Origin of the sequence: Selenomonas sp. FOBRC9, assembly GCF_000287655.1 — a bacterium.
In the GTDB taxonomy this organism is placed as follows: domain Bacteria; phylum Bacillota; class Negativicutes; order Selenomonadales; family Selenomonadaceae; genus Centipeda; species Centipeda artemidis.
Window position 1 is genome coordinate 1 of the sequence record NZ_ALJR01000002.1, and the last position, 57,671, is coordinate 57,671.

The window sequence follows — 57,671 nt, forward strand, 5'->3', positions numbered from 1 at the left end:
AATAACCTCCCCAGGAAAATCCTCGGATACGATACACCCAAAGAGCGTTTCGATTCATATGTTGCTCAATTCGCTGCCTCGTAACTTTTTCCCTACTTGTCCCACTTGCTATTGCAATTTAGGGTCGATAGATTTTTCCCCTGTGCGCGAAAAAACATTATCTTTTCCCGCTCAATTAGTGTAAGATGGTGATAGTGACACATAGGCTTCTCCTTGATCAATGTGGTCGTTGCAAACTCCATTGTATCAGATTCCTATGTGTCACGTTTTCTATTTTATCTGCTGTTGCACTTAGATTGTAAATTCAAGATAGAGAAAATATGATGTGCATATATTCTGCTTGCCAAAAGTCAAAAAATCAAATATAATAGACGAAAGATTTTAGAGGATTACAGAGAAGGTGATACAATGAGCAATATTGCCGATATGATAGAATCCTATATCCTTCGGCAGCTTGCCGCACGCCAGGACGGGCAGGTGGAGCTGAGGCGAACGGATATTGCAGATGAAATTTCATGCGCGCCGTCGCAGATCAGCTATGTGCTCTCGACGCGTTTTACGCAGGATAAAGGTTTTGTTGTGGAGTCGCGGCGCGGGCTTGGCGGGTTTATCCGCATCGTGCAGGTGCCGCTCAAAGATCTCGTCTACGAGGATATGATCTCGAAGATTGATGTGCATACGGATATGAGCACGATGCAGTCGATGGTACGCTATCTCGCGCAGCACGGCATGGTAGAGACGCGCGAGGCGGCACTCATGATGCAGACGGTGACAGGACTGTATCGGTCCAAGACACTGGATGCGCGCGAACGTGTGCAGATGCTGAGGACGATGCTCCTCACACTCGAGAAATTTACGTAGATACCCATGAACTTTTTTGACGCCGCATACGATGATTGTAAATAGAAGCGGCGGTTTACACAGGAGCTAGGGGAAAGGGATTACCGTCATGCTTTGTGAAGAATGCGGACGCAATGAGGCGATCGTGCACATCGTGCAGATTGGCCCCGGCGGACGAAGTGAAAAAAATATTTGTATGAGCTGCGCCGCACGCTACGGAGAGACGATTCTTCGCGCACAGCAGCAGAATGTGTCGGTGAATGATTTCCTGCGCGGCATCTTTGGCAGCGGTGATGAGGAGAGTGAGACGGCCGACGATGCGGTGCATACGACCTGCCCGAACTGTGGGATGCGGTTCCAGGACTTCTCACAGGCGGGCATCGGGTGCTCGGTCTGCTATGAGACGTTCCACCATGAACTCCAGCCCCTCCTGCGCCGCATCCATGGGTCGAGCGTGCACCGCGGCAAGATTCCGCATCGTTCAGGCAGCGCTATCGTTCTGCGGCAGGAGGCGGAGCAGCTTCGCATACGACTCAAGGAAGCTGTTGCACGCGAGGAGTATGAAAAGGCTGCGGAGTACCGCGACCGTATCCGTCATCTTGAACAGCAGATGGAGGAGGGATGAGGATGGCGCTGGATGATCTGCTTCGCAGCGGGCGCCTCCCATGGTTCGGTGTCGGCGGGCGGGACGGCGACGTCGTCCTCTCGAGCCGTGTGCGTCTCGCGCGCAACCTGGTGCAGCTTCCTTTTCCAAATCGTGCGGATCATGCGCAGCTCGCCAAGATTCACGGGACGGTGGATACGGCGCTCGCCTCTGTGACTGCCGATACGGGCTTTGTCTTTGCGCGTGCGGAGATCAACCGGTTGACTGCACTGCAGCGTGCGGTGCTCATCGAGAAGCGTCTCATCAGTGAAAAATTTGCCGAGGCGCAGCCCTACCGTACAGCCTATATCAGTGACGATATGATGGTGAGCATTCTCGTCAATGAGGACGATCACCTGCGGATTCAGACGATGGCGCCGGGGCTCGGGCTCACGCAGGCATTCGAGGCAGCATCAAAGGTAGACGACTGCATCGAAGCGCAGATTGATCTTGCCTTTGATGAGACGATGGGCTACCTGACGGCGTATCCAACGAATCTTGGCACGGGGCTGCGCGCCTCGGTGCTCCTGCATCTGCCGGGACTTGTCTATACGCGCAACATTGATAATATCGTGAATACATCGCTCCGGCTCGGGCTTGCCATGCAGCCGCTCGAAGGAGGCGGTGAGGCGGCGCACCTCTATAAAATATCAAACCAGCTCACGCTCGGCTACTCCGAGTCTGAGATCATCGAAAATGTCCGCAGCGCCGTCAGTGAGATTACGGGGCATGAGCGGCGCGCGCGCAAGGCACTTTCCTACTTTGGGAAGGACGGCGTAGAGGACGTTGTGTGGCGTGCCTATGGAATCCTTGCCTACGCACGTTCCTTAACGGAGCAGGAGGTGTTCGATCTCGCCTCGCGTGTGCGGTTCGGCATTGATCGCGGCATCATTACGGGGGTCAGCCCCGACTGCTACGCGGAGATTCTCGTCGCCACGCGCGACGCGTATCTCAAGAATTTGACAGAGAATGAAAATTTGGCACAAAACGAATTAAACAGCGTGCGCGCCGCGCGTGTACGCGAGATACTTGATACATACCGTATCCGGGGATAGGAGGGGGACGACTTGAATTACAGACAGTTCTTTACGCAGACGGCAATTAAGGCGGTCGAGTTTTCACAGTACATCGCGCAGCGGCGTGGGAAGGGGTACATCGGTACAGGACAGCTGCTGCTCGGCATTCTGCACATGCGCGATACGATTGCGGCGGAGGCGCTGACCGCGCACGGGGTGGACTATGACAGGGTGGAGCAGGTGCTGCGCACGGGGGACGTATTTCAGGACGTCCGCGTTGCAAATGAAGAGGTACCTTACTATACCCGCCGTGCGCAGCGCGTGATGCAGGGGGCAATCGATACGGCGCGCGAGGAACGTTCCTTTGTTACGACAGAGCACATCCTGCTCAGTCTCCTGACGGAGGCTGAAGGGACGGCGGTGCGTGTTCTCGAAGAGCTGGACGTCGATATTGAGGAGCTGCAGAGTCAGGTCTTTGAGCGTATGAACAGCGTTGAGGAAACGCCCAAGGGAAAATCCGCACGCAAAAAACCGGGAAAGGGGGAGAAGTCCGTTCTGCCGGCATCCCTCAAAAAATACGCACGTGATCTCGTAGGAATTGCCCGCAGCGGAGGCATTGATCCCGTGATTGGGCGCGATACGGAGATCGACCGGCTCATTCAGATTCTCGCGCGGCGAACGAAGAACAATCCGCTGCTTCTTGGCGAGGCGGGGGTCGGTAAGACTGCCGTTGCCGAGGGGCTCGCACAGCGCATTGCGGACGGCGAGGTGCCGTTCCTGCTTGAGAATAAGCGCATTGTCTCGCTGTCTATGACCGCGCTCGTTGCGGGGACAAAATATCGCGGCGAGTTCGAGGAGCGGCTGAAGAATGTCGTGGATGATGTCATCAAGTCCAAGAATTTGATCCTCTTCATCGATGAGATCCATACGCTCATCCGTACGGGCGGTGCGGAGGGCTCGCTTGACGCAGCGAACATTCTAAAGCCTGCGCTCGCCCGCAGCGAGATGCAGATCATCGGCGCGACGACGCAGAGCGAGTATAAAAAACATTTTGCAAAGGACAGCGCGCTCGCTCGGCGGTTCCAAGTGGTCACGGTGGGAGAACCGAGCGAGGAGGATGCGGAGCGGATCCTGTTCGGGCTCCGTGACAAATATGAGGAATTTCATCACGCGCAGATTGAGGATACCGCTGTCTGTGCAGCGGTGCGTCTTGCGAAGCGATATATCACGGACCGCTATCTGCCGGACAAGGCGATTGACCTGATGGATGAGGCGGCATCACGTGTGCGTATGCAGCACATCGGCATGAGTGATGCGCTCTCCGGTCTGCGCGCTGAGCTCGTGGGTCTGGTCAAAGAGAAAGAACGTGCCATCAGCGCACAGAACTATGAGGAAGCGGCTCGGCTGCGCGACCGTGAACAAGAGCTGCGCACACAGCTTGAAGCGGCGCGGCACGGCGATGAGCAGCGGACGCTCATCCATGTGACGGAGGACGACATTGCGAGCGTTGTGGCACAGTGGACGGGCATTCCGGTGCAGCGCATTGCAGCAAAGGAGTCGGATCGTCTGCTCATCCTCGAAAAGACGATTGGACGGCGTGTCATCGGTCAGGACGAGGCAATTCATGCGGTCTCTAAGGCGGTGCGCCGTGCGCGTGCGGGGGTGAAGGATCCGCGCCGTCCGATCGGATCATTCCTCTTTCTCGGATCGACGGGAGTCGGCAAGACAGAGTTGGCGCGCGCACTCGCGGAGAGCGTGTTCGGCACGGAGGATGCAATCATCCGCTTTGACATGTCCGAATATATGGAAAAGCATACGACGGCACGTCTTGTCGGCGCGCCTCCGGGCTATGTCGGCTATGAGGAGGGCGGGCAGCTCACGGATGCCGTGCGGAAAAAGCCGTTCTCGATCGTTCTCTTTGACGAGGTGGAGAAGGCGCATCCCGATGTGTTCCACATGCTGCTTCAAGTTCTTGAGGACGGACGTCTTACGGACGGACAGGGGACGGTCACCGATTTTCGCAATACCATCATCATCATGACATCGAATGCGGGGGCGAATCATCTGCGCTCGACGACCGGAACGATCGGGTTTGCCATGGGGCAGACGGCAGGATCGGATGAAGAGCGTGCAAAACAGCGCGTCATGGAGGAAGTGAAGAAGCTCTTCCGTCCGGAATTTCTCAACCGCATCGACGATATGATCGTTTTTAACGCGCTCGGCGAGCCGCAGCTCTCCAAGATCGTGGATATTCTCCTCCGCGATGTAAAAAATCGTCTCGCAGAGCAGGAAATTCAACTTGAGGTCAGCCCCTCGGCAAAACGAGTACTCATTGCGAAGGGGACGGATGTGAAGTTCGGCGCGCGTCCGCTGCGCCGCGCGATTCAAAAGAATATCGAGGATGCGCTTGCGGAGCGCCTGCTCTCGCGCGAGTTCGGTGCAGGCGATACGGTCTCCGTGCGCAAATCCGGAGACGGGCTGGACTTTGTGAAGAAACTGCATGTGAAGAAGGAAAGCCGTGCCAAAAAATCCGGCAAGGCTGTGCTCAATGAAGTCTGAGACGCACGGGAATGTGCTTGCACCCCGCACATGGGGCAGCGACGCAGCGAATTTCCTGCTCAATTTAGGATGGTCGCTCTGCTGGCTGGCACGGTCAGCGTGTCGTTTCATCAGAAAGAGAATATAACGTCGTATAGGGAAGCTCCCACGGGGCTTCCCTATCTGTATTGGGAGAGCTTATGGCAAAGAAGAAGAAAACGGCATATGTCTGCCAATCCTGCGGATACGATACGAGCAAGTGGATGGGCAAATGTCCGGGCTGCGGCGCATGGAACTCTATGGTAGAGGAGATCGTTGTGCCGGAGTCGGAGGCGCGGCGCAGCGGACTCGGCGGCACGGATGCCGCACCGCCGCAGCCCATCGGGGAGATTACAGCGGAGGATCTGCCGCGCTTTTCAACCGGATCGGGTGAACTTGACCGCGTGCTCGGCGGCGGAGTGATTCCAGGATCGATGGTGCTCGTGGTTGGCGATCCGGGCGTCGGCAAGTCGAGTCTCACACTGCGCGTGTCGGCAGACATTGCACGTGCGGGGCGGCGTGTTCTCTATGTGACGGGAGAGGAAAGCGCGCGTCAGATTCGGATGCGCGCGGATCGTCTGCGGGCGATCGCAGACGACCTGCTCGTTGTGAGCGAGACGAATCTCGATGCAATCTGCGCCCATGTCGTACAGGAAAAGCCTGCACTTTTCATCATCGACTCGATTCAGACAATGTACCGCCCCGACATCGAGAGTGCGCCCGGCAGCGTCTCGCAGGTGCGCGAGTGCGCGATGGAGCTGATGCGCATCGCAAAGACGGAGGGAATCGCCGTCTTTGTCATCGGACATGTGACGAAAGAGGGCAGTCTCGCAGGACCCCGCGTCCTCGAGCACATCGTGGATACGGTGCTCTATTTTGAAGGAGAGAGAAACGCCGAATACCGCGTCCTGCGTGCCGTTAAGAACCGGTTCGGCAGCACGAATGAACTCGGTCTCTTTGAAATGCGTGATGTGGGACTCGTCGACGTGCCGGACGCTTCAAAGCTCTTTCTCTCCGAACGTGCCCAAGAAAGTGGATCCGTCATCGTGCCGTCGGTGGAGGGGACGCGGCCCCTGCTCGTCGAGGTACAGGCTCTTGTTGCGCCGACGCCGTATCAGCCGCCGCGCAGGACGGCTGACTCTGTGGATGTGAAGCGTATCCAGCTTCTCCTTGCCGTCCTCGAAAAGCGTGTAAAGCTCCCTATCGGCGGAGCGGACGTCTACGTCAAGGTTGCGGGCGGTATACGCCTCGACGAGCCCGCCGCGGATCTTGCGCTGTGTGTTGCGATGGCGTCGAGCTTTGCCAATCGTCTGCCGCGCCCGCATATGGTCGTCTGTGGAGAGGTTGGTTTGTCGGGCGAAGTGCGCGCCGTTTCGCAGGCGGAACTTCGTGTCGCGGAGGCACGGCGGCTCGGACTGCGCGCGGCGGTTCTGCCGATGAAGAACTATCGGCAGCTCGCCGGAAAGTTCAAAGATATGGACCTCTTTGGTGCAGAGACCATCGGCGATGCGCTCAAATGCGCTATGCCAAAAAACATTTAAGAAAAGATCCTCCTGTGCCGATAAACAGTTAGAAGAGGTGATGTGTAGATGAATGCAAGCGGACTGATGGCTGTGTCCACAGCAGAAGGCGGTTCCGCAGGAGCAGGCGTACAGGGCGTGCGTCCGGTATCCGCGGCGAGCCGCACGCAGACAACCTCAGGGAAGAATTTGTTCAGCGATACGTTTGACGCACTGCAAAAGAAAGAACAGCAGAGCAAAACAAGCGCGCGCGGCACAGCCGCGGAAAAGACGCAGAATACCGAAGCGTCCGCCGCTGCGGATCAGCCGTCGGCGCAGGACACACAGGATGTTACGAAACAGGCGTCGACAAAGGCGAAACCGGGGCAAAAAGCTGCGCCGGTACAAAAGGATGTGCAGAGTACGGCGCGCGATGCTGCAAGTGAGCCGGAATCGGCAATCGCAGCGCTCGCTGCCGTCGCCCCCACTGACGCGGCGGAAGTCAGCGAAGAGGTAAACGCAGGACTTGACAAGGCGCTCACGGACATTTTGGAGCGCTTTGAGATTATCGGCGCACAGAAAACCGAAGAAGTGCTGCCCAAAGAGGTACAGAGCCTGCTCCAACGGATTCCGGAAGAGGGGCTGAAGAACTTCAACCTACTTCGTACCCTCTCGGGAGAGCCGCTCGCGCAGATGAACGGCGAGGGAAATGCGCCGCAGACGGAACCCATAACGCAGATAGGGCTCTCGGCACAGCTCCGCAGTGCGGTGCTCGAAGATATTCTGCGCACGTCGGAGAACCTGCCCGCAGTGGCGGAGGAAAATAAAGAACTCCTTGCACAGGTCACCATGGACGGCTTGATCGAGAATACGGAGCGGCAGCTTGACAGCGCCGCCCTGCAAAGCCCTGCAGGGACGCTCCTGCAAAGTACCGCCCGGGAGAACGTGCTGAACCGCGCCGTACAAAATGTTGTGCAGGGCGTTCTGCAGGTTGAAGAAACCGCAGCGCCCATCGTGCAGACAGCGGTGCAGCAGCCTGTACAGAATACGCTGCGTGCTGCACAGCTCGTGGGTGATGTGCTTACCGTGGAGGAGGGCGGCGAGACGCCTTCGCCGCTCGATGTACTTGCGCAGCGGACGATGCGCCGCGAGACTATGGGACAGGGCGCGCAGCAGCAAGAGGCTCGTCAGGGCGATCAGAGTGCGGAGCAGCAGATTCCGGTTGTGCGCACGGAGATCACTGCCGAGCCAGCAACACCGCGTGCGGCAGAACCCCTGCCGCAGCAGAGTCCTCAGCCCATCGGCGTCCACACGGGGACACCCGCACCGCAGGTCGAGGTTCCCTCGGCGCCCGCACAGGAAGCTGTGCCGCAGCGACCGCAGCCGGACTATGAGATTCCGCGTCAGATCGTGGAGCAGGCGCGTCTCCTGCGTACGCTTAACGATACACAGATGGTCATTCGCCTGAAACCGGCGCATCTCGGCGAACTCACGCTCCGCGTTGCCGTCAGCTCGGACGGCGCCGTGCAGGCTTCCTTCCACAGCGACAACGCACAGGTACGCAATGTGATCGAGAACAGTCTCGTTCAGCTCCGTCAGGAACTGAATAACCAAGGGCTGAAAGTCGATCGTGTCGGCGTCTACACCGGTCTTGCGGACGGACAGATGCCGCAGGGACAGGGACAGGAAGCCTGGCAGCAGAGTGAAGGAAGCCGCAGTAATACGCGTGTTTATGCGCGCGGCGATGCGGAAGATTATGAGGACGGCATAGAGGGCATACTGCCGACGCAGAGCGCGGCGGAGCCGGGCGGCGTGATGACGGCGGACGGCGTGGATTACCGCGTATGATGCGGTCTGAGGAGGAATTATCGTGGCAAATCCATTGAATACAATCACGGCGAACGGCGTCACACAGGCGCTGTCCGACTATGAGGCGGCGAAGAATCAGGAAAAGGCTGCCAATAAGAAGAATGACGCGCTCGGCAAAGATGCCTTTTTGCAGCTCCTCGTTACGCAGATGAAATACCAGGATCCGCTGGACCCGCAGGACAACAGCCAGTATCTCTCTCAGCTGGCGCAGTTCTCCGCGCTTGAACAGATGACGAACGTTGCGAAAGGGCTTTCGGATGTGCAGAAGGTTGTTGACAATATCAACTCCTCGGTGCTCATCGGTCAGCTCAGCGGCATGATCGGTCAAAAGGCGCAGTGGGTCACACAGGTCAAGGGCGAAGATGGAAAGATGACGAAGCAGAGCTTCGAAGGCAAGATCATCGGTGTCAGCATCACGGACGGTGAGCCGAGCGTGATCGCCGACGTCAACGGTAAGACGCATCAGGTCAAGATCTCGGAACTCGTCCGCATCGGCGATCTTTCTGCACAAAAACCGTCGCCGACCCCGCAGCCGACGCCCTGAGCCATCATACAGCAAGAATTTATGTCGTTGAAATAGTATTTCAGCGACATTTTCTCTTGCGAAACTGATATTTTTCTATTATAATATAGTAGAATCGTCCCAATGGAAAATGGGGCGGGGAAATGAACGGAGGGATCCATATGGTATCGGCATTAAATGGAGGCGGATTCGGTTCCAGCCTCTTCCAGCAGGCAAACCAGAGATTGTATTCGCTTGGCAGCCAGGCAACGCGGGCAAAGATGGAGGAAGTCAAGGAGGTTACGGGCAGCTCGAATTTCGGTGCCGGCACAACCCTCGGAACGGGTAAATTCCATCAGACCCAGTCGAGTGTCGTACAGAACGGCACACAGAGCGCATCGCGCGCTGCGCAGCAATCTGCGGAGAATATGAATCCGGAGAGCCTCGGCTCGAGCAGGTTCCAGCAGTCGAACCGTCAGGCGCAGTCTGTTGGCGGACAGGTGACGTATGAACTAATGCAGCAGGTGAAGGATGCCTATGCGACGAGTCATCCCGTAGAGAATCTTGGAAGAAATGTAGATATCGCAGCGTAATAAAACAACTGCCATACGAGAGCGTACTGAACGCTGCGTATGGCAGTTGTTTATTTCTGCAATAAAATATAAAGATGATGAACCTTAACCCTCTGCAGGTGAACCTTCATGCGGTGTTTTCGCATTAAAACGCTGCATGATAAACTGTTGGAAGCAGAGTGCCGCAGGGGAAAGGCGCAGGTTTGTGTTCCATGCAATGCCGACGGCGCGCTTGCAGACGGGGAAGGAGACGGGAATGTAGCAGAGTCGCGGATAGCCGACCCCTGCGAACTTGGGCAGGAGACTCACGCCTAGTCCTGCCGAGACGAGACCGGAGATCGTCGAAACGTCGTCGCCTTCGAACGTGATCGTCGGATGTACGCCCGCGAGCTCGAAGAATTGATCCACGAGAATACGCAGGCTGTAGCTTTTCTTCGGTGCGATCAACGGCTCGTCCTCAAGCTCACGCAGGTCTACATGCGTGCGGTCTGCAAGCGGATGTCCCTGCGGCACGGTGGCAAAGAGCTCTTCCGACCAGAGATAGACCCATGCGCTGTGCTCCGTCGTTGGGATGGTCGAGCAGAGACAGAGATCCGTCTCGCCGGTCGCGACCTGCTGCGCGAGCGTTGCCGAGTCCTGCTGATGGAGACGAATGTGGATCTCCGGATGAATCTCACGAAAATCGCGCAGGATACGCGGGAGCAGATAGCTGCCGAGCGAGTGGATGAAGGAGAGCTTGAACATCGGCGGTTCTCCCGTTCGATGCAGACGCGCCTCCTCCTTTGCCGTGTCGACTTCGCGCAGGATGCGGTCGGCATGACGCAGCAGTCGTTCCCCCTCGGGGGTCAGCTCGATCTCTCCGTCGCTGCGCTTGAAGAGATGAACGCCGAGTTCCTGCTCGAGTTTTGACATGGAGCGGCTGAGCGCGGGCTGCGAAACGTCCACCATGCGTGCGGCACGCGTGAAATGGCGGATGTTTGCCATGACCTGAAAATATTTTAACTGAGCAATCTCCATATGATTCCTCCGGGTTCTATGCGTCTGATCCAAATACGATGCAATTTACCATACAGTATGATATAAAATGATTAAATTTTCATGTGCGTACGGAAATGTGAGGTTTTTTCGCCTTGACAAGCATGCGGTGTTCTGATAATATATTCCATGTCGCAAATGCGGCGGAAAAGTACATATGGAGTGGTACTCAAGAGGCTGAAGAGGACGGTTTGCTAAATCGTTAGAGTGGGTAACCGCTGCGAGAGTTCGAATCTCTCCCACTCCGCCATTTCTATCCATTAGCCTTTATCAGGCTTTTTTTGTTTGTTAAGGAGATGCTGCTATGGGAATGCAGGGCGCGCCGCCGTCATTTATTGAACGATATTTCAAAGTACGCGAGAAGGAAACGTCGGTCCGGACGGAACTGCTCGCGGGCATGACGACCTTTATCGCAATGGCATATATCCTGTTCGTCAATCCGAATATCCTTGCCGATGCGGGGATTCCAAAGGAAGCGGCAATTGCCTCGACCATTTGGATCGCGGCGCTTGCCTCCATGTCCATGGGGATTTTTGCGAATTATCCGGTCGCGCTCGCGCCCGGTATGGGGCTCAATGCGTTCTTCGCATATTATGTCTGCGGGGTTCTCGGTCTGCATTGGACGGTTGCTCTTGGCGCCGTGTTCTTTTCGGGGATACTCTTTCTCCTTCTCACGGTGGGCGGTATCCGGCAGGCAATCATCAACGCCGTGCCGCGTGATCTGAAGCTCGCCATCAGTGCGGGCATCGGCCTTTTCATTGCGTTCCTTGGTCTCAAAGGGACAGGTCTGATCGTGGAGAATGCGGCTACCTACGTCTCCCTCGGTCATGTGACGCAGCCGACGACGCTGCTCGCGCTGTTTGGTCTTCTTTTTACGGCGGCACTCATGGCACGCAATATTCACGGTGCAATTCTCATTGGAATCTTTGTCACGACAGTACTTGCTATGGCGTTCGGGCTGACGCCCCCGCCCCATGGGATCGCGGATATTGTCAGCACTTCGCTTCCGCATATGGGCGATACCTTCGGGCAGCTTGATCTCACAGGCGCGTGGAATTACGGGCTTGTTTCCATCATCTTTACATTTACCGTCGTTGAGCTCTTTGACAATATGGGGACGCTGATCGGTCTGACGACTAAGGCAAAGATGGTGAAACCCGACGGGCGCATCGAAAATATCGACAAAGCGCTCACAACGGATGCGGTTGGTACGATGGTGTCCGCCGTGTTCGGTACCTCGACCGTAACCTCTTATGTAGAGAGTGCCGCAGGCATCGCGGCGGGCGGACGCACGGGGCTGACTGCCGTCACGGCAGGACTGCTCTTCCTCGTCGCGCTGCTCTTCACGCCGCTCATCGGGCTTGTCCCCGCATTTGCGACCGCGCCCGCTCTCATTCTCGTCGGCGCACTGCTTATGTCGGAGATCGGCAAGATCAACTTTGCGGACTTTACGGACGCGCTGCCGGCATTCCTCACGATCATCATGATGCCGCTCACGTCGAGTATCGCGAACGGCTTTGCGTTCGGCTTCATCAGCTACACCATCATGAAGCTCGTCAGCGGACAGTATAAAAAGGTCAGCTGGATCATGTACCTCGTTTCGATTGCGTTCCTCATCAACTTGGCGCTGCGCTCATGAAAAAACCTTTCGGGAAACATCTCTGGCTTGGACTTGCGGCAGTCATCATATTTGTGCTCGCACAGTTCCTTGTGCAGCGATTCAGCGCGGCACCTTCTGCGCACAGTACGGGAGAGGTACGCCCTGCAGAGGGAACGCTTGTCGTTCGGATGCTTGAGATCGGGCAGGGCGACGCGATCCTCGTGCAGACGGGGACGGAGAATATCCTCATCGACACGGCGGACGTGGATGAACGCGATCAACTTCGTACACAACTGGCAAAGGCAGGCATTGAAAAGGGCGGGAGAATTGATAAAATTATCCTCACACATCCCCATGCCGATCACATCGGCGGTATGGACGTCCTGCTGAGAGAATATGCCGTGGGGGAGGTCTATGACAACGGACAGCCCTCGAACTCTCCTGTGTATCGCGGCTATATGAAGCTGCTTGCGGAAAAGCGTGTCCCAAGCCGGGCGCTCACAGCAGGCGATACGATCGACCTCGGCAGCGGAGCGCACTTTGAAGTCGTCGCGCCGACGGCGGCGATGATCGACGAGGTGCACGCGAAGAAGAAAAAGAAATCCGACCCGAACAATGAATGCGTGGTTGGGCGTCTCGTTTTCGGCGATTTTTCCATGATGTTCACAGGGGATGCCGAAGACGCCGAGGAAGAGGCTGTTTTAGCGCGTACGCCGGCGGAACGTCTCCGCAGCACGGTGCTCAAGGTCGGGCATCACGGCAGCAAGACGTCCTCCACACCGGAATTTTTAGAAGCGGTGCATCCGAGTGTCGGTCTTATCTCCTGCGGGTTCCCGAATAAGTATTGGCATCCGCATAAAAGTACGCGTACCGCACTGAGTAAGCGCGGCATCGACGTCTACAGCACGCCTGTCAACGGCATGATTACGATCGTAAGCGATGGAAAAACCTACCGTGTAGAGCCGGAGAAGGGCGATAAGAACGATTTCGGTATCTATGAGAAGCGCGAAAAAGATGAGCCGAAGGAATCCAAGGGGACAGGGAGGAAGAAATGATTTCCGCTTATATTGACCGATTTGAAGAAGAATATGCAGTCATCCTGCTCGGCGACGACTTCCTATCGGTGGATTTCCCACGGAACTTTCTGCCGGAGGACGTCAACGAGGGAGACTATATCAAGATACACATTGAGCGCGACACTGCGGCGACAGAGGCTGCAGAAGCGGAAGCACGCGCATTGCTCAGCAGCCGATAGGAGGTGTTACCGGTATTGTTTTACGGTATTTGGAAACAAGTTTTGCGGATGAGTCCGCTGCTCATAACAGCGGTGGTACTTGCCTGTATTTGCGCATTATGGACGGGAACCGGTGAGGCAAAGGGGAAAACAGTGCGTCTCACACATGTCGCGAGCGCGGTCACGGAGATCGAAGGGCGCACGGCAATGCGTATTGAGATTGAGACGAATCGCCCGGAGGGGCTTTCCTATACGCTTTCCGAGCGTTATCATGCGGAGAACCAACTTCTTGTCGAACTGGAGAACGTCGAGGTTCATGAGCAGTTCCCACAGCAGCTTGCGCTCGATGGGATGATTGGACAAAAACTCGTCCTTGTACAGCGTGAGAAAAAGCGCGCGGCACTGCGCATCTATGCCTTGCAGCCGCTCAACCACGAAGATGCTTTCCGCATCTATACGGTACCGGGAGACGCGAAGAGCAAAACGCATGAGAAGCTCGTCATTGAACTCTTTGCCGACGGAGGCAAGGTGTTCGGCGGAGCGGTGCGCGGACACACGATCGTCATCGATCCGGGACATGGCGGCAGCGACTCGGGCGCGATCGGATACTCGGGTGTGAAGGAAAAGGATGTCGCGCTTGCCGTCGCCCTTCAAGCAGAGCAGCTTCTGCGTGCGGCGGGGGCGGACGTCGTGATGACGCGCACGCGCGATACGGACGTCTCGCCAAGCGATCACTCCCCGTCGGGGGAACTGCAGGCGCGCGTAGACGTCGCGGCGGCGTATCCAAAGGCGGAGTTGTTCCTCTCCATTCACTGCAACTCCTTTACGAATCCGAATGCACACGGCATGGAGACCTATTATTATCCAAAGACAGACAAGGACGAGCACTTTGCGATCCTTCTCAACGAAGAACTTGAAAAGGCGGGCGGGCGATTCAACCGCGGCGTGAAATACGCGAAATTCTACCTGCTCCGACATACGGAGATTCCTTCATCTCTCGTTGAGATGGGGTTCCTCTCGAACCCGGAAGAGGAGGAACTGCTCGCAAGTGCCGATTATCAAAAGAAAATGGCGGAAGCGATCTTCCGCGCGATTGTACGCTATTTTGAATGAAATGAAAGGAAGAGATGCGGAGATGTTGATGCAGTCAAACTACAAAAAGAGCGTCTGCGCGCTCGCGTGTGCCGCGTTCCTCACGCTTGCAGCGGGCTGTGCGGACGAGCAGAGCAGCTCGCCTGCGGCGAGCTCAACCGAAGCCCAAAGCGGACAGGATGTTCCCGAATGCTGCCGTCCCAAAGAGCCGAAGGCGCTCAAGGTGAATGTCTACTATCCGAAGGACGACGGCATGGGGCTCGTTGCAGTGACGCGCACGGTCAATACGGAGAAGGACGATAAATACACGGCGGCAATGAAGTCGCTCCTTACCGGGACGAAAGAGAAGGGACAGACGACCGTCATTCCGAAGAAGGCAAAGCTCCACAGCGTAAAAGTGCAGAACGGCACGGCGACCGTAGATTTCTCAAAAGAGCTGCAGCAAAACTTCAGCGGCGGATCGACGGGCGAGGAGATGCTTGTCGGATCGATTGTCGATACGCTGACGGAGTTCCCGGAGGTTCAGAACGTGCAGATCCTGATCGACGGAGCCAAAGTGGAGACTCTTTCGGGGCATATGGATCTGTCCGAACCCCTCGCACGGATGTCCGAATTGGTGAAATAAGCCGGCTTGTCATTTTGACCGTTTTATGATAGGATACAAATGACAATGGCGGACGGCGCGTTCTTTGTGTGTCCGCATATTTAGGAAAGAAACAGGAGGTCGTTTCATACAATGAAGGTTACGGCAGAGCATGGTGAAAACCGCGAGGTCACTCTGACGATTGAAGTTGAGCAGGATAAGCTTGAAAAAGCGTCGGAGGGCGCGGCAAAGCGCATTTCCGCGCGCGTAAATATTCCGGGCTTCCGCAAGGGCAAAGCGCCCCGCAGGATTGTTGAGAATTTCGTCGGCAAAGATGCGATTTTGCAGGAGGCGTTCGAAGGACTCGCGCAGAAGGCGTTTGAAGATGCTCTGACGGAGCAGAATATGGAGCCTGTGACACGTCCCGAGATCGACATTGTGACGCTTGAGGACGGCAAAGACGTCGTTTTTACGGCAAAGTTTACGCAGCGCCCCGACGTCCGGCTTGGTACGTACAAGGGGCTCGCCGTCCCGAAGGAAGAAGTCACGGTTGCGGACGAGGATATCGACCGCCAGATCGAGGGGATGCGTCAGCATCAGGGGACGCTCGTTGATGCCCCGGCGGACGCCGCCGTTAAGAACGACGACTTTGTGACGCTGGATTTTGAGGGCTTTGTTGACGGCGCAGCATTTGAGGGCGGCAAGGGTGAGGACTACCCGCTGCAGATCGGTTCGGGCAGCTTCATTCCCGGATTTGAGGATCAGCTCATCGGCGCAAAGGTCGGCGAGGAGCGTGATGTGAACGTTACGTTCCCCGAGGAGTACCATGCGGAAAATCTCAAGGGCAAAGACGCAGTGTTCAAGTGCAGGATCCGCAGCATAAAATCGCGCGAACTACCGGAACTTGACGATGCATTCGCAAAGAAGGCAAGCAAGTTCGAGACACTTGCAGAGCTGCGTGAGGATGTCCGCAAGAATCTCCTTGCCGCCGCGGAGCGCAAGGCTGAGACGGAGCGCCGTACAAAGGCGATCGACATGGCGACGGACAATGCCGCGATGGAGATTCCGCCCGTCATGGTGGAGAACCGCATCACGGCGATGATTCAAGAGATGGCGATGCGTCTCGAACAGCAGGGCATGAGCCTCGAGCAGTACCTCCAGTACGCAGGGCTTGACATCGCGAAGATTCGCGAGGATTACCGGGAGACCGCAGAGAAGAACGTCCGCACGGATCTCATGCTCGAAGAAGTCGCAAAGGCAGAAGGCATCAAGGTTGAGGGCAGTGACCTCGACAGGGAAGTCTATGCGATGGCGGTTTCCTACGGTGCAACACCGAAACAGGTTCAGAAGATCATCAAGGAGCAGGGACGCGTCAGCGATCTTGCGGCGACCGTGCTGCGCAAGAAGACGGCACAGTTCATCGTCGACAATATCACGGCGTAAGGCGTCCCCCTTGGGGAGGAATATATGAGTTACTATGTACCGATGGTGGTGGAGAACTCCAGCCGCGGGGAGCGTGCCTACGACATCTACTCCCGCCTGCTCAAGGAGCGCATCATCTTTCTTGGCGGTCCGATTGACGACAGTGTCGCAAACGTCGTGGTCGCACAGATGCTCTTTTTGGAATCCGAGGATCCCGATAAGGACATCCATCTCTATATCAACAGCCCGGGCGGCGTCGTGACGGCAGGACTTGCCATCTACGATACCATGCAGTACATCAAGCCCGATGTCTCGACCATCTGTATCGGACAGGCGGCGAGCATGGGGTCGATCCTGTTGACTGCAGGGGCAAAGGGCAAGCGCTATGCTCTGCCGCACGCGCGCATCATGATTCATCAGCCGCTTGGCGGCGCGCAGGGGCAGTCCACGGATATTCAGATCCAGGCGAAGGAGATCCTGCGTCTGCGTGAGGTCGGCAATGAGATTCTTGCCCGCCACACGGGGCAGGACACCGATAAAATCAATGTCGATACCGAACGCGACAACTTTATGTCCGCCGAGGAGGCAAAAGCCTACGGGCTGATCGACGAAGTGGTCGTACGTCCCCCGGCAGCATCCAAAGAGAGCAAAGATAAGGGCTGAGGGGGTGTGACGCGATGAAATTTGGCGAGGAAGACAAGGGGCAGCTCAAATGCTCGTTCTGCGGCAAGACGCAGGAGCAGGTGCGCAAGCTCGTTGCCGGCCCCGGCGTATATATCTGTGACGAGTGCATTGAACTCTGCAACGAGATCATTGAGGAGGAGTTCAGCGACGACGTAGAAGTCGGGTTGAGGGATGTCCCCAAACCGAAGGAAATCCGCCACATATTGGATCAGTACGTCATCGGACAGGACGAGGCGAAAAAATCCCTCTCCGTTGCGGTTTACAATCACTATAAGCGCATCAACGCGGGGCATGGAAAAAATGACGATGTGGAACTGCGCAAGTCCAACATCCTCATGCTCGGTCCCACGGGCAGCGGCAAGACTCTGCTCGCGCAGACACTCGCGCGCATTCTGAACGTCCCGTTTGCCATCGCGGATGCAACCTCGCTCACAGAGGCGGGGTACGTCGGCGAGGATGTTGAGAACATTCTGCTTAAACTCATCCAGGCGGCAGACTACGACATCGAGAAGGCGCAGCGCGGCATCATCTATGTCGACGAAATCGATAAGATCGCGCGCAAATCTGAGAATCCCTCCATCACACGCGACGTTTCAGGCGAGGGCGTACAGCAGGGGCTGCTCAAGATCCTTGAGGGGACGACGGCGTCCGTACCGCCGCAGGGCGGGCGCAAGCACCCACAGCAGGAGCTTTTGCAGATCGATACGACGAATATCCTTTTCATCTGCGGCGGCGCATTCGACGGGATCGAGGAAATCATTGAGTCCCGTCTTGGGAAGAAGCAGATGGGGTTCGGCGCCGAGGTGCGCTCCAAGAAGCGTGTCTCCGTCGGTGAATCACTCAGCAAGGTGATCCCTGAGGATTTGATGAAGAACGGGCTCATTCCCGAATTTATTGGGCGCCTGCCCGTCGTTGTCACCCTCAGTTCGCTGGATGAAGCGGCGATGGTGCGTATCCTCACGGAGCCGAAAAATGCACTTGTCAAGCAGTTCCAAAGACTTCTGGATATGGACGGTGTCCGTCTGACGTTCGAGCAGGATGCACTGCACCTCATTGCCAAGGAAGCACTTACGCACAAGACGGGGGCGCGCGGACTGCGCTCCATCATCGAGGGCATCATGCGCAACGTGATGTATGAGGTGCCGTCGATTCAGGGCGTTACGGCTTGTCAGGTGACGAAGGAAGTCGTTGCGAATCACAGCGATCCCATCCTTACCATTGAAGGGAAGGGCGCTGCACGGGCAGCGGCTGCCAACTGATACATTTTTGCATGAGAAAGGGGCGTGCCTTCTGCGGCAGTCCCTTTTTTTGACCCGAATAACGATAATTTGAGAAGGAAATATTATGGCCGAGAAACGAACACTGCCGGTGCTTCCGCTGCGCGGTCTTGTCGTCTACCCGCATATGATGGTCAACGTCGATGTGGGGCGCGATCGGTCCGTTGCGGCCACTGAACGCGCCATTGCGGGCAGCAACGAGGTGCTTGTCGTCGCCCAGCGCGACCCCGACGCCGAGGATCCGACGGAGCGCGATCTCTATACGGTCGGTACCGTTGTTGAGATTCGCCAATTTCTGCGTATGCCGGAGGGCGTTCTGCGCATTCTCGTTGACGGGAAAACGAGGGCGAAAATCCTCGCCTACCGTGAAGGAGAGAACTATGCCGAGGCAGATGTTTCAGAGTATGAGGAAGAAGAGGGCGCACCGGCCTCCAAAGATGTGGAAGCACTTACGCACGGTGTTTCCGACAAGTTCGAAGAGTGGGTAAAAATCTCGCATAAACTCCCGCCCGAGGCGCTGGTCTCCATCTCCATCATGGAGGACTCGGGGCGGCTCGCAGACATCATCGCAAGTCATCTCAATCTCAGATACGACGTTCGGCAGGAAATCCTTACCCTCTTCGACGTACGCGCCCGCCTCGAATACCTCTATGAGGTACTGCTGCATGAGCTTGACATCATGGGCATCGAGCAGAAGATTGGCCGTCGCGTTCGAAAACAAATGGACAAGGTACAGCGGGACTTTTACCTGCGCGAAAAGATCAAGGCAATTCATAAGGAACTGGGCGAGGATGCGGATAAATCCGCCGATGTTGAACGCTATCGCGGTATCCTAGAGAAAAAAGAATTTCCAAAGGACGTACGCGAGACGATTGAGCGTGAGATCCACCGATTGGATGCCAGTCCTGCGACAAGCTCCGAGGTCGGTGTCATTTGCACTTATCTTGACTGCCTCGCGGAGCTGCCGTGGACGGAGACGACCGCGGAGCACGTCGATATGACGGAGGCGCATAACATTCTCGAGCGTGACCATTATGGGCTGGAGAAAATCAAAGAGCGTATCCTTGACTATCTTGCTGTACGGAGGCTTGCGCCAGAGCAGAGTGCACCGATCCTCTGTCTTGTCGGTGCGCCCGGCGTCGGAAAGACCTCACTCGGAGCTTCGATTGCGCGCGCCATGGGGAGAAAATTCATTCGCGCATCGCTTGGCGGCATCCGCGATGAGGCGGAGATTCGCGGGCATCGCCGTACCTATGTCGGCGCAATGCCGGGACGCATTATCGAGGGAATTCGCCGCGCGGGGGTGAAGAACCCTGTATTCCTTCTCGACGAGGTGGATAAAATCGCGATGGATTTTCACGGCGATCCGTCGGCAGCACTGCTTGAGGTACTGGATCCCGTGCAGAACTGTACGTTTAGCGATCACTATGTCGAGCTGCCGTTTGATCTCTCGCGCGTCTTTTGGATCGTCACGGCGAATAACGCCGCACGTATTCCCGCGCCCCTGCGCGACCGCATGGAGATCCTGAACCTATCGAGCTATACCGAACTCGAGAAGGTCGAGATCGCGCGCCGTCACCTCCTGCCGCGCCAACGCACCCAGAACGGGCTGAAGGCGAAGGACATCCGTGTTGCCGCGGGCGTCTATCCCGAGATTATCCGCTCCTATACACGCGAGGCGGGCGTGCGCTCGCTCGAGCGCGTTATCGGGCGTCTTTGCCGCAAAGCCGCGCGACGCATCGTCGAAGGTGAGACCGCGCCGATCAGCGTCACAAAAGCGAACCTCGTCGAATTTCTCGAAAAGCCTGCATATCACGCGGCGAAGCAGGAGAAAAAACCGCTCGTCGGCGTTGTTACGGGGCTTGCATGGACAGAGGTGGGCGGCGATGTCCTGCGCACAGAGGTCAACGTCCTGCGCGGCAAGGGGAAGCTCATCCTCACGGGACAGCTCGGTGATGTCATGCAGGAATCCGCACAGGCGGCGCTCTCCTATGTGCGCAGCCGCAGCGAAGCACTCTCTCTTGCGGAGGATTTTTACGAAAAGGACGACATCCACATCCATCTGCCCGAAGGCGCCATTCCAAAAGACGGTCCTTCTGCCGGCATTACCATGGCGACCGCGATGATCTCCGCCCTCACGGGGCGCAAAGTGCGCGGCGACGTTGCCATGACGGGAGAGATCACCCTCCGCGGCAACGTTCTTCCCATCGGCGGGCTGAAGGAAAAGACCCTTGCCGCCTATCGCGAAGGGATGAAGACCATTGTTCTCCCGCAGGAAAATGCCCCCGACATCGAGGACATCCCCGACACCGTGCGCGAGGCACTTGAGTTCGTACCGGTCACACACATGGATGAGGTACTCAAAATCGCGCTCTACAATTAGGAGGTTTGCCGTGCAGGAAAGCGTCGTGGTCACGAAGGCCGTCTACCTTGCCTCAGCCGTGCGGAAAGATCAGTATCCGGAGGTGCGCCGTCCCGAGGTCGCATTTATCGGGCGATCCAATGTCGGAAAATCATCCCTCATCAACTCCCTTACACGGATACGGCAGCTTGCGCGCGTCTCCTCGAAGCCGGGGAAGACGCAAACCATCAACTTCTATGAACTGCTGCTGCGTATCGACGGGGGAGAGGAGCGGCATCCCGTGCATATCGTCGACCTGCCGGGCTACGGCTATGCAAAGGCGGCGCGCGACAGCAGAAAGACGTGGGCAAAATTTATTGAAGAATATTTCTTGACCTCCGAATACCTGCGGTTCGTCTGCCTCTTGCTCGACATTCGTCATATGCCGATGGAGTCCGATCGAAATATGTTTTCGTGGCTCATCGCACATGACATCCCTGTCCTCGTCGTTGCGACGAAGGCGGATAAACTCGGCAAGAACGCCTGTCGTGCGCAGATCGCGGCGATGCGGCGCGCCCTCGGTGTTCCGGAACTTACAATACTTCCCTATGCGTCTCCAAAAAATGAAGGTCGTTCAGAATTGCTTGACGTGATGAAGGATAATCTGATAGAATAGGAACAAGAGAAATGAATGCGGTTCATCTTTGTGCCGAGGCATCCGCCCCTGAGCAAGGCGGACATACAGCGCGGCACGCGAAGTGACCGCGCTGTGTGTATTTTTAGGGAGATGTATACGATGATGGAATTAACCGATTTTGACAAACGGCTGCTGAACCTCCTGCAGGGGAACCTGCCGGTGTGTTCGCGGCCGTTTGCGCGTTTGGGCGAGCAGCTTGAAACCGATGAGGAGCACGTGCTTGAACGCCTTGCAGCGCTCAAACGAGAGGGCTATCTCCGGCGCATCGGCACATTTTTCAACTCCGAGCGACTTGGTTACAGAGGGACACTCATCGCGCTCGAAGTGGACGAAAGCTGCCTGCCCGACGTTGCGGCGGCGGTCAACCGTTATCCGGGGGCAACGCATAACTACGAGCGTGCGGGAGGGGATTACAATCTTTGGTTTACACTGCTGACAGTGTCACAAGAAGCGGAGGAGAAGATCCTCCGAGAGGTCGCCGCGCTGAAGGGGGTTAAACGCGCAATGAGCCTTCGGGCAAAACGGCGCTATAAAATCAATGTCCAATTCAAGCTCGCATAGGGAGGCGCGACATGACTGATACGGCAGAAATCAGCATCCTCGATAAGAAAATCATCCGTCTCCTGCAGGGAGAGTTCCCGCTTGTCGCCGAGCCATATAAAATATTGGCAGAGAAGATCGGCATCACAGAAGAAGAACTTCTCGCACGGATCACCGCCATGCGCGAAGAAAAAAAAATTCGCAAAGTGGGCGCGGTGCTCCGACACCGCGAAGTCGGCTTCACCGCGAATGCCCTATGCGTCTGGGACGTCCCCGATGCACAAATGGATGAGGTCGCGCGCCGCATGGCGGAGCATCCGCGCGTCTCGCATTGCTATGACCGCAACCGCAGCGAAGATTGGCGGTATAACCTCTATACTATGATCCACGGATACAGCCGCGACGAGTGTGAGGAGATTGCTGCCGTACTCGCCGCAGAGACCGGGATCGCGGAGCGGCGGATGCTCTATACCAAGCACGAGTGGAAAAAAACCTCAATGAAGTATTTCACGGAAGACGAATAGAGCAAATTTTACGTGAGTAAATGAAAAGAATAAAATAGTATGGAAGACGTCATATGAAAAGGGCGATTACATCTGTGAACATGGAGATGTAATCGCCCTTTTTCTGTGTGCGTATTGATTTAGTCGATCTTTACGCCGTGGATCTGCTCGGCGAGACGCTTGAGCGCGTCAACACTGCGCACGCCCGGGGTGATCTCGGAGAGTTTCACGCGGACGAAGTGATTTTCCTTCACGGCAGTCGTTCCTTGAAGCCGCGGATTTGCCTTGAGCTTCTCGACTTTCTGATTGAAGTCGTCTTCGTTGCGGATGCTCGTGCCGTAGTCGGCGATGATGATGTACTCGGGATCGGCGGCGACGACGCTCTCCCAGCTCGTCTTGCTCCACGTCTTATCGACGCCCTGTCCGCTCATCACGTTGTCCGCGCCGATGAGACGCAGGAGGTTCGGCGTATAGCCTTCGAATACGGTGAACGGTTCGCCGTCCTCGGAGTCAAAGACAAAGACGCGCTTATGCGGCAGTTTTGCGATTTTGTCCTGCACGGCGGCGAGCTGCTTCTTTTGATCCGCAACCCATGCCTCGGCACGGTCTTTGACGCCGAAGATTTCGCCGAGCTTGATCATGTCGGCGAATACCATGTCAAGATCTGCCTTTGTGGACTGCATGGAGTCGGGGACGAAGATGGGGATATTCTGTGCGGTGATTTTGTCCGCCTCGATGCCGCGCTTCGTGAAGGGGACTTCCCAACCGGTTGCGAAGTCCGGCTTTGCCGCCATAAAGACTTCGTAGGACGGCCACTTTTCGGCGAGGACGGGGACTTTCTCATAGGCTGCTTGGAGGGGCGGATAGATTTCCTCCTCCTTGAACGCGGTGCCCGCCATGTGGTCGCCGAGGTCGAGCGTGAGCAGCATCTCGGTTGTTGCCTGTGACATGGAGACGGCGTGTGTCGGCGGGGCTGTGGTCTTCATCTGCAGCTCCGTGCCGCCGATGTTCTCCGTCCACGAGATGGGCGTGTAGGACGAGGCGGCGCTTTCCGTCTTGGTTTCCGCCGCCTGCTGCTGTCCGCATCCTGCGCCGAGGAGCAGGACCGCTGCGCCGAGGCTTGCCAGGATTTTCTTCTTTGTCTTGAACATAAATGTCCTCCTTTATGGGTGTTAATAATATAGATATCGTGTGTCCTGCCGGATGCTCGTGAAGAACGGCACTTCGAACACGTCCTCGAGCAGTGCGGGGGTAAGCACGTCCTGCGCCGCGCTCGCTCTATGGCTCGCGGGGCTCTATATCCGCCGAATCCGATCGGCGCTCCTTGAGGAGGCTGGGAAAAACTATGTGCTCGGCGCGCGCACGCTCGGGCTCTCCGAGCGTACGGTGCTGTGGAAGTACATCATGCCGAATGCGCTGATGACGCTCCTGCCGATGCTCGGCATCACGATGGGGAATATCATGGGCGGCTCGGCGGTCATCGAGACGATATTCGGCTGGCGCGGCATGGGGCAGCTCATGACGACGGCGATCCTCGCGCGCGACTATCAGCTCATGCAGGCGTATGTGCTGTGGGGAGCGGGCGTCTTTGTCGCGGCGAATTTCGTTGCGGATGTGCTCACGTTGTGGCTTGACCCGCGCCGTTTGCAGGCAAAGGGGGCGCGGCAGCTATGAGATTCTTTTGGACGCGCCTCCTGCACCGCCGTGATTTTCGCATCATCGGGACGCTGCTGCTCGTGTGGATGCTCGTCATCGTATGCGCGCCGTATCTTTCGCCCGGTGATCCCTATGCGCAGGATCTGACGATGCGTCTTGCGCCGAATACGGCGGCGCATCCTCTCGGTACGGATCAGCTCGGGCGCGACGAACTCACGCGCCTGCTCTGCGGCGGGCGCATCAGCATCGCGCTCTCGCTCGTTATCGTGGCGATCACGGCTGTCGGTGGGATTCTCATCGGGGCGTTCGCGGCGTTCCTGCACGGCTTTGCCGACCGCATCGTAACGGCGGCGCTCGATCTCTTCCTCAGTATGCCCGCGCTCGTTGTGGCGATCGCGCTCATCGGTCTGCTCGGCCCCGATACGGACAACCTCATCTTCTCCCTCTGCCTGACGCATTGGGCGGAGTATGCGCGCGTCGCGCGCTCGCTCGTGCAGGCGGAGCGGGAAAAGACCTATGTGCGCTATGCGCGGTTTGCGGGCGCGGGATTTTTGGGAACGGTGTTCTCCTACGTCCTGCCGAACGTCGTGCCGCGTCTTTTGGTGCTCGTCTTTCAGAACATCGGCGAGATCCTGCTCACCGTGGCGGGGCTGTCGCTCATCGGCATCGGCGTGCCCATGCCGTACCCGGAGTGGGGGACGATGCTCATGGGGGCGCGCGATTATTTGCAGACGGCGCCGCAGCTCATGATTTACCCGGGTGCGGCGATCTTTATCACGATATTGCTGTTCAACTTCATCGGCGACATTCTGCGCGATGTGATGGATCCTGCGGGAGGTGATGCTGCGGAGAAAAACTGAACGCGTTTTGGGGAAATGTTGAAGGAGGAAAAGTATGAAACGAATCTATGCGATGCTGGCGGTCATGCTGCTGAGCGTTGGACTGCTCGCGGGCTGCGGCGGTCAGGAAAAGGCGGCGGACAGCGGGAAGCATCTCAGCGCCGCGCTCTATTGGTTTGGCGAATCCGTCGATCCCGCGCACGAGTGGGACGGCTGGACGGTCACGCGCATCGGCGCGGGCGAAACGCTCGTCACCGTCTCGGATAAGATGGAGTTCACGCCGCAGCTCGCGGACAAGTGGGAAGCGACGAGCCCCACGACGTGGCGGTTCCACATTCGTGAGAACGTTAAGTTCCAAGACGGCACGCCCATGACGCCCGAACTCGTCAAGGCGTCGCTTGAGCGCACGCTCAAGGAGAGCGCTCGCTCGCAGAAATCTTCGAAGATCAAAGACCTCAAGGTCGAGGGACAAGATCTTGTCATCGAGACGACGGAGCCGCACGGCGCGCTGCTCGCCGCGCTGACCGAGCCGGCATTCGTCATTTTGAACACGAAGGCGGATCTCTCCAACGTGGCGTCCGCGCCCGTGCTCACGGGCCCCTATCAAATCGTTGGGTTCAAAAAGGGCGAAGAGATTCAGCTCAAGCGCAACGAATACTATTGGGACGGCACGCCGGGTCTCGATACCCTCACGGTGAAGAACCTCGAGGACGACAACAAGCGCGCGATGGCGCTCCAGTCCGGCGATGTGAACCTCATTCAGCGCTGCAACAGCGCGAACCGCAGCTTGTTTGAAAACGCTTCCTACAAGATCGAGGAAATCGTCGGCGTGCGCGTCTACATGCTGCGCATGAATTTTGACGGCGTACTGAAGGACGCGAACCTGCGCCGTGCGGTCAGCTATGCGGTGAACTATGACGATCTCGCAAAGATCGAGGGCAACGGTGCGGTCGTTGCGGGCGCACCCTTCCCGCCGAACATCGGACCGAAGTATCAAGAATCCCTGCGCGAGCATATGGATCTCGCGAAGGCGGAGGAACTGCTGAAGGCGGCGGGCTATACGGAGAAGAACGCCGAGGGATATGTGACGAAGGACGGCAAGCCGCTCGAACTCACGATCAACGTGTGGGGCAGCAAGACGGAGCTGTACGAAGCGGTACAGAACCAGCTCCAAAAAGCCGGGATTAAGGTCAACCTCCGCCGTGTCCAAAACTCGGAGGAGGCAAAGACGAAGCGCGACTTTGACCTGACCGAGAGCAACTGGATCACGATGGGGACGAACGATCCTTACTGGTATATGGATCAGACGCTCCGCTCCACGAGCCCGGAGAACGTCGGACACTACGCGAATCCCGAGGTCGACAAACTCCTCGACGCGATGGTCACGGCGGCGGACGCTAAGCAGCGCATGGAGCTCGCCGGGAAGATTCAGGATCTCGTGCTCCAAGACGTGCCGAATCTCTATCTCGTCTGCCCGACGAACCAAGTCGTTGCACAGTCGAATGTCAAAGGCGTCGTCGTGCATCCGATCGACTACTATCTCATCACGAAGGATCTCACCGTTGACGGAAAATAAAATTCCTCTGCTCGAGGTCGCATCGCTGCGCGTGGAGGTCGGCACGCGCCGCCTCCTGAGTGATGTGTCCATGACCGTGCGACGCGGCGAGATCGCCGCCGTCGTCGGTGAGAGCGGCTGCGGCAAATCTACGCTCCTGCGCACGCTCATCGGCATCCTTCCGGACGGCGGTGCGGTGACGGGGGGAACGGTACGCTTTTACGGCGCCGATCTCTTCGCACTGTCCGCACGGGCGCGGCGCTCCATGATGGGGCAGGATATTGCCTTTCTCTTTCAAGAGCCGGGCACATATCTCAGTCCCATCCGCCGCATCGGTGCACAGTTCCGCGACTACCTCGCGGCGCACGGCGCGGGGGAGGGATGGCATGAGATTGCAGTCGAAGCGCTGCGTCGGGAGAACCTAGAGGACGCGGAAAAGCTCCTCTCGGCATATCCTTTCCAGCTCAGCGGCGGGATGCGGCAGCGCGCCGCCACCGCCATGACGCTCGCGCTCACGCCGAAACTCCTGCTCGTTGACGAGCCGACAAGCGCGCTCGACGTGATTGCGAGCCGCAGTCTGCTCGACCGTCTGCGGGCGCGCGTGGAGGAAAAGGGCTGCTGCGTCATCTTCGTCACACACAATATCGATGCGGCGGCATATGTGGCGGACAGTATTTTCATCATGCAGGCGGGGAGGTTCGTCGAGAGCGGCGACTGCCGCACCGTACTGGAGCGTCCCACAGCGGAATATACGCGGGTGCTCCTGCGCGCGGTGCCGCATATGGCGGACGGTTGAATGAGACAAGGAGCGGGCATGGCGGATGATGTATTGGAGGTGCGCGACCTCCGCAAGACCTATCGCGAGGGCGCGCGCGTCATCGAGGCAGTGCGCGGTGTATCGTTCAGTCTCGCCAAAGGCGAGATCACGGGCATCGTCGGCGCGAGCGGATGCGGCAAATCAACCCTGCTGCAAATGCTCGCGGGGCTTGAGCCACCGTGCGCGGGCACGATTTCCTTTGCGGGGACGGTGCTGACGCCGGGCGCGGACGGATGGGGGAATTCTGTCTATCGACAGATGCAGCTCATCTTCCAAAATCCGCTCGAAGCGTTCAGTCCCCGCATGACCATCGGAGAGTTCCTGCTTGCCCCGCTGCGGGCGTTTGGCATCGTCGAGCCCAAAGGCGAGGCGGCGGCACTCTCCGACATGCTCGCACGGGCGCGTCTTGAGACCGCTGCGGCGGAGCGTCTGCCGCATCAACTCTCGGGCGGGCAGCTCCAGCGCGTCGTGCTCATCCGCGCGCTCTTCGTTCGACCGGAATTGCTTCTTTTTGACGAACCAACGAGTGCGTTAGACGTCGTGACGCAGGAGTCTGTGCTGTCCTTCATCGAAGAACTGTACCGGGCGCAGCCCTTCACCGGACTGTTTGTCACGCACGACCTCGCCGTCGTTCGGCGCATGACTACGACTGTCTTTGTCATGGAGCGCGGCGAAATCGTCGAGCGGCTTCCCGCCTCTCGTCTCCGCGATGAAGCGCGCCATCCGTTTACGAAACGACTTTTGGCGGCACAATTGCCGCACCGGTCTGTCATTTAATGCAGATTTCGGGACTGCCGTACCACACCGGGCGGCAGTCTTTTCCTTTTCTTCAGACGTCTTATTATCGTTTCGTGTCATGCCTAAACGAGCCGGTAATGAGATGATATTGACAGAAATGCACTAGGAAGAGATAATAACAGTGTATCGCAGTGGGATATATGGAAGAAAGAGGTGACGAAGATGGCAGTGAAACAGACCGCAGGCAGGGATATTTTGGGAGAATTTGCGCCGAAGTTCGCAGCATTGAACGACGATGTATTATTCGGCGAGGTGTGGAGCTGCGAGAAGCAGCTTTCGCTGCGTGACCGCAGCCTTGTGACGGTGGTCGCGCTCATGGCGCAGGGACTCACGGATACATCCTTCCGCTATCATCTCGAATCTGCGAAGAAGAATGGCATCACGCGGACGGAGATCGCGGAGATACTGACGCACGCCGCGTTTTATGTGGGCTGGCCGAAGGCGTGGGCGGCATTCCGCATGGCAAAGGAAGTGTGGGCGGAGGGGACGAGCGGTGCCGACGAGGCGATGGCGCGGCATGCGCGTCAGATGGGATTTCCCATCGGCGCGCCGAACGATGCCTACGCGCAGTATTTCAGCGGCAGGAGTTACCTCGCGCCGCTCTCGACGTCGCAGCTCGGCATCTATAACGTGACCTTTGAACCGGGGTGCCGCAATTACTGGCATATCCATCATGCGGATCGCGGCGGCGGGCAGATCCTCGTCTGCGTCGCGGGGCGCGGTTACTATCAGGAGGAGGGGGAGGATGCGCGGGAACTTCGGGCGGGCGACGTTGTCAACATCCCGCCGAACGTGAAGCATTGGCACGGCGCGGCAAAGGACAGTTGGTTTTCGCATCTCGCGATCGAAGTCCCGGGCGAGCACACGAGCAACGAGTGGTGCGCGCCCGTATCCGATGAAGCGTACGGGAAACTAAAATAATAACAAATACATAAAAGCAGCCTGTACCTCAAAAACACAGGCTGCTTTTTTGCCACGATGTACGAACGGAGAGCCGCGCGGTCAAAATGAAATCTTCTCGCCCTGCCATCCCGTTGTGCGGAGAAAATCCTTCCAGCGCAGGGCGTGCGGGTTGATCTTTCGATACCATGACAGATCGCGCGTCTTTTGATAATAGCCATATTCGACCGCGTAGCGCGTCATGCCGCAGAGCTCTTCGACGAGCGGCTTGTTCGCGGCAAAATCGGGGAAATGGGAGAGCAGCTCGTCGCGCGTATACGCGGAACTATATATCGCCTGCTTGCCGGTGACCTCGACGAAGGCATCGACAACTTCCCGCGGCGAGAGAACGTCGCCGATCACGGGCAGGGAGGCGCCCGCATACTGCTCCGGATGGGAGAGGATCTCAAGAACGGCCGGTCCCGTGGCGCTCGTCGGATCGACGAACGGCGCTTTGAAATCCTCCGGCAGATAAATCGGAAAGACGAGTGTGTCGGCGCCGTCTTTTCGATACGGCGTATAGAATTCCATAAAATTCGTATAGAAGAACGCCAGGTAGATAAAGCTGCTTTGAACGGGAAGGGTACGGATATATGCTTCGACACACGCCTTGTCGGTGAAATGCGGCGCGGACAGTCTCCCGCCCGTAATTTGATCGACGTTCTCCAGACTGCTGTATACCATATGCCGCACGCCGGCCGCAGCGGCGGCGTCCGCGAGCTCTTTGCCAAGCGCCGTTTCATGAGTCGCGGGCGGCGGGAGATTGGGCGTCATCAAGAAGACCCCGTAGGAGCCGCGAAAGGCGTCCTCGAACGCATCTTTATATCCGAGCGTCAGCGGTATATTGACGAGGTCGGCGCCGCGGCGGACGAGTTTCCGTGCTTCGGGCGTATCCGTGCGCCGCGTGATCCCGCGCACAGCGAAGCGGCCGTCGGCAAGCAGCGTCTTGGCGACGCTTGAGCCTTGTTTTCCCAAAACGCCCGTGATCGTAATCAGCGGTTTTTTTGAACGGTTCATAACGTATCCTCCTTAAAGCGTTTGCATTCTCACATGAATCATAACGCAGCGAAAGAGAAACGTAAATACGCACAATGAAGTAAGGAAACGCTTACCTTTTGGTAAGTATTGCCGGGGCATGCGGCACAGGATATAATAGACGGGGAGGCGCATTCTATATGAAACAATATCGTCTAGGAATAGAAGCCACGCTGGAAATTCTCGGCGGCAAATGGAAAGCGCTGATCGTTTGCCTGCTCATGGCGGGAACGAAGCGCACGGGGGAGCTGCGCCGCCGCATCCCCGGCGTGTCGGAAAAGGTCTTGATCCAGCAGCTGCGCGAGCTTGAGCGGGACGGAATCGTCGAACGGATCGTATACGAGCAGATGCCGCCCAAGGTGGAGTATTCAATCACGGAATACGGACGCACCGCCGATGCGATCGTCGACGTTATGTGCGCATGGGGGCGTGAAAATATCCGCAGGCGTCAAATGACGGGCGATCATATTATGCTGGATGAATGGCAGGACGAGGAGAACTGAATAGGATGATGTAAACGAATCGAACCATAAAAACAGCCTGCATCTCGAAAATGCAGGCTGCCTTTTGTATTTATCTCCTCAATCGCATCATTACCTCCTCATGTGATGCGCAAATGATGCGATTGAGGAGGTAATGATGCGAAAATAATGCGCTGTTGGAAAATCATTTAGTCGATCATGACGAGAACGCCGTGATTGTGTTCGGCGGCACTGTGATAGAGTTTGTTGAGTGTGTCAAAGGAGTATGTTAGATCCTCCATGATTTCCTCCGTCTCTTCTTCGTAGTCCCATATGTTCGGATAGAGCTCCTCTTCTTTACATTCTTGCATATTGAATTTTTTTAGTATGTCATCGAAATTGACCTGATCCAACTCTTTTGCAATCTCTTTTACCCTTGTGGGCTCAGTGTACCCTATTAAAATTTCTTTATTATCAAGGGCGGTTTTTCCAACGACCATATTGCTGAGCAGGTTGTCTTCAAGGCGGTACATGGCAGACTCTCCGGTTAGTAAGAAATGGAGCGCGTCCCACATCTTGTCGATATCGGCTTCATTGACCTCTCCGCGCTCCGAGAAATCGTAGATCACATCCAAAGAGGATTCGATTTCCTTAAACTGTTCGTCACTGATTTCATAATAATTGGCACACATACCCATGATTTTACCTCCTTTGAACTTAGGCAAAATAAATCGTTTTATGCTGATGCGGGCGCTGCCCGTTTATTTTTTTACCATCGCTTGGTCTTTCTCCAAAACGATGGGCGCAGGAGAATGAGGAGCGTAAAGATTTCGAGCCGCCCGAGGAGCATCGTGATGCAGAGCACGGACTTGACGAAATCGGAGAGGGGCGCGTAGGTCGCCGTTGCGCTTACGATGCCGAACGCGGGGCCGATATTGCCGATGGTCGTGACGGCGACAGCGACGGCGTCGAACGGTGCGAGCCCGTCCGCTGTGAGCAGGAGCGCCGTGATACAGATGATGAGGAGATAGAGGAAGAAGAACGTTCCCACGCGCATCAGCACGGCGCCGTCCACATGGACGCCGCCGAGTGAGACGTCGACGACACGGTGCGGGTTCAGTTTTTGTTGAATGACGGCGCGGGCACTTCGAAAGAGGAGCACGATGCGCGCGACCTTGATGCCGCTTGCCGTCGAGCCCGCACACCCGCCGATCATCATGAGTGTCAGGAGCAGCATTTTGGAAAAGGTCGGCCACGTTTCAAAATCGGCGGAGACAAAACCCGTCGTCGAGAGTGACGGCACTTGAAAGACGGCGGCGCGCAGCGCGGAGAGGATATCCACCTTCATCTCTATACTGAGGTTCAGCGTGATGAGGAGAATCGCCCCGACCGCGATAAAGAAATAGGTGCGGAACTCCGTATTGCGGCGAATCACGCCCGGCCCTTTGATCCACACGCGATAGTACAGGGAAAAACTGCCGCCCGTCAGGAACATGAAGAGCGCCGTCCACAGCTCGAAAGCGACGCTGTGAAAGTGCATCGCGCTGTCATCGTAGGTGGAGAATCCGCAGCTGCCAATCGTGGACATGGCATGGGTCACAGCGATGCTGAAATCGACGCCGCAGAGCATATAGACGACCGTTGTCACCACGGTAAAGAAGAGGTAGATCTTAAAGAGTGCCATCGTCATGTCGCGCAGGCGCGGCATCACGCGATCCATGGTTGGCCCCGCACCCTCGGCGTTATACATGTAGATCGTGCTTGCCCCTGACTGCGGGAGGAGCGCGATGAAGATAACGATGATGCCGAGACCGCCGATCCACGCCGTCATCATCCGCCAAAAAAGAATGCTGTAGGGAAGGGGGCTGAGTGAAGCAAACACCGTTGCGCCCGTCCCGGTAAATCCTGAGATGCTCTCAAAGAGCGCGTCGAGGAAGCCGAGGTAGCCGCCGAGCAGATAGGGCAGCATCCCGAGAAACGTCCCCGTCATCCAGCCGAATGCCGTGATGGCGATCCCCTCGCGTGCCGTCAGTTCCTCGGCAGGCCGCCCATATCGGCGGAATGCAGCGCCGAGGAACGCGCTGACAAGTGCGGCGAGCATGAATGCCTCACGGCTGCTTTCATGATAAAGGACGGCGAGTACGAGCGGGATGACGAGCGATACCGAAACGGCAAAGGCGAGACGCGAGAGAATGTAATTGACCGTGTAGATGTTCATAGCTTCTCACCACTTGCGCTGCATGTTTTCAAAGAGGGCGCCGACGAACAGGAAGAACGCAAAGACCTCGATGCGTCCGAGCACCATCAAGAACGCACAAGAGAACTTTGTCCATGCGGGCAGCCCCGCGAGCGTATCGAGCCCGGCGAGTGAGGAGACACTGCCCGTTGTCGTCAGGCACGCCACAGTGAGGGAGATTGTCTCGATGGGCGAGAGCCCTGCGAGAGCAAGCAGGAGACTGCCGCCGCCGAACACCGCCGCGAAGAAAAACACGAGCATGAGAATGCGCCCCGCCGCGTGCAGGGGGACGATCTCGCCGCCTTGGCGCACGGCGAAAACCATACGTGGGTGCAGCGTGCGCAGCAGTTCCGTCCACGCGAGTGAACATAATACGAGGAGCCTCGAGATGCGGAAACCGCCTGCCGCGGATCCCATACACCCGCCGATGATGGCGAGCAGGATGAGGAGGAGCTGTGCAAATCCGTGAAACTCATCCGCCGGGCGCAGCGTCAGACCGTTTGTCGAGAGAAAGGAGGCGGCGTAGAAGAACCCGTGCCCGAGTGCAGCCCCCACGGGGAGCAGCCCGTGCAGTATGGGCAAAAGAGCGAGAAGAACGCCGGCACAGAAGAGCAGTGTGAAAAAGGCGCGCAGCTCCGCATGATGAAGAAGGTTCTTTGCCGTGTGCCGTCGCCCTGCCTGCCACAGCGTAAGGAGCGGCAGGGCGGAGAGCAGCGAGACGATGCCGCCCGCAGCCATCAGCGCGGGGGTGGGAGAGATACCGCCCGTCATTGAGCCGGCACCCGAGGAGATGGTAAAGAGCGCAAGCATGAATGCGGGCAACGCCGCATCTCCCGCCGCAAGATAGATGCCGGCGGCAACCGCGGTCAGCGCAATATAGAGCAGCATCATCTCGTGCATCGGCTTTGTCATGCGGTTCCAGAGCGGGCTGAATAGCCGATCCTGCCCCACAGTGAAATCAACGCCGAAACATCCGCCAACGACGGGCAGTACCGTCACGAGAATGACCACGAAGAGCAGACCGCCGAACCAGCTGAGGAGTGCCCGCCAGAGGAGGAGCGTCGGCGGCAGCACATCGCCGAGCGACGTCATGCCTGTCGTCGTGAGCGCAGAGATACACTCCAAGAACGTATCGACAGGCGACAGATGCAGACCAGCGAGGTGGAACGGCAGCATCCCGAGGACGGCGAGCAGCAGCCAAATGGCGAGAATGAACAGCATACCCTCCTGCACGGACAGCTGACGCATATGACTGCGCCCCATATTGCCGAACACCATGCCGATGATCGCCGTCAGGATGCTGAGTGCGAAAAATGAGCTCGCGCCATCCACACCGTAGATGAACCCGTAGGCGAACGGCACGAGGTAGAGCGGTGCGAACACATACGCTGTGCGCCCCATGAGTACCCAAAATAAATCGAACCGCATCAGTCGTCTCCAAAATAAGACAGCGCCTTTTGTGCGAAGCTCTTCAGCACGAAGAGGATCACGCGGTCGCCCGGCATCAGCTCCGTCATCCCGTTCGGGATCGCTGCCTCCTCGTTGCGCACATAGGCACAGACGAGGCATTCGCGCGGGAGCTGCGCGTTCATGAGCTGTTTGCCCGTCACGGGTGCGCCTGGACTGACGATCACCTCGAGCGCCTCCGCACGCGCCCCCTCGAGCAGGGTCACACGTGCCACATCACCGCCGCGCGCATAGGCAAGCACCTCGCTCGCCGAGAGCAGACGCGCCGAGAGCGCGATGTTGACGCCAACCTTCTCCATGAGGTCGATGTATTCGTTGCGGTCGACGCGCACGACCGTCTTGATGCGGTTGTCGGACAGGTGGCGCGCGAGCAGCGCGAGCATGAGGTTCAGCTTGTCATCCTCCGTGAGGCAGACAATGACGTCCGCCTCCGCGACGCCCTCCTCCGTGAGGAGATCGATATCCGTCCCGTCGCCGCAGATCGCAAGCCCCGTCTTTAGCTTCTCCGCGAGCAGCTCGCAGCGCTCGCGGTTCTTATCAATGACCTTGACCTGCACGCCCTGCTGCTCGAGCATGAGCGCAAGGGCGCGCCCCGTGCGTCCCGCGCCAATGATTGCGGCGCGGTTCAGCTTGTGCGTGTCGCTCTGCACCAGACTTTGGCTGAACTGTTCAATCTTGTCCGGCAGACCGATGAAGTAGGCGTTGTCGCCCGGCAGGAACACATCGTCGCCGTGGGGGATGATCATGCGGTGATCGCGGAAAATGAGTCCCGCGAGCACCCCGGGCGGGAGCTTCAATGATTTCAGCGGCGTACGCGCGATCGCGGATTTGCGCCGGATGCGCGTCTCAAAGAGACGCACCTTGCCCTGACCGAAGTCCTCCACGTTGAGCGCTGCTGGCGTCATGAGGATGCGGTTGATTTCGCGTGCTGTAATCAGCTCCGGATTGAGCGCGAGGTCGATGTCAAAATTTTCCTTGAGATAGGCGCTTGCCTCCACCGTAAAGTTCATGTCACGGATGCGGGCGATCGTGTGGGGGATGCCGTGTTTCTTCGCGAGTATGCAGGCGACCATGTTCACCTCGTCGCTTTCCGTGACGGCGATGAGGATGTCCGCTCCTTTAATATCAGGATCGTTCATCGTGAGCGGACTTGAGATGTTCGCCGCGATCGTGAGCACGTCGAGCGTCGTCTTTGCCGCCTCAAGCTGGCTCTCCTCGCCGTCTACGACCACGACGTCCATGCCCTCCTCCGAGAGCAGGGACGCGATGCTGTAGCCCAGGCGCCCGGCTCCCGCTATGACAATACGCAAAATAATTCCCTCCCGCAGCAACTGATATCATAAGAAGTATACCATAATTTTCTCCCAATTCAAACGCGCATTGACCAAATGCCTCGACGGGAATAAAAATTGCCTCCTGCATCTTGCGCGTGCGTCACAAACATGCTATACTAAGTCACGTTGCCAAGCGCGTCTTTCGTGCGCGCTTGCAGCGAAAAATTTCACTCTGCCGCTGCGATGAGCGGCGGCCACAGACCAAAGAGGAGGTGATTTCGTGAGAATGTACGAAGTCATATTTATCGTGAAGCCGATGGAGGAAGAGGCGACCAACGCCGTCATCGAGAAGTTCACGAAGCTCATTCAGGCAAACGGCGGTACGATTGAGAAAGAGGATCGCTGGGGCAAGAAGCGCCTTGCCTATGAGATCAATGACCACAGCGAGGGATACTACGTTCTGCTGTATGTCAATGCAGAGCCCGCCTGCGTCGCCGAGTGCGACCGCGTGATGAAGATCACCGACGATCTCTTAAAGCATATGATCGTCCGTGCGGAGAACGGTGTTCCGGAAACTGACAAAGAGTAAAACGAATCCCATAGACATGCGGGAGAGAACAATCGAATGAACAGAGTCATACTGATCGGGCGCCTCACGCGCGACCCCGATATACGCTACACACAGAGCGGCAAGGCATTTTGCCGGTTCACCGTTGCTGTTGACCGCCGCTTTTCGCGTGCGGCGCAGCAGGAGGGGCAGCAGACGGCTGATTTTATCCCCGTCACCTGCTGGGACAAACTCGCCGAAATTTGCGGCAATAACCTCACGAAGGGACGCCGCATTGGCGTCGAGGGGCGCATTCAGGTGCGCAGCTACGACGGCAATGACGGGCAGCGCAAATACGCGACCGATGTCGTAGCGGACAATGTAGAGTTTCTTGATTCGAAAAATGCCGGCGGCGGTATGGGCGGCTACGATGCCCCCGCCGGATCCGGCGCTGCACCTGCCGCAGGCGGCGGTGCACCCGACATGATGGGACCCGTGGTTCCGGACGACGAGATTCCATTCTGAGCGCGCGTGCGCCCGGAATATCCCGTGACAAGGAGGGAAAAATAAAATGATGAGACGAGATCGGGGACGCAAGCCCCGCCGCAAGGTCTGCTCGTTCTGCGTTGATAAGGTAGACCATATCGACTACAAGGACGCCGCGAAACTGCGCCGCTTCACAACGGAGCGAGGGAAGATTCTCCCGCGCCGCATTTCCGGCAACTGCGCAAAGCATCAAAGACAGGTCACGCTTGCCATCAAGCGTGCCCGTAATATCGCACTTCTTCCGTTCACTGCGGAATAAGGGAGACACAAAGAATCTGAGATTCTTCCGGCGTCGCACCTTCACAGGTGCGGCGCTTTTTACATAGGATGAGAGGGGAAAGAAAGGAGCGGTCATATGGATCCGAAGGCAAAGGCAAAGCGCGTCGGCGCTGCGTTCATCGTACTGTTCATCGTCGCGGGGCCTTGTGCTCATGTATACGGGGAGCGATGCCGTCGTGCTCGCCACGCGGCAAAAAGAGGGCATCCTCACCGCCGAGCAGGTTAAGATGTCCTTTGACTCCGTGAGCGGGCGTCTCGTGCGCGAGACTGTGAGGGAAGGCGACGAGGTGCGCGCGGGCGACGTCGTGATGGAGCTGGACGCGACGGACAATACCCTTGCGCTCGCGCGCATTGATGCGCAGCTGGCGCAGATCGAGGCGCAGATCGCCCGGACAAAGACAGCGATGGGCATCTCCTTGGAGCAGGTGGATACGAACGAGACGCAGAGTTTTCGCGGGATTGACCGGCAGCGTGCGGCGCTCGATGCCGCACGCGCGACCGAGGCAAACAGCGCACGCGACTACGAGCGCATGGCGGCGCTCTTTGCCGAGGGTGCAGTTTCAAAGGAAGCACTCGACAACGCCGAGATGCGTCTTTCCGTTGCGCGCGCCGCGACGCAGCAGCAGGCGCAAAATCTCGCGCAGCTCCTCGGCGGCGCAGCGGATACGGGCAATACGGAGTCCATCTCCCTGCCGACCATCGAGCAGGCGCGCCGGAGCGCGGCAAATATGGGGAACGACGTTGCGGCACTCGAAGCGCAGCGAGACATGCTCCTCGTGCAGAAAAAGGAACTCGAGGTTGCGCGCGATCGTCTCGTGCTGCGTGCGCCCGAGGACGACAAGGTGCTGAAGCTCCTCGCCAAAGAAGGCGGGATGATCTCCCCGGGACGCCCCGTCGTCCTCCTCGAAAGTAATCGAGACTATTATGACATCTACGTCAGCGAGGATCAGGTACGCGGGATTCACGAGGGCGACCGCATCACTGGGCATGCCGTCGCGGGCGACCGCGAGGTGCCGGGGACGGTGCGTCTCGTGACGAAGGCGCCGGGGTTCGCCGACCTCAAGATGTCGCGCGAGAAGAGTCAGGCGGATCTCTCCGCGTTTCAGATTCGCATCTACGTCGACCCGACCGACGGGATCATTCCCGGCATGACGATTGGAGTGAGTGACCGTGCATTCACTCAAAGCTGAGCTCAAATACCTTTTTTCCGGGCAGGGAATGCCGTATGAAAAGGTCTCCATCATGGTCGCCATGGTGATCTCCGTCGTGCTGTCCGTGATGCTCGCGGGCAATTTCTCCAAAGATGCTGGCGTCGTCGTCATCGACCTCGATAACTCCGCCTACACGCATGAGCTCACGAACCGCATCGACGCCTCGGAGTACATGAAGGTCACGGCGGTGGTCAATACGCCCGCCGATCCGCGCTCCTTCCTGTACCGCGACAAGGCGATTGCCGTCGTCTATTTCCCGCAGGGTCTCGAAAAAGACCGCTATACGGGGACGGCGAATCACATCGGCGTGTTCTATGACAACACGAACGCCGCACAGACCGCCGAGATAAAGGAAGCGATGAATGAGCTCGCCGTGCTTGAGAACGCGGCGGCAAACGGCGATTCCGGCAGCACGAACGACACGATCGACGGCGGCATACAGATTGCCGACCGCGTGCTCTTTAGCCCGAATACCTCGACGAGCAACAGCATGACACTTGGCTTCCTGTTCTTCTTCGGCTCGATGTTCTACACCTTTGCGACTATCGGTATGATCCCGCGCCTGCGCCTGACGGGGGAGCTTGATGCCATCCTGCGCACGGGAACACCGTGGGATCTCGTCCTGCGGACGCTTCCCTACGGCGGACTCCTTATCGTCTCGTGGTGCGTCGGCATGGCGGTACTGCGCGTTTGGGGCGACCTCATCTTTGCGGGGCATCTTGCGAACTTCATCTTTGTCCAGATTTTCTATGTATTTGTGCTCGGTATGGTGACGACGCTCGCGGGCTGGTCGGCGGCGAATCCCGGCGTTGCCGCAAGCCGCATGATCCTCATCATCCCCGGCGGCTTCATTTTCGGCGGCCCGACGGGGCCACTTTCGCATTTCGCCGACTGGGTCGTGGCACTCTCACATATTTGGCCGCTCACATGGGAGTTCCATTTCACGCGTGACATCATCACGCGCGGTGCCGACTTCATGGGATATGCAACGACATTCGGCGCGTTTCTTATCTACATCGCCGTCGTTGGCGTCCTCTACACACTGCGTTTTTACAGCGCGAAAAAGGAGCTGCTTGCGCGCGATGCGGACGGGCAGCCCGCAGGGACAAGACTGCACCTAGAAACCTAAAGGAGGTATTCGAGATGGACACGGCATTCCTGATTGCGGAGATAAAGAGTCGCCCCGCGCACGACGTTCGATGCGAGCGCATCCTCGTCGCTATCGACGGCTCTCATGCGTCGTTCCATGCCGCAACATGGGCAATTGAGCTTGGGCGCGGTACGGGGGCGGAGCTGACAGTACTCATGGTCGTCGATTACGACGCGCATGTCTCGGCATTCGAGCAGGTCAGCACGAGCGGCTATCTGCCCGCCGAGCTGAAGATTTCCGCCTATCGCCTCCTCGCGGAGCTGATGCACGAGATTCCGCACAACGTGCGCGCCCATCCGCGCGTCGCCGAAGGAAATCCCGGCGAGACCATCGTTGCCGTCGCCGCTGAGGAGGAGAGCGACCTCATCGTCATGGGAACGCGCGGCTTCGGCACGTTCGAGCGCATTGCCTTTGGCAGCGTGTCCTCGTACGTCAGCAAACACGCGCACTGTCCCGTATTTCTCAGCAAATAACTTTTAATGGCGTGTTTACACGTTCTTAAATACCTTCCAAGGGATACGCGGTAAAGTAAATGTGTTCATAGATATGATTTAAGGGAGTGGGGAACCATGAAGAAAAGCCGTTATTTTGCCGTCGCACTTGCCGCCGTGATGGGACTTAGTATTGTCGCCGGTGCGCCCGCCGCGCATGCCGCCGTGCCGCCGACGCAGTTGTCCTATGAGGACGGCGCGTCGAACGAGTACAGCTTCCGCATGAAAGAAGAAGACCGCATCCACGACGAGAACGTCCGCAGAATCAAATTTGACTTCCGCCGCGACGGCGATCAAGAGAAATATAACCGCGCCATGCGCGAGGAACAAAAACGCCATGATCAAGCGGTCAAGCGTATCATGCGCGATTACAACAACCGTAAACCTTGGCGGCATTAAACGCTAAAATGCAATAATCAAAACCACCCGCTATGCGGGTGGTTTTGATTTTCTCAGCGTTACCGTATCGATGACCGTGCCGTCCGCCGTTTCGCAGGAGACGTGCAGCTCTTTTGCATCTGCCTCCATATAGAGGTAGTTGGAGGGGGCAGGATTCGCAGAGGCGGCGAGGTCGTAGGACTCGGCAGGGACGTCGAAGTATTCGTTGCCCGCGGGTCCCGCGAGGAGGTAGAGGGTGCCGTTTTGATCCGTTTTTTGTGCGCGGATTTGGCGGCGGCGGTAGGTGTGGATATGCCCCGAGACGACGAGATCGATGCCGAGCGTGTCAAATGTGTCCATAAAGACGCGCCCGACGTCGCTGATGCCTGCGGTCGTGCCTTGCTCGGTCTGGTAGTCCCCGCAGGCGAGGATATCCTTGTGCATGAGGACGACGCGCCAAGGAGCATGAGACTCCGCTGCATCCCGGATCAGCCACGCAAGTTGCTCCACCTTGAGCAATGAGCCGCGTGTGCCGAGTTCGAGAAACTGTGTATCGAGTACCATGAAATGCACGACGCCCATGGTAAAGGAATAGTAGTGCCCGGGAAAAGCCATACTGCCGTTATCGGGCAGGGCAAATGTATGCAGATAGCGCGCGGGCGACACTGCCGTCCAGCTGAGGCCGTAGTATTCGTGATTGCCGAGGGCGGGGGCGTGGATGTGCCGGGCAAGCGGGCTGTCCGCGCCCTCCATCGCAGCGAGAAAACTCTCCCAGTGCCACGCGGATTCGCCGTTGTCAACGAGATCGCCGACGATCGCGGCAAAATCGGCATGAGGATGCCGATGCCATGCCGCGTGATAGAGGTTGCGCCACACGTCATAGCTCTCGCCGCATTGACTGTCGGAGAAGAGGAGGGCGCGTATTGTGCCGCTTGCGGCGGGGATGGGGAGCGGCATCCATGCCGTTGTGCCGCGCGCGGAGATCACGCGATAGTCGTCGCCGCTCCGGGGGAGACGTACCTCTGCATGGTAGGTGTACTGCGCAGTATCATCTATGTCAAAGTAGGTATAGGACGGGATGTAGATATCGGCGTGTGTATGCATCCCCGCGGAACGCACCTCGACGCGCACATCCGGGAGGAGGCTCTCGCTGTCCCATTGGATCATGCGCGTCGTCTGCGGATCATGCGTGACGATTTGCCGCAGATATTTGATTTCATGCGTATATGCCGCCGCATGATGAGATGAAAAGAGACCGCCGAGCCCCATAGATAGAACGGCGCTCGCAGCGGTCTGCAAGAAATGTCTGCGCGTCATGATGCATCCTCCTCCGCGTGTGCGGCTTCCGCTTTCATGACGTGGTTTTCGTAGCGCCATGCGCCTGCGATGAGAACGATCGCGCAGACGATAACCACGATGAGGCGGGTATGATCCGGCTGCTTGACAATGAGATCGTGCCCGATGATTGCCTCGATGCCCGTGGAGGGGAATTTCCCCACGAACGACGCGATGACATACTCGCGCAGGCGAATCGAGGAGAGCGCGCCGACGGCGTTGAGGATAGCGGACGGGATGTAGGGAATCATGCGCGCGATGAGCATGACAAAAAAGCCTTTTGTCCCGCTGTACCGGTCGATTTTTGAGAGGAACGGACTCTTTGTAATCACTTTCTCCGCCGCATCGCGGAAGTAGAACCGCATGAGCAGAAAGGCGATCGTGACGCCGACGGTTTCCGCCGCGCAGGAGAGGATGATGCCAGGGACAATGCCGAACAGCATAACGTTTGCCGTCGAGAAGATGATCGCGGGCGGAAAGCCAAGGGCGTTGACAAAGAGCGTGAGGAAGAATGCGAACACCGCCGCCGAGTCTCCATAGCCGCGGATGTACTCGACCGTAGCGGAGATGTCTCCGGTCGAAAGGAGCGCGAAAAGCTCGGGAAGGAATCCCGGGGCAGCGAGGTGGATGATGCCAAAGAGGAGGACGATCGCAGCGGCGGCGCCGACTTTCATGACGCCCATGCCCATATGTTGTTTCAAATAGAACCTCCTATGTCGTGAGTACCATAGCAAGCGCGCCGAGGATGAGCGCGATGCTGAATCCGTGCATGGCGTTTGCAATATTTTGTCCGTATTTACCCGTATAGCGGCGTACAATTTTGCGCAGTTCGAAGATGAGGAAGGAGAGACAGAAGAATACGAGGGAGAGATCGCCTTCCATGTAGCCGTAGGCGAAAATTACGGAGGAGAGTACAATGCCGGTCTGCTCTCCGCGCGAAAAGATACGCTCCGGCTCTCTTGCGTGTTCACGCGCATCAATGTCGGCGCGTGTGAGCGGGATGCCCATCTCGTCTGTTTTCTCCATGTCGCGGTCAAAGAAACGATAATGAAATCCCAACTGCGTCACCTCCTATTATCGTATTTACCGCGTCTTAGTCGGCGATCCTGCGCTGCGTCGGCTTTATATTCTGCGGCTTCGGGATGTCGGGGCGCATGTTGGGCTTTTTGATCTCGGGCTGTGGACGCGCTGCTTTCGGCGGCTGCGGTTTTGGTGTCGGCTTTGGCAGGGGAGACTGCGGGGCGCTCGGCGTCGGATGCGACGGGCGCGCGTTCGCCATATTCTTGCGGCGCGCCTCTTCCATTTTGGCACGCGTGAGCGCCCGTTGGCGCTCCTTGTCCTCGCACTCCATCTGCGCGATGCGCGCTCTTTCAGCGGATAGTTCCTCCGATCCGTAGAAGACACGCGCACGGTCTACGACGCCCGGAAGCTGCGCGTAGAGATAGCGGCCGGGACAGGCGGTTGCGCTGAGATCGCGATGTCCGAATATGGTCTGTTCCCATACGGGATCAAATTGGTAGACGGTGCAGAGCGATGCGATGAGATGCGCGGCGGCAGTGAGCTGCGCTTCGGTGGGCGTCGCCATTTCAAAATTTCCAACGATATTGATGCCGACGGTATGACGGTTCTCGCCGTAGACATGTGCACCAACCGTGCCGAGGGGGCGCCCCTCCTCGATGGTGCCGTCCTTGCGGATGAGGAAGTGATAGCCGATGCCCGCCCAGCCGTTATTGAGGTGCCATTGATGGACGGTCTCCGCCGATACGTCGTCGTTTGTACTGCCGATGTGGTGTATGACGAGGCTGTTTGTGAAAAAACGGTTCTCAAGTGCGCCGAATTTCAGGTGCGTGGGGCGAACGGACACGCCGGGAAGCACGGTCGGGATGTACCACGAAGCCTCTGTGACAGAGGGGAAGAAGGGGAGTGCGGCGGCGCCGATGCCAACGAGTGCCAGACGGCGCAGAAAGTCTCTACGATTCATGGGGGATCTCCTGATAGGTATACGTTTGATGGCTGAGACGGAGCTCCGTGTCATGAACAGCAAAAAGGGTCGATCGATGTCCGACGCTGATGATGCTTGCGGCGGGGAGTTCCTGTTTGAGTATATCATAAAGCGCGCGTTCGCGCGGTTCATCAAGGGCAGAGGTTGCCTCGTCGAGGAAAATCCAGTCGGGGCGAATGAGCAGGACGCGTGCAAAAGCAAGACGCTGCTGCTCGCCGAGCGAGAGGATGCGGCTCCAGTCGTCCGTCTCGTCGAGACGTGCGGCAAACTGTTCCAGCCCCACAAGGCGCAGGACGCGTGCGGTCTCCGCATCGCTCTCCGTGCTCGTGCGCGGGTAAAAAAGTGCGCGGCGGAGCGTGCCGAGCGGCAGATAAGGACGCTGGGGGAGGAAGAGGCGGCGCATGTTCCGCGGTGTGGTGATTCTGCCGCTGCCATACGGCCATATGCCTGCGAGCGTGCGCAGGAGGGTGCTCTTTCCCGCCCCCGAGACGCCCGTCACGAGGACGCGTGCCCCCGGCGGCAGGGACAGCGTACACTGCGAGAGGAGCGGAGTTCCGCTCGGCAGGGCGACGGTGAGGCTTTCCAGCGCGAGGTCTTTTCCTGCGCCTTCGACGCGTTCAATTTCTCCCGTCACCTGTGCGGCATCCTCCATGTGCTCGGTGAACCCGCCGAGTCGGTGCAGAACTGCCGCGAGCTGCGCGACGGAGTCATAGGCGTCGACGAAGAACGAGAGCGCGCCCTGCACGCGGTCGAACGCGGTCATGGTCTGCATGAGTCCGCCGAGCGCGATCTCACCCGCATAATAGCGCGGCGCCGCCATGATGAGCGGGAAGATGATGGCGAGCTGCCCGTAGCCGTTGACGTAGAAGTTCAGCAGCTTTGTCCGACGCATCAGATCCCAATAGTTCTTGATGACGTTTGCAAAATGCTCCTTGAACCCGACGGACTCTGCCTGCTCGCCGCGATAAAATGCGATGCTCTCGCTGTTTTCGCGGACGCGCATCATGCTGAAACGGAAGTCCGCTTCGTAGCGCTGCTGGTCAAAGTTGAGCCGGATGAGCTTTCGTCCGACAAAGTGGGCAAAGCAGGTGCCAAGCCCGGAGTAGATGAGTGAAAGCCAGAACATGTAGCCGTAAATCACGAACTCTGTGCCGCCGACGGGGACGGTCAGAACACCCGAGAGGTTCCACAGGACGACGCCGAATGCACCGAGCGTTGTGAGCTGGCGCAGGATGCCGATGAGGAGCGTCAATGTCAGCGATACGAACTGATTGATGTCCTCGCTGATGCGCTGGTCGGGGTTGTCCGTGTCGCTGTGCAGCACCTGCAGACGGTAGTAGATCTGCCCGCGCATCCAGCGCCCGAGATATTGATCTGTCATCCATGTGCGCCACTTAATGGTGAGCATTTGCCGGAGATAGACGGCATAGACCGAGATGAAGATATTGATCATCGCGAGTACTGTAAACTCGCCGACGAGCGGCCAGAACGCCGCCCAGTCATAGGCTTGGAGAGCGTCGTAGAAGACGCGGTACCAATCGTTGATGCGGACGAGTATATAGACGCTCGCGAGATTCAGCGCGATGACCGCCGCGAACAGTCCGCGTGCGCGCCATTTTTCCGCCGAACTCCAATATCCTTTGAACAGCTGCCAGAATATGCGCAGCAGAGATGATTTCAATCGGAATCCCCCTTAAGAATAAAGAACGAATTTCATTATAGTATTTTTTTCCCCGTATCGCAAGAAAATAGCATAAAAAAGAACTGCTGCACATGAATATGCAACAGTTCCCTTCAAATGATTTACAAACTCTTGAATGTAAACTCGTTTCCTGCAAAGCCGATCTCGACGGTATCGCCGCCGCGAATCTCGCCCGCGATGATCTTCTTCGAGAGTGCGGTCTCAACCGTGTGGGTGAGCAGACGGCGCAGTGGACGCGCGCCGAAGTCGGGATCAAAGCCTTCGTCGGCGAGTGCAGTCAGCGCGGCATCGTCCCATGTGAGCTCGATGTCTACCTGACGCTCGAGACGCTTGCCGAGCGCCGCGAGCATGATTGCCGCGATGCGCTTTACATCGTCCTTTGCCAGCGCCTTGAATACGATGGTATCGTCCACGCGGTTGAGGAACTCGGGGCGGAAATACTCCTTGAGGAGCGCCCGCACCGCCGCGGACGCCTCCGCATAGTCCTTGCTCAGGATCTCATGCGAGCCGAGATTGCTCGTCATGATGATGACGGTGTTCTTAAAGTTCACGACGCGTCCCTTGCCGTCCGTGAGCCGCCCGTCGTCGAGGATTTGCAGCAGGACGTTGAACACGTCGCGGTGCGCTTTTTCGATCTCGTCGAGCAGGATGACGCTGTATGGACGGCGGCGCACCGCCTCGGTGAGCTGACCGCCCTCGTCGTAGCCGACGTAGCCCGGAGGCGCGCCGATGAGCCGCGAGACGCTGTGCTTCTCCATGTACTCGCTCATGTCGATGCGGATCATGCTCCGCTCGTCGTCAAAGAGAGCTTCGGCAAGTGTCTTTGCGAGCTCGGTCTTGCCGACGCCCGTGGGACCGAGGAAGATAAACGAGCCGATGGGGCGGTTCGGATCCTTGATGCCCGCACGTGCGCGCAGGATCGCTTCGCTGACCGCGGTCACGGCTTCATTCTGCCCGACGACGCGCTCATGGAGCACATCTTCAAGGCGGAGAAGCTTTTCTCTCTCGCCCGTCATCATCTTCGTCACGGGAATGCCCGTCCAGCGGCTTACGACGCGCGCGATGTCCTCCTCGCCGACCTCCTCCTTGAGCATCCGCTCGCCTGCGGATTGCGCGGCGATGGCGGCTTCTTCCTCGGCGAGCTTCTTCTCGAGTTCCGGCATCTTGCCGTATTTCAGCTCCGAAGCACGCGTGAGGTTCTGACCGCGTTCCGCCGCCTCCATCTCACCGCGCACTTCGTCCATTTCCTTCTTGATGGCACGGACGCGCAGGATCGCCTGTTTTTCGCTTTCCCACTTCGCGCGGAGTTTTTCCTCCTCGGCGTGGAGCTCTTCTTTCTCCGCGACGAGCTGCGCGAGCTTTTCCTTTGACGCCTCGTCGGTCTCCTTCTTGAGGGCTTCCTCCTCGATGTCGAGCTGGAGAATCTTGCGGCAGATCTCGTCGAGCGGCGCGGGCATGGACTCGATCTCCGTGCGCAGCTTTGCCGCCGCCTCGTCCACAAGGTCGATTGCCTTATCGGGCAGGAAGCGGTCGGAAATGTAGCGGTCGGAAAGTGTCGCCGCCGCCACGAGCGCGGCGTCGCGGATGCGCACGCCGTGATGCACCTCGTAGCGATCCTTGAGCCCACGCAGGATGGAGATGGTATCCTCCACGCTCGGCTCGCCGACCATGACGGGCTGGAAGCGGCGTTCGAGCGCCGTGTCCTTCTCAATGTACTTGCGGTACTCGTTCAGCGTCGTTGCGCCGATGCAGCGCAGTTCGCCGCGCGCGAGGAGCGGCTTCAGCAAATTGCCCGCATCCATCGCGCCCTCGGCGGCACCTGCGCCGACGACGGTGTGCACCTCGTCGATGAAAAGGAGAATTTGCCCCTCGGATTTTGCGATCTCGTTCAGGACGCCCTTGAGTCGTTCCTCGAACTCGCCGCGGAACTTCGCACCCGCGACGAGCGCGCCCATGTCGAGCGCGTAGAGTGTTTTATTTTTCAGCGATTCGGGGACGTCGCCCGCCACGATGCGGCGGGCAAGTCCCTCGACGATGGCGGTCTTGCCGACGCCCGGCTCGCCGATGAGCACGGGGTTATTTTTCGTGCGGCGCGATAAAATCTCGATCGTGCGGCGAATCTCTTCGTCGCGCCCGATGACGGGATCGAGTTTATTCGCGCGTGCCGCCGCGGTCATGTCGCGCCCGTATTTTTCAAGCGATTGGTAACCCTCTTCGGGATTGTCGCTCGTCACGTTCTGCTTGCGGTTCTTTTTGATCGCGTCCTGCACGCTGCTCTTCGTCAGACCAAATTCACGCGCGATTTTCTGAACCTCGTCGCTTCCGTCGGTGACGAGGGCGAGCAGCAAGTGCTCCGTCGAGACGTATTCGTCCTTCATCGAGCGTGCCAGTTCCTCGGCGCGTCCGAGGACGCGCACCATGTCCATGCTCATGCCGAGACGGTTTGTGCCGCGGACGGCGGGGATGGATGCGAGTTCCTTTTCAAGGCGTGCCTTGAGCATCGGAAGGTCGACGCCGCAGACAGAGAATATCGTCGCGAGCAGTCCTTCCGGTTCCTTTGCAAGCGCGAGCAGCACGTGCGCCGACGTGATCTCCTGATGATAGCGCATCGCCGCAATCTGCTGCGCCGATTGGAGCGCGGCGAGCGTGCGCGCTGTGTATTTATCTTGTTCCATAATGTGTTCCTCCGCATCTTCGTGCTATTTGATATGGTTATTATATCACTATAAGTCAAAAAGTCAAATACTATTTTTGATTTTTTGACCTTTTGGGAAAAAATTTTGTCATTGTACTTAATAAAGATATGTCGTCGGAATACAAAAAGACTGCCGCACAGAAATATATCCATGCGGCAGTCTAAGTATCTGCGTCAACTGAAGTGTTCGACGATATGACAATGCTAGGCGCGAAGATCCCAATGCACGCCTCAGATCATGTTTTTCTTGTAGCAATCATACAGCTCCTTCAGCTCCTCAATCTTTGCATTCATCTCAAGCTGAAGTGCGGAGGCGACGCGATAATCGCCCTCGTTCAGCGCCTTGATGAGCAGACTGAAGAGCGCCTTATCGTCGATGGTATCCTTTGCAAGATAGATGCGCAGGTCGTGAATCTTGTTCCACATATAGGCATCCTGATCCGTCACGAAGTCGCTCTTGATCTCCTTCATGCGGCGGACGAGGTCACGGTACTCGGGGATGATGCGGCTGATGAGTTCGATCTTCCACCGCAGGAGCGCCCCGGTGCGGAACGATTCGATGATCTGCGGGCGGAGCGTATTGCCCGCCGTCAGCACGGCGACCTTTTCCGGATAGAGATCAAAGCCGAGCATGTTTTCCCACACCGTCGCAGGCGGTTTGCCAAAGCGCGCGTCGCGTTCCTCGGGCGTGTAGAACTCGAACACGTCCTCCTCGCTCCGATAGGCGCGGTCGCGTTCGAGATAGTGCGCGTCTTCGCCCGGCTGTTTTGACAGCTCGGCGAGAAGCTGCGCCGCCGTGCGTCCCGCCGTGTGCTTGATGCCGTCGAGGATGGCGAGATAACATGCGGCGAGGACGAGGTAGGTGTTCGAGTATGGATTGGTTGCGCGCAGTTCAAAGCGCGTCGCCATTGGATTCTTGAGGTCGCGGATGAGACTGACGAGCACCGTACGGTTGCGCGAGGGGATCGCGGGCGTATGACCGAACGAGGTGACGACGCAGACAGGGGCTTCAAATCCGGGTTTGAGACGGTTGAACGAATCGTTCGTCGCCGAGACAAAGGGATTGATGGCTTCGTAGTTCTTGAGCAGTCCCATGAGCGCGCCGTAGCCGATCGCACTCATATAGTCCGCATTCTGATCGTCGGCGGCGAAGAGACTGTGCATCTTGCCATCCGAGGTGACTGCGGCGATGCTCAGATGCGTATGCTCGCCGTTGCCCGCGAGACCGATGAGGGGTTTCGCCTTGAAATTGACCTCAAGGCGGTGCAGGCGGAAGACTTCGCGCACGATGGTACGGACGAAGAGCTCGTTGTCCGACGCCTGCACGGCGCCGTCATACTGCCAGTCGATTTCGATCTGTTCGCAGACGTGCGTCATGCGCCCGTTCTCGTCGATCTGCGCCTTGAGGCCGCCGACCTCCTTGTGTCCCATCTCCATGTGGAAACCGTATTTGTCCAGCTCGATGAGGCATTCCTCAAGCGCCGTCCGCACCGCACCGTGCGTGCGCTCCCAATACTGTTCGTTCATCACCTGCGAGGCGGACATCTCCTCGATGGAGGCGTTGTCCTCAAGCGGCGTCTTGACCCAGAATTCGAGCTCCGTTGCGGAGGTGAAGCGGATGTCAACAATATCCGAGTCCTTGAGGCTCGTCGCGCCGGAGATCTCAGGATTTGCACGGAAGAAATCGAGCAGTTCACGTTTCACATACGCGAGTGTGTCCACGAGTGCCGCGCGCGAATCGACACGTTTTCCCTCGTGGATGATGAAGGAGGGGATGCGCAGTGTGCCGACCGTGTCCGGGCTTTCCCGATCGTAGTCGACGAACCAGTTGACCGCGGGATCGATGGGGAGATCCACCTTCGCGTTGTTGATCGTCGCGATCTTCGGCAGGACGACGGAAGAACCGTCCGTCTGTACGGCGGTGCCGTTGTAAAACTTGTCGATGTCCTCGATGAAAATCCGCACGGGGATCTTCTCGTCCGTGTCGTTGCCCGCCATGTCGATGCCCACGAGTGAGACGAAACACACCTCAGGATGCTCCCGGAGCATCTTGATCACTTCTTCGCGCGGAGTGTCGGCAGGAATCTTATAGAGAAGTTCGTTCATCTTTGCGTACCATCCTTTTTCACGAAAAAACCGTACGGATTCTCCTCCGCACGGCAAAAATCCACGCTCATATTAACATTTTTCAGGGGATTTTGTAAAGGGTATACAGCGCGCTCAGCGTTTCCATCGGCAGAGAATATGTTCCGCCGCGTCGAGGAGGGCAAAGAGCAGAAGCCCGATGCCGCTCAGCGTAACGATGCCCGCGTACATGTCGAGGTAGTTGACGCGCAGCCACGCGTCCATGATGTAGTAGCCGATGCCGTATTTCGTGCCGAATGTCTCCGTGAAGAAGAGGACGGAGAGCGCCGTCGCCATCGCGATGCGCACGGCGGTGATGAACTTCGGGAGCGATGCGGGGAGAACGATATGGCGTACCGTCTGAACAAACGAGGCGCCGAGGACGCGCAGCGGATCGTAGGTCTCCGCCGGGATTCCTGCGACCGCGTCGCGCACGGCGACGACGACTTGGAACACGATGATGAGGAAGATGAGGAGGATTTTGCCCGTTTCGCCGACGCCGAAGAGCAGCATGACAACAGGCAGTAGAGCGATCTTTGGGATCGGATAGGCGAGGTAGAGGACGGGCGAGAGGAGACGCCCGGCGCGCGGGAAATATCCCATCAGAATGCCGAGCGGGTAGCCGACGGCGACGGCGGCGAGGAGTCCGAGCGCGATGCGCATGAGACTATAGCCCGCGTGAACGGAGATGACGCCCATGAATTTTTCCGCGAGCCGCGCAAATACCTCCGCGGGCGGCGGGACGACGGGAATGCTCAATAGATGCGCCGCACCTGTCCAAAGGAGAAGGCAAACGCCGACGCCGAATGCGAAGGCGCGCGGAGAAAGTTTATTCATCATACGTCCGCCTCCGCGATCTTTGTCCGGAGCATCCGTCCCATTTCAAAAAATTCCCGCGACGTGCGCCGCGCGAGATCGCCTGCGAACGGATTGATCACCGTCTCCGTGATTCTGCCGGGGCGACCGCCCATGATGCTGATGCGCCCCGCGAGCGCGAGTGCCTCGTCGACATAATGCGTGACGAGGAGCGTTGTGACCGACTGTCTCTGCCACAGGGAGAGAAAGACTTCCTGCATGGATTCGCGCGTGATCGCATCGAGCGCGGAGAACGGCTCGTCCATCAGCAATAAATCCGGCGCGAGCAGGAACACGCGTGCGAGTCCCACGCGCTGCTGTTGTCCGCCCGAGAGCTCGCGCGGATAGCGGTTCAGCAGTTCAGAGAGCCCGAGCTCTGCCGTGAGTTCGCCGAGCGCACCGTCGAGGGATTCCTGTGCGCGCCCTTTGATCTCGGCGCCGAGGAGGATGTTTTCACGCACCGGTTTCCACGGGAGCAGACCATAATTTTGCGGGAGAAATCCGATGCATCGATGCATGGGATCGATGGGCGCACCGTCCATGCGCACACTTCCCGCCGTCGGATGCAGCAGTCCCGCCGCGAGGCGCAGGAGGGTGGACTTTCCGCAGCCGGACGCGCCGATGAGCGCATGTACCTCGGAGCGCGCCACGTGAAGCGAGGCATCCGCCAGCACCCGGACGGACGCTCCGGTCGTCTCATAGTCAAAAGATACGCTTTCGATGCGCAGCACGATTTCCCCTCCTTCGCCGATATTACTCATCATGTTATACCAAAGTATGGGAGAAATATCAATGATGTTGTGTGCGGTGATATTGCTTTTTAGGTGAAAGACGATTATTATTATAGAACCTTTATGAGCAAGATACACATACGTTGTATTTATGGAAGGTTTCGTGCGCATGGAATGCGCATCCCATATATCTGTGAAAAAATTTAGGAGTGCCTATGTTTGAACCGCGCTTTACAGCGTTAAATATGAACGAAATACTCAAGTATCTTGGCTTCCGCGGGCAGGAGCTCACGGAGGACATCGCAAAGCAGCTGCGCCGCTGCACGGACGAGGTGCTGCAGGCGGCAACGCCGCGCCTCACGTACCGGCAGGTACCGCTTGAGGACGGTGCCGTGCTCGGCGTCACGTTTGCGGGGAAGGATATACCGACGATGCTCGCGCCGTGCGAGGAGGTCGTGCTGTTCGGCGCGACGCTTGGTCCCGGCGTGGAGCGTCTGATGATGCGCTATGAGGTCACGAATGCGGCGGATGCCGTCATCATGGATGCGTGCGCGAGCACGGCGATCGAGAATATCTGCAATAATTTTGAGAGCGATATGCGCGCGGAGATCGAGGCAGGCGGACGCTATCTGACGGATCGGTTCAGTCCCGGCTACGGGGATCTTCCAATCTCCGAGCAGCCGAAATTCTTTGCCCTGCTCGATATGACGCGCCGCGTCGGCGTCTCGCTGACACCGACGACCATCATGGTGCCGCGCAAATCCGTGACGGCGATCATGGGCATCGCGCGCACGCCTCAGCCGCATCGCCCGCCCGACTGCGAGCACTGCCTCATGTTCCGCAACTGCCCGTTCCGCAAGGCGGGGCGCAGGTGCAGAGAGGGTGCAAAGACGGCGGCATCAACATGAATATGAAATGGGAGATATAGGAATGCAGGACATCATCATACTGGACGGGGGCATGGGGACAGAGCTTCAGGCGCGCGGACTCGCGCCGGGGGAACGTCCCGAGCTCTTTGGCATGGAGCATCCCGAGGTCATCGAAGAGGTGCATCGGAACTACATCGCGGCGGGCAGCCGCGTTATTTACAGCAACACGTTCGGTGCGAATGGGCACAAGCTCGTCGGCACGGGGAAAACGGTCGCCGAGGTCATTGGGGCGAACGTCGCGATTGCGCGGCGTGCGGCGGAGAACTCCGGCGTTCCGGGCGTGCGCGTTGCGCTTGACATCGGTCCTATCGGGGAGTTGGTCGAGCCGCTTGGCACGCTCTCCTTTGAGGACGCCTACGAGCTCTTCCGCGAGATGGTCACGGCGGGCGAAGCGGCGGGCGCGGATCTCGTCATCTTTGAGACGCTGACCGACCTCTACGAGGTGAAGGCGGCGGTGCTCGCGGCAAAGGAGCATACGAAGCTCCCCATCTGGGTGACGATGACCTTTGAGCAGAACGGGCGCACCTTCCTCGGCGCGGCGGTGCCGTCCGTTGCGGTCACGCTCGATGCGCTCGGCGTCGCAGCGCTCGGCGTCAACTGCTCGCTCGGCCCCGTGGAGCTCCTGCCCATCGTTGCGCAGATGATGGAGTGGACGGATCTGCCGATCATCGTGAAACCGAATGCGGGTCTGCCCGACCCGCGCACGGGGGCGTACGAGATGACGGCGGAGGAGTTCGGCAGGGAGATGGCGGAGTTCGCGCGGCGCGGCGCCGTCATCATGGGCGGTTGCTGCGGGACGAACCCCGACTTTATCCGCGCGCTCGCAGCGGCGGTCGCGGGCGGGGCGGAGGATCGTCCGAAGCGCAAAAAACGCAAGGGCGTCGCATCCCCCGGCTGCGTTGCGGAGTACGGCAAGCTCAACGTCATCGGCGAGCGCATCAATCCGACGGGGAAGAAGCGGCTCCAACAGGCGCTCCTCGATGAGGATATGGGCTATATCAAGAAGCTCGCGATCTCCCAGCAGGAAGCGGGCGCGAACGTCCTCGACATCAACGTCGGCGCGCAGGGCGTGGACGAGGAGGCAATCATCCCGCGCGTCGTGAAGGCGGTGCAGAGCGTCGTCGACCTCCCGCTTCAGATCGACTCTGCGAATCCAAAGGTCATTGAGGCGGCGCTGCGCGTTACGAACGGGCGCGTCATCATCAACTCGGTCAGCGGCGAACGCGAGCGCATGAACGATATTTTCCCGCTTGCCAAACACTACGGCGCGGCGGTGCTCGGTCTTGCGCTCGATGAGGCGGGACTCCCGCAGACGGCGGCGGAGCGCGTCGCCATCGCGGAGCGCATCATAGAGGAAGCGGAGCGCTATGGGATCGACCGTGAGGACATCATCATCGACTGCCTGACGCTCACCGTCTCCGCACAGCAGGAGCAGGCGATGGAGACGCTGCGTGCCGTCCGCGAGGTGCATGACCGCCTCGGACTGCACTGCGCCCTCGGCGTCAGCAATATCTCCTTTGGACTCCCTGCGCGCGTGCATATGACGGAGAATTTCCTCATTCAGGCGATGCACGTCGGGCTTGACTTCCCGATCGTCAACCCGAACACGAAGGAAATCATGGACGCCGTCGTCTCCTATCGTGCAGTCTCGGGCGAGGATGTCGACTGTGCCGCGTATATCACGCGGTTTGCTCCCGAGCAGGCGGAGATGCGCCGGCGTAAGGAGCTGGGGCTGACGGGCGATACAGGCGTAGATGCGGCGGTGCAGACGGCGGTCGAGCAGGCGGGGGACGTTGATCCACTGATGGATGCCATCATGCGTGGGCTGAGCGACGACGCCGAGCGCATCACGCGCAAACTCCTCACCGAGATGGCTCCCATGGACATCATTCAGGAAAAGGTCATCCCCGCGCTTGACATCGTGGGCGACCGTTATGAAAAAGAAATCATCTTCCTGCCGCAGCTCATCAACGCGGCGAACGCCGCGACGGCGGGACTGGAACTGATTAAGGTCAAACTCGCCGAGTCCGGGCAGGGCGTTTCAAAGGGGAAAATCATCCTCGCGACTGTCGAGGGAGATATTCACGACATCGGCAAGAACATCGTCAAGGTCGTACTCGAGAACTACGGCTATCAGATCATCGACCTCGGACGCGACGTCCCCGTGACGCGCGTCGTCGAGGTCGCGATCGAGAAACAAGTCGGACTTATCGGACTCTCGGCGCTCATGACGACGACAGTCACGGCGATGAAACGGACGATTGAGGCGCTGCATGAGGCGGGGCATGACTGTCAGACGATCGTCGGCGGCGCCGTGCTGACGGAGGATTACGCGCGCGAGATCGGCGCGGATTACTATGCGGGCGACGCGCGCAGCATCGTGGAGATCGCCCGGCGGGTACTGGACGAGCAGGAGGACTGAAAATCTATGGCGCAGGGACGTGCAGCACTACGGGACTATTTGAAAACGGCGCCGCTCATCTTTGACGGCGGCATGGGGACATACTACGCGCAAAAACTGCATACGCGCGGCAAGGGCGTCGAGCTCGCGAATATCGAGACGCCGATCGTCGTCGGTGACATCCACACGGAGTATCTGCGCGCAGGGGCGCAGGCGATTAAGACGAACACGTTCGCCGCGAACCGGATCGTCTACCAAGGGGACGAAGAACTCGTCCGCCGTATCGTCACCGCCGGATGGGAGATCGCGGCGCGCGCGGCGGCACCCTATGACGCCTATGTCTTTGCCGATATCGGCCCCGTCATGGGGCTTCCTCATGCGGACATCATCGACGAGTATGCCTTCCTTGCCGACATTTTCCTCGCGCTCGGCGCGCGGCACTTCATATTTGAGACCAACTCCTCTGATGAGGGACTGATCGAGACTGCGGCGCATATCAAGCAGAAATGTCCCGACGCATTCGTCCTCAACTCGTTTTCCGCGTACCCCGGCGGCTATACGCGTGACGGGCAGTTCGTCGAGGATCTCGTGCGCACCGTTGCGGGCAGCGGATACGTCGATGCCGTCGGCTTTAACTGTGTCAACGGCACGAAGCAGATGAAGGAACTCATTCGTCATCTGGGGACGCGGACGCTCCCGCTCTCGCTCATGCCGAACGCGGGGCATCCCGTCGTCGTTGACGGGCGCACCTTCTACGAGAGTGCGCCCGACTATTTCGGATCGAGTCTCGCCGCCATCCGGCGCGAGGGTGTCTCCATCCTCGGCGGCTGCTGCGGCACGACCCCCGCGCATATCAAGGCACTCTGTGATGCGCTCGCGGCGCAGGGCAATATAATACCGGAGGAGGACGAGGAAGCCCCGCCGCAGGTTGCGGAACTTCCGAAAAGTCCGTTCTATGAAGCTCTTAAATCGGGAGCAAAGCCCATCGCCGTCGAACTCGACCCGCCCGAGACCGGCAGCGCGGATAAATTCATGGCGGGCGCACGCGAACTCATGGCGGCGGGGGTCAACGCCATCACCATTGCGGACAACCCCATCGCGCGCGCGCGCATGGACGCCGCGATGCTCGCGGGACGCGTGCATCGGGAACTCGGCATCGAGCCGATCCCGCACATGACCTGCCGCGACCGCAACCTCAACGCCATCAAGTCCCTGCTCCTCGGACTCAGCGCCGAGGGCGTGCACAACATCATCACCATCACGGGCGACCCCATCCCGACCGCCGAGCGCGACGAGGTGAAGAGCGTCTATCAGTTCAACTCACGCAAGCTCGCTTCCTTTATCACGAGCCTTGGCAGCCGTGGCGAAGTCATCCCGTTCCATATCTTTGGCGCGCTCAACGTCAATGCCAAATTCTTCGGCACGCAGATCAACCTCGCCAAGAAGAAGGTCGAGGAGGGCATGATGGGATTTTTTACACAGCCCGTCCTCAGCGAACGTGCGAAGGAGAATATGCGCGCCGTGCGCGAGACCTTCCCCGAGGCGCTGATTCTCGGCGGCATCATGCCCGTCGTCAGCGAGCGCAACGCGCGCTACATGGAGAGCGAGATCACCGGCATCCACGTCGAAGAGCGCATCATCGACATGTACCGGGGGCTTGACCGCGCGCAGGCGGAAGAACTCGCCGTGCGGCTCTCCCTCGAGATCGCGCGCGACATCGAACCCTATATCGACGGTTACTACATCATCACCCCCTTCTCGCGCACGGCGCTCGTCGCGCGGATCGTGAAGAAACTTAAAAAATAGAGCGAATATAGCAACCGCCTCATCCAATCGGTATGGTCGGATGAGGCGGTTTTTAGTGCAGAGGGGCGTTGCCGATGGAGAGTGGCAGCGTGTGTGCGGCGTCTGCCATGGCGCGGAGCTTTGCGGCGCTGTATTTTGCCCAGATTTCGGAGACATTCTTTTGGAAGGCAAGGGCGGAGCGTGGCTGAGCGAGCTGTGTGCAGACAGTTTTTCGGATGATCTCCGCAAACTCCTCGGGGATCCTTGCCGTGCGCTGTGCGAGCAGGATTTTCAGATTTGTATCGACGAGGTAGAGATGGATGGTCGGATCGCGCAGGTCTCTCTCGCTCGGCAGCAGTTCGTCCTTGACGAGGGAGAGGGAGAGCGGTGCGTCACCCCATCCGTCTTTGAAGATGCCGTCGATACGGTAGAGGAAGAACAGAATGCCGTCAACCTCCGTGACCGCGATTTCGATTTCGCCTGTGCGGAATGCTTCGACGGCGACGACGTCCGCCCGTGATAGCTGGAGCAGGAACATCATCCCGTTTTTATCGACTTGGAACATCCCACCGTCCGCCTGCGCGAGAATGGGCAGGGGGAACGGTTCGCCGACAGCAAAATTAACTGATTCGCTCATAAAAGTCCTCCTTTATTTTCCTATATCATAACATAGACAAGGAAAAGTCGCCATTCCTGTCGAAATTCTATAGCATCAAAATGGAGAGGTGACGTATGATAAGAAAGGGCATCATCCTCGCAGGGGGCTCGGGAACGCGGCTCTATCCGCTGACGAAGGTCGTATCAAAGCAGCTCATGCCGATCTACGACAAGCCGATGATTTACTATCCGCTCAGCACGCTGATGCTCGCAGGGATTCGTGACATTCTCATCATCACGACGCCTGCGG

55 protein-coding genes and 1 tRNA gene (1 of these 56 running past the window's edge) are annotated in these 57,671 nt (G+C 58.1%); 39 read left to right on the top strand and 17 right to left on the bottom strand.

The window, feature by feature from the left end; translation table 11 throughout:
* Window positions 1–408 precede the first annotated feature (408 nt).
* The 8 genes from HMPREF1147_RS00225 (at window position 409) to HMPREF1147_RS00260 (ending at window position 9,539) form a co-directional block, all read left to right on the top strand.
* The gene (locus HMPREF1147_RS00225; RefSeq protein ID WP_009350011.1) at window positions 409–861 is read left to right on the top strand and encodes a CtsR family transcriptional regulator; all 453 of its coding nucleotides are present in this window, start codon (window positions 409–411) and stop codon (window positions 859–861) included.
* Between the two features lie 88 nt (window positions 862–949).
* Window positions 950–1,465 (top strand): UvrB/UvrC motif-containing protein, encoded by a 516-nt coding sequence (locus HMPREF1147_RS00230; protein ID WP_009350012.1) that lies wholly within the window; start codon window positions 950–952, stop codon window positions 1,463–1,465.
* Window positions 1,466–1,467: 2 nt separating this feature from the next.
* Complete coding sequence (locus tag HMPREF1147_RS00235) at window positions 1,468–2,538, top strand: ATP--guanido phosphotransferase (protein ID WP_009657222.1); 1,071 nt, start codon at window positions 1,468–1,470, stop codon at window positions 2,536–2,538.
* Window positions 2,539–2,550: 12 nt separating this feature from the next.
* Window positions 2,551–5,058: an ATP-dependent Clp protease ATP-binding subunit gene (locus HMPREF1147_RS00240; protein ID WP_009657220.1), complete on the top strand. Its 2,508-nt coding sequence runs from the start codon at window positions 2,551–2,553 to the stop codon at window positions 5,056–5,058.
* 179 nt (window positions 5,059–5,237) lie between these two features.
* Window positions 5,238–6,617: a DNA repair protein RadA gene (gene radA, locus HMPREF1147_RS00245; protein WP_009657212.1), complete on the top strand. Its 1,380-nt coding sequence runs from the start codon at window positions 5,238–5,240 to the stop codon at window positions 6,615–6,617.
* Between the two features lie 48 nt (window positions 6,618–6,665).
* Window positions 6,666–8,423 carry a flagellar hook-length control protein FliK gene (locus tag HMPREF1147_RS00250; protein ID WP_009657201.1) on the top strand — a complete coding sequence of 586 codons (1,758 nt, stop codon included), beginning with the start codon at window positions 6,666–6,668 and terminating at the stop codon, window positions 8,421–8,423.
* A 22-nt stretch (window positions 8,424–8,445) separates the two neighbouring features.
* On the top strand, window positions 8,446–8,988 hold the full coding sequence (locus HMPREF1147_RS00255) for a flagellar hook assembly protein FlgD (RefSeq protein WP_009657203.1): 543 nt from the start codon (window positions 8,446–8,448) through the stop codon (window positions 8,986–8,988).
* A gap of 140 nt (window positions 8,989–9,128) precedes the next feature.
* Complete coding sequence (locus tag HMPREF1147_RS00260) at window positions 9,129–9,539, top strand: hypothetical protein (protein ID WP_009657230.1); 411 nt, start codon at window positions 9,129–9,131, stop codon at window positions 9,537–9,539.
* Window positions 9,540–9,623: 84 nt separating this feature from the next.
* Here the strand turns inward: HMPREF1147_RS00260 and HMPREF1147_RS00265 are convergent, their stop codons facing one another.
* On the bottom strand, window positions 9,624–10,535 hold the full coding sequence (locus HMPREF1147_RS00265) for a LysR family transcriptional regulator (RefSeq protein ID WP_009657202.1): 912 nt from the start codon (window positions 10,533–10,535) through the stop codon (window positions 9,624–9,626).
* A gap of 177 nt (window positions 10,536–10,712) precedes the next feature.
* On the opposite strand from HMPREF1147_RS00265, the gene HMPREF1147_RS00270 reads away from it, so the two are divergent.
* From HMPREF1147_RS00270 to HMPREF1147_RS00330, 13 genes are all read left to right on the top strand, one after another.
* A tRNA-Ser gene (locus HMPREF1147_RS00270) sits at window positions 10,713–10,803 on the top strand.
* Window positions 10,804–10,857: 54 nt separating this feature from the next.
* Complete coding sequence (locus HMPREF1147_RS00275; RefSeq protein ID WP_009657221.1) at window positions 10,858–12,192, top strand: NCS2 family permease; 1,335 nt, start codon at window positions 10,858–10,860, stop codon at window positions 12,190–12,192.
* On the top strand, window positions 12,189–13,208 hold the full coding sequence (locus tag HMPREF1147_RS00280; protein WP_009657213.1) for a ComEC/Rec2 family competence protein: 1,020 nt from the start codon (window positions 12,189–12,191) through the stop codon (window positions 13,206–13,208). The genes HMPREF1147_RS00275 and HMPREF1147_RS00280 overlap by 4 nt, the downstream gene beginning before the upstream one ends.
* Window positions 13,205–13,408: a DUF3006 domain-containing protein gene (locus HMPREF1147_RS00285; RefSeq protein WP_009657215.1), complete on the top strand. Its 204-nt coding sequence runs from the start codon at window positions 13,205–13,207 to the stop codon at window positions 13,406–13,408. Before HMPREF1147_RS00280 ends, HMPREF1147_RS00285 begins: the two co-directional genes overlap by 4 nt.
* 15 nt (window positions 13,409–13,423) lie before the next feature.
* On the top strand, window positions 13,424–14,500 hold the full coding sequence (locus HMPREF1147_RS00290; RefSeq protein WP_009657238.1) for an N-acetylmuramoyl-L-alanine amidase: 1,077 nt from the start codon (window positions 13,424–13,426) through the stop codon (window positions 14,498–14,500).
* A 1-nt stretch (window position 14,501) separates the two neighbouring features.
* The gene (locus HMPREF1147_RS00295; RefSeq protein WP_156791284.1) at window positions 14,502–15,104 is read left to right on the top strand and encodes a GerMN domain-containing protein; all 603 of its coding nucleotides are present in this window, start codon (window positions 14,502–14,504) and stop codon (window positions 15,102–15,104) included.
* A gap of 111 nt (window positions 15,105–15,215) precedes the next feature.
* Entirely contained in the window at window positions 15,216–16,505 is a 1,290-nt protein-coding gene (gene tig, locus HMPREF1147_RS00300; RefSeq protein WP_009657241.1) for a trigger factor, read from the top strand.
* A gap of 24 nt (window positions 16,506–16,529) precedes the next feature.
* Window positions 16,530–17,147: an ATP-dependent Clp endopeptidase proteolytic subunit ClpP gene (clpP, locus tag HMPREF1147_RS00305; RefSeq protein ID WP_009438149.1), complete on the top strand. Its 618-nt coding sequence runs from the start codon at window positions 16,530–16,532 to the stop codon at window positions 17,145–17,147.
* 14 nt (window positions 17,148–17,161) lie between these two features.
* Window positions 17,162–18,427, top strand: a complete 1,266-nt coding sequence (gene clpX / locus HMPREF1147_RS00310) for an ATP-dependent Clp protease ATP-binding subunit ClpX (protein ID WP_009438054.1) — start codon at window positions 17,162–17,164, stop codon at window positions 18,425–18,427.
* Window positions 18,428–18,512: 85 nt separating this feature from the next.
* On the top strand, window positions 18,513–20,828 hold the full coding sequence (gene lon, locus HMPREF1147_RS00315) for an endopeptidase La (protein ID WP_009657200.1): 2,316 nt from the start codon (window positions 18,513–18,515) through the stop codon (window positions 20,826–20,828).
* A 10-nt stretch (window positions 20,829–20,838) separates the two neighbouring features.
* Window positions 20,839–21,462 carry a ribosome biogenesis GTP-binding protein YihA/YsxC gene (gene yihA / locus HMPREF1147_RS00320; RefSeq protein WP_009438031.1) on the top strand — a complete coding sequence of 208 codons (624 nt, stop codon included), beginning with the start codon at window positions 20,839–20,841 and terminating at the stop codon, window positions 21,460–21,462.
* Between the two features lie 120 nt (window positions 21,463–21,582).
* Window positions 21,583–22,044, top strand: coding sequence for an Lrp/AsnC family transcriptional regulator (locus HMPREF1147_RS00325; RefSeq protein WP_009657228.1), 462 nt, complete (start codon window positions 21,583–21,585; stop codon window positions 22,042–22,044).
* An 11-nt stretch (window positions 22,045–22,055) separates the two neighbouring features.
* Entirely contained in the window at window positions 22,056–22,547 is a 492-nt protein-coding gene (locus tag HMPREF1147_RS00330; RefSeq protein WP_009657232.1) for an Lrp/AsnC family transcriptional regulator, read from the top strand.
* 119 nt (window positions 22,548–22,666) lie between these two features.
* On the opposite strand, the gene HMPREF1147_RS00335 is transcribed toward HMPREF1147_RS00330, so the two are convergent.
* Window positions 22,667–23,677, bottom strand: coding sequence for an ABC transporter substrate-binding protein (locus HMPREF1147_RS00335; RefSeq protein ID WP_009657233.1), 1,011 nt, complete (start codon window positions 23,675–23,677; stop codon window positions 22,667–22,669).
* A gap of 40 nt (window positions 23,678–23,717) precedes the next feature.
* Here HMPREF1147_RS00335 and HMPREF1147_RS00340 point away from each other — a divergent pair, with 40 nt between their 5' ends.
* The 6 genes from HMPREF1147_RS00340 (at window position 23,718) to HMPREF1147_RS00365 (ending at window position 29,112) form a co-directional block, all read left to right on the top strand.
* Window positions 23,718–24,200 carry an ABC transporter permease gene (locus HMPREF1147_RS00340; protein ID WP_232208024.1) on the top strand — a complete coding sequence of 161 codons (483 nt, stop codon included), beginning with the start codon at window positions 23,718–23,720 and terminating at the stop codon, window positions 24,198–24,200.
* Window positions 24,197–25,042 carry an ABC transporter permease gene (locus HMPREF1147_RS00345; protein ID WP_009657211.1) on the top strand — a complete coding sequence of 282 codons (846 nt, stop codon included), beginning with the start codon at window positions 24,197–24,199 and terminating at the stop codon, window positions 25,040–25,042. Before HMPREF1147_RS00340 ends, HMPREF1147_RS00345 begins: the two co-directional genes overlap by 4 nt.
* A gap of 34 nt (window positions 25,043–25,076) precedes the next feature.
* Window positions 25,077–26,597 carry an ABC transporter substrate-binding protein gene (locus tag HMPREF1147_RS00350; RefSeq protein WP_009657210.1) on the top strand — a complete coding sequence of 507 codons (1,521 nt, stop codon included), beginning with the start codon at window positions 25,077–25,079 and terminating at the stop codon, window positions 26,595–26,597.
* Window positions 26,584–27,372: an ABC transporter ATP-binding protein gene (locus HMPREF1147_RS00355; RefSeq protein ID WP_009657239.1), complete on the top strand. Its 789-nt coding sequence runs from the start codon at window positions 26,584–26,586 to the stop codon at window positions 27,370–27,372. The genes HMPREF1147_RS00350 and HMPREF1147_RS00355 overlap by 14 nt, the downstream gene beginning before the upstream one ends.
* Complete coding sequence (locus HMPREF1147_RS00360; protein ID WP_232208025.1) at window positions 27,373–28,170, top strand: ABC transporter ATP-binding protein; 798 nt, start codon at window positions 27,373–27,375, stop codon at window positions 28,168–28,170.
* A gap of 183 nt (window positions 28,171–28,353) precedes the next feature.
* A complete protein-coding gene (locus HMPREF1147_RS00365; protein WP_037350936.1) occupies window positions 28,354–29,112 on the top strand; it encodes a carboxymuconolactone decarboxylase family protein in 759 nt (252 codons plus the stop codon).
* Between the two features lie 81 nt (window positions 29,113–29,193).
* Here the strand turns inward: HMPREF1147_RS00365 and HMPREF1147_RS00370 are convergent, their stop codons facing one another.
* Window positions 29,194–30,147, bottom strand: a complete 954-nt coding sequence (locus HMPREF1147_RS00370; RefSeq protein WP_009657240.1) for an NmrA/HSCARG family protein — start codon at window positions 30,145–30,147, stop codon at window positions 29,194–29,196.
* A gap of 158 nt (window positions 30,148–30,305) precedes the next feature.
* On the opposite strand from HMPREF1147_RS00370, the gene HMPREF1147_RS00375 reads away from it, so the two are divergent.
* Window positions 30,306–30,668: a helix-turn-helix domain-containing protein gene (locus HMPREF1147_RS00375; protein ID WP_009657219.1), complete on the top strand. Its 363-nt coding sequence runs from the start codon at window positions 30,306–30,308 to the stop codon at window positions 30,666–30,668.
* Window positions 30,669–30,835: 167 nt separating this feature from the next.
* Here the strand turns inward: HMPREF1147_RS00375 and HMPREF1147_RS00380 are convergent, their stop codons facing one another.
* From HMPREF1147_RS00380 to trkA, 4 genes are all read right to left on the bottom strand, one after another.
* Window positions 30,836–31,324 (bottom strand): YfbM family protein, encoded by a 489-nt coding sequence (locus HMPREF1147_RS00380; protein WP_009657227.1) that lies wholly within the window; start codon window positions 31,322–31,324, stop codon window positions 30,836–30,838.
* Window positions 31,325–31,395: 71 nt separating this feature from the next.
* Window positions 31,396–32,844: a TrkH family potassium uptake protein gene (locus HMPREF1147_RS00385; protein ID WP_009657237.1), complete on the bottom strand. Its 1,449-nt coding sequence runs from the start codon at window positions 32,842–32,844 to the stop codon at window positions 31,396–31,398.
* Between the two features lie 6 nt (window positions 32,845–32,850).
* Complete coding sequence (locus tag HMPREF1147_RS00390; protein ID WP_009657204.1) at window positions 32,851–34,290, bottom strand: potassium transporter TrkG; 1,440 nt, start codon at window positions 34,288–34,290, stop codon at window positions 32,851–32,853.
* Entirely contained in the window at window positions 34,290–35,639 is a 1,350-nt protein-coding gene (trkA, locus tag HMPREF1147_RS00395) for a Trk system potassium transporter TrkA (RefSeq protein ID WP_009657224.1), read from the bottom strand. Before trkA ends, HMPREF1147_RS00390 begins: the two co-directional genes overlap by 1 nt.
* A 244-nt stretch (window positions 35,640–35,883) precedes the next feature.
* Between trkA and rpsF the strand changes: the two genes are divergently transcribed.
* The 7 genes from rpsF to HMPREF1147_RS00430 all read left to right on the top strand — a co-directional run bounded on the left by rpsF (window position 35,884) and on the right by HMPREF1147_RS00430 (window position 40,226).
* The gene (rpsF, locus tag HMPREF1147_RS00400; protein ID WP_009438065.1) at window positions 35,884–36,192 is read left to right on the top strand and encodes a 30S ribosomal protein S6; all 309 of its coding nucleotides are present in this window, start codon (window positions 35,884–35,886) and stop codon (window positions 36,190–36,192) included.
* 36 nt (window positions 36,193–36,228) lie between these two features.
* Window positions 36,229–36,675 carry a single-stranded DNA-binding protein gene (locus HMPREF1147_RS00405; RefSeq protein WP_009350050.1) on the top strand — a complete coding sequence of 149 codons (447 nt, stop codon included), beginning with the start codon at window positions 36,229–36,231 and terminating at the stop codon, window positions 36,673–36,675.
* Between the two features lie 46 nt (window positions 36,676–36,721).
* Window positions 36,722–36,955, top strand: coding sequence for a 30S ribosomal protein S18 (gene rpsR, locus HMPREF1147_RS00410; RefSeq protein ID WP_009350051.1), 234 nt, complete (start codon window positions 36,722–36,724; stop codon window positions 36,953–36,955).
* A 172-nt stretch (window positions 36,956–37,127) separates the two neighbouring features.
* A complete protein-coding gene (locus HMPREF1147_RS00415) occupies window positions 37,128–38,165 on the top strand; it encodes an HlyD family secretion protein (RefSeq protein ID WP_009657231.1) in 1,038 nt (345 codons plus the stop codon).
* Window positions 38,146–39,315: an ABC transporter permease gene (locus HMPREF1147_RS00420; RefSeq protein ID WP_009657207.1), complete on the top strand. Its 1,170-nt coding sequence runs from the start codon at window positions 38,146–38,148 to the stop codon at window positions 39,313–39,315. The genes HMPREF1147_RS00415 and HMPREF1147_RS00420 overlap by 20 nt, the downstream gene beginning before the upstream one ends.
* Window positions 39,316–39,329: 14 nt before the next feature.
* Window positions 39,330–39,809: a universal stress protein gene (locus HMPREF1147_RS00425; protein ID WP_009657236.1), complete on the top strand. Its 480-nt coding sequence runs from the start codon at window positions 39,330–39,332 to the stop codon at window positions 39,807–39,809.
* 96 nt (window positions 39,810–39,905) lie between these two features.
* Window positions 39,906–40,226, top strand: a complete 321-nt coding sequence (locus tag HMPREF1147_RS00430) for a hypothetical protein (protein WP_009657226.1) — start codon at window positions 39,906–39,908, stop codon at window positions 40,224–40,226.
* Between the two features lie 30 nt (window positions 40,227–40,256).
* Here HMPREF1147_RS00430 and HMPREF1147_RS00435 read toward each other — a convergent pair whose 3' ends face one another.
* From HMPREF1147_RS00435 to HMPREF1147_RS00475, 9 genes are all read right to left on the bottom strand, one after another.
* On the bottom strand, window positions 40,257–41,522 hold the full coding sequence (locus tag HMPREF1147_RS00435) for a metallophosphoesterase (protein ID WP_009657225.1): 1,266 nt from the start codon (window positions 41,520–41,522) through the stop codon (window positions 40,257–40,259).
* Complete coding sequence (locus tag HMPREF1147_RS00440; protein WP_009438102.1) at window positions 41,519–42,241, bottom strand: TVP38/TMEM64 family protein; 723 nt, start codon at window positions 42,239–42,241, stop codon at window positions 41,519–41,521. Before HMPREF1147_RS00440 ends, HMPREF1147_RS00435 begins: the two co-directional genes overlap by 4 nt.
* A 10-nt stretch (window positions 42,242–42,251) precedes the next feature.
* The gene (locus HMPREF1147_RS00445; RefSeq protein ID WP_009657235.1) at window positions 42,252–42,599 is read right to left on the bottom strand and encodes a hypothetical protein; all 348 of its coding nucleotides are present in this window, start codon (window positions 42,597–42,599) and stop codon (window positions 42,252–42,254) included.
* A 34-nt stretch (window positions 42,600–42,633) separates the two neighbouring features.
* On the bottom strand, window positions 42,634–43,521 hold the full coding sequence (locus HMPREF1147_RS00450; protein WP_009657218.1) for a peptidoglycan recognition family protein: 888 nt from the start codon (window positions 43,519–43,521) through the stop codon (window positions 42,634–42,636).
* Window positions 43,511–45,223, bottom strand: a complete 1,713-nt coding sequence (locus HMPREF1147_RS00455; RefSeq protein WP_009657199.1) for an ABC transporter ATP-binding protein/permease — start codon at window positions 45,221–45,223, stop codon at window positions 43,511–43,513. Before HMPREF1147_RS00455 ends, HMPREF1147_RS00450 begins: the two co-directional genes overlap by 11 nt.
* 122 nt (window positions 45,224–45,345) lie before the next feature.
* Complete coding sequence (clpB, locus tag HMPREF1147_RS00460; RefSeq protein ID WP_009657209.1) at window positions 45,346–47,919, bottom strand: ATP-dependent chaperone ClpB; 2,574 nt, start codon at window positions 47,917–47,919, stop codon at window positions 45,346–45,348.
* Window positions 47,920–48,170: 251 nt separating this feature from the next.
* A complete protein-coding gene (locus tag HMPREF1147_RS00465; protein ID WP_037350940.1) occupies window positions 48,171–50,045 on the bottom strand; it encodes a glutamine synthetase in 1,875 nt (624 codons plus the stop codon).
* 114 nt (window positions 50,046–50,159) lie between these two features.
* On the bottom strand, window positions 50,160–50,903 hold the full coding sequence (locus tag HMPREF1147_RS00470) for an ABC transporter permease (RefSeq protein ID WP_009657208.1): 744 nt from the start codon (window positions 50,901–50,903) through the stop codon (window positions 50,160–50,162).
* Window positions 50,900–51,649 carry an ABC transporter ATP-binding protein gene (locus HMPREF1147_RS00475; RefSeq protein ID WP_369791729.1) on the bottom strand — a complete coding sequence of 250 codons (750 nt, stop codon included), beginning with the start codon at window positions 51,647–51,649 and terminating at the stop codon, window positions 50,900–50,902. Before HMPREF1147_RS00475 ends, HMPREF1147_RS00470 begins: the two co-directional genes overlap by 4 nt.
* A gap of 215 nt (window positions 51,650–51,864) precedes the next feature.
* Here HMPREF1147_RS00475 and HMPREF1147_RS00480 point away from each other — a divergent pair, with 215 nt between their 5' ends.
* From HMPREF1147_RS00480 to HMPREF1147_RS00490, 3 genes are read left to right on the top strand one after another with little or no spacing between them, the layout of a single operon-like run.
* Window positions 51,865–52,557 (top strand): vitamin B12 dependent-methionine synthase activation domain-containing protein, encoded by a 693-nt coding sequence (locus tag HMPREF1147_RS00480; RefSeq protein WP_009438141.1) that lies wholly within the window; start codon window positions 51,865–51,867, stop codon window positions 52,555–52,557.
* Window positions 52,558–52,579: 22 nt separating this feature from the next.
* Window positions 52,580–55,000 (top strand): homocysteine S-methyltransferase family protein, encoded by a 2,421-nt coding sequence (locus tag HMPREF1147_RS00485; protein ID WP_009438018.1) that lies wholly within the window; start codon window positions 52,580–52,582, stop codon window positions 54,998–55,000.
* Window positions 55,001–55,006: 6 nt separating this feature from the next.
* Window positions 55,007–56,785, top strand: a complete 1,779-nt coding sequence (locus tag HMPREF1147_RS00490; RefSeq protein ID WP_009657217.1) for a bifunctional homocysteine S-methyltransferase/methylenetetrahydrofolate reductase — start codon at window positions 55,007–55,009, stop codon at window positions 56,783–56,785.
* 52 nt (window positions 56,786–56,837) lie between these two features.
* Here HMPREF1147_RS00490 and HMPREF1147_RS00495 read toward each other — a convergent pair whose 3' ends face one another.
* Window positions 56,838–57,401, bottom strand: a complete 564-nt coding sequence (locus tag HMPREF1147_RS00495; RefSeq protein ID WP_009438115.1) for a hypothetical protein — start codon at window positions 57,399–57,401, stop codon at window positions 56,838–56,840.
* 95 nt (window positions 57,402–57,496) lie between these two features.
* On the opposite strand from HMPREF1147_RS00495, the gene rfbA reads away from it, so the two are divergent.
* Window positions 57,497–57,671, top strand: the 5' end (the start) of a protein-coding gene (gene rfbA / locus HMPREF1147_RS00500; RefSeq protein WP_009657223.1) for a glucose-1-phosphate thymidylyltransferase RfbA. It continues 701 nt past the right edge of the window; the window shows 175 of its 876 coding nt (coding positions 1–175); it begins with the start codon at window positions 57,497–57,499; the stop codon falls past the right edge of the window.

Coding starts and splice junctions, on each gene's coding strand:
- HMPREF1147_RS00225 (WP_009350011.1), top strand. CDS start 409: ATGAGCAATATTGCCGATATGATAGAATCCTATATCCTTCGGCAGCTT.
- HMPREF1147_RS00230 (WP_009350012.1), top strand. CDS start 950: ATGCTTTGTGAAGAATGCGGACGCAATGAGGCGATCGTGCACATCGTG.
- HMPREF1147_RS00235 (WP_009657222.1), top strand. CDS start 1,468: ATGGCGCTGGATGATCTGCTTCGCAGCGGGCGCCTCCCATGGTTCGGT.
- radA (WP_009657212.1), top strand. CDS start 5,238: ATGGCAAAGAAGAAGAAAACGGCATATGTCTGCCAATCCTGCGGATAC.
- HMPREF1147_RS00250 (WP_009657201.1), top strand. CDS start 6,666: ATGAATGCAAGCGGACTGATGGCTGTGTCCACAGCAGAAGGCGGTTCC.
- HMPREF1147_RS00260 (WP_009657230.1), top strand. CDS start 9,129: ATGGTATCGGCATTAAATGGAGGCGGATTCGGTTCCAGCCTCTTCCAG.
- HMPREF1147_RS00265 (WP_009657202.1), bottom strand. CDS start 10,535: ATGGAGATTGCTCAGTTAAAATATTTTCAGGTCATGGCAAACATCCGC.
- HMPREF1147_RS00275 (WP_009657221.1), top strand. CDS start 10,858: ATGGGAATGCAGGGCGCGCCGCCGTCATTTATTGAACGATATTTCAAA.
- HMPREF1147_RS00280 (WP_009657213.1), top strand. CDS start 12,189: ATGAAAAAACCTTTCGGGAAACATCTCTGGCTTGGACTTGCGGCAGTC.
- HMPREF1147_RS00285 (WP_009657215.1), top strand. CDS start 13,205: ATGATTTCCGCTTATATTGACCGATTTGAAGAAGAATATGCAGTCATC.
- HMPREF1147_RS00295 (WP_156791284.1), top strand. CDS start 14,502: ATGAAAGGAAGAGATGCGGAGATGTTGATGCAGTCAAACTACAAAAAG.
- tig (WP_009657241.1), top strand. CDS start 15,216: ATGAAGGTTACGGCAGAGCATGGTGAAAACCGCGAGGTCACTCTGACG.
- clpP (WP_009438149.1), top strand. CDS start 16,530: ATGAGTTACTATGTACCGATGGTGGTGGAGAACTCCAGCCGCGGGGAG.
- clpX (WP_009438054.1), top strand. CDS start 17,162: ATGAAATTTGGCGAGGAAGACAAGGGGCAGCTCAAATGCTCGTTCTGC.
- lon (WP_009657200.1), top strand. CDS start 18,513: ATGGCCGAGAAACGAACACTGCCGGTGCTTCCGCTGCGCGGTCTTGTC.
- HMPREF1147_RS00325 (WP_009657228.1), top strand. CDS start 21,583: ATGATGGAATTAACCGATTTTGACAAACGGCTGCTGAACCTCCTGCAG.
- HMPREF1147_RS00330 (WP_009657232.1), top strand. CDS start 22,056: ATGACTGATACGGCAGAAATCAGCATCCTCGATAAGAAAATCATCCGT.
- HMPREF1147_RS00335 (WP_009657233.1), bottom strand. CDS start 23,677: ATGTTCAAGACAAAGAAGAAAATCCTGGCAAGCCTCGGCGCAGCGGTC.
- HMPREF1147_RS00345 (WP_009657211.1), top strand. CDS start 24,197: ATGAGATTCTTTTGGACGCGCCTCCTGCACCGCCGTGATTTTCGCATC.
- HMPREF1147_RS00350 (WP_009657210.1), top strand. CDS start 25,077: ATGAAACGAATCTATGCGATGCTGGCGGTCATGCTGCTGAGCGTTGGA.
- HMPREF1147_RS00360 (WP_232208025.1), top strand. CDS start 27,373: ATGAGACAAGGAGCGGGCATGGCGGATGATGTATTGGAGGTGCGCGAC.
- HMPREF1147_RS00365 (WP_037350936.1), top strand. CDS start 28,354: ATGGCAGTGAAACAGACCGCAGGCAGGGATATTTTGGGAGAATTTGCG.
- HMPREF1147_RS00370 (WP_009657240.1), bottom strand. CDS start 30,147: ATGAACCGTTCAAAAAAACCGCTGATTACGATCACGGGCGTTTTGGGA.
- HMPREF1147_RS00375 (WP_009657219.1), top strand. CDS start 30,306: ATGAAACAATATCGTCTAGGAATAGAAGCCACGCTGGAAATTCTCGGC.
- HMPREF1147_RS00380 (WP_009657227.1), bottom strand. CDS start 31,324: ATGGGTATGTGTGCCAATTATTATGAAATCAGTGACGAACAGTTTAAG.
- HMPREF1147_RS00385 (WP_009657237.1), bottom strand. CDS start 32,844: ATGAACATCTACACGGTCAATTACATTCTCTCGCGTCTCGCCTTTGCC.
- HMPREF1147_RS00390 (WP_009657204.1), bottom strand. CDS start 34,290: ATGCGGTTCGATTTATTTTGGGTACTCATGGGGCGCACAGCGTATGTG.
- HMPREF1147_RS00405 (WP_009350050.1), top strand. CDS start 36,229: ATGAACAGAGTCATACTGATCGGGCGCCTCACGCGCGACCCCGATATA.
- rpsR (WP_009350051.1), top strand. CDS start 36,722: ATGATGAGACGAGATCGGGGACGCAAGCCCCGCCGCAAGGTCTGCTCG.
- HMPREF1147_RS00415 (WP_009657231.1), top strand. CDS start 37,128: ATGTATACGGGGAGCGATGCCGTCGTGCTCGCCACGCGGCAAAAAGAG.
- HMPREF1147_RS00425 (WP_009657236.1), top strand. CDS start 39,330: ATGGACACGGCATTCCTGATTGCGGAGATAAAGAGTCGCCCCGCGCAC.
- HMPREF1147_RS00430 (WP_009657226.1), top strand. CDS start 39,906: ATGAAGAAAAGCCGTTATTTTGCCGTCGCACTTGCCGCCGTGATGGGA.
- HMPREF1147_RS00435 (WP_009657225.1), bottom strand. CDS start 41,522: ATGACGCGCAGACATTTCTTGCAGACCGCTGCGAGCGCCGTTCTATCT.
- HMPREF1147_RS00450 (WP_009657218.1), bottom strand. CDS start 43,521: ATGAATCGTAGAGACTTTCTGCGCCGTCTGGCACTCGTTGGCATCGGC.
- clpB (WP_009657209.1), bottom strand. CDS start 47,919: ATGGAACAAGATAAATACACAGCGCGCACGCTCGCCGCGCTCCAATCG.
- HMPREF1147_RS00465 (WP_037350940.1), bottom strand. CDS start 50,045: ATGAACGAACTTCTCTATAAGATTCCTGCCGACACTCCGCGCGAAGAA.
- HMPREF1147_RS00470 (WP_009657208.1), bottom strand. CDS start 50,903: ATGATGAATAAACTTTCTCCGCGCGCCTTCGCATTCGGCGTCGGCGTT.
- HMPREF1147_RS00480 (WP_009438141.1), top strand. CDS start 51,865: ATGTTTGAACCGCGCTTTACAGCGTTAAATATGAACGAAATACTCAAG.
- HMPREF1147_RS00485 (WP_009438018.1), top strand. CDS start 52,580: ATGCAGGACATCATCATACTGGACGGGGGCATGGGGACAGAGCTTCAG.
- HMPREF1147_RS00490 (WP_009657217.1), top strand. CDS start 55,007: ATGGCGCAGGGACGTGCAGCACTACGGGACTATTTGAAAACGGCGCCG.
- HMPREF1147_RS00495 (WP_009438115.1), bottom strand. CDS start 57,401: ATGAGCGAATCAGTTAATTTTGCTGTCGGCGAACCGTTCCCCCTGCCC.